This window comes from Actinoplanes cyaneus (assembly GCF_016862095.1).
GTDB lineage: Bacteria > Actinomycetota > Actinomycetes > Mycobacteriales > Micromonosporaceae > Actinoplanes > Actinoplanes cyaneus.
The window spans coordinates 113,021-170,691 of sequence record NZ_BOMH01000028.1 but is presented as its reverse complement, the minus strand read 5'-3'; the positions used below and the strand labels follow the sequence as shown (position 1 = coordinate 170,691).

Below are 57,671 nucleotides of genomic sequence, written 5' to 3'. Positions count from 1 at the left end.
CCCGCGCCCGTACGAAGATCAGGCAGTTCTTCAACAAGGAGCGCCGCGAGGAGGCGATCGAGGACGGGAAGGACGCGATCGTCAAGGCGATGCGCAAGCAGGGCCTGCCCCTGCAGCGCATGCTGACCAGTGAGAACCTCACGACGATCGCGCGCGACCTGCACCTGCCCGACGTCACCTCGCTCTACGCCGCGGTGGGCGAGAGCACCGTCTCCGCGCAGTCCGTGGTCGCCAAGCTCGTCGCCGGCTTCGGTGGCGAGGAGGGCGCGGTCGAGGACATCGCCGAGACCGCCGTCGCGACCCGCCCGCCGCGCAACCGCAGCACCGCGCAGGACCCGGGCGTGGTGGTGAAGGGCGTCTCCGACGTCTGGGTGAAACTGGCCCGCTGCTGCACGCCCGTGCCGGGCGACGCGGTGTTCGGCTTCGTCACCCGTTCCGGTGGCGTCAGCGTGCACCGGGAGGACTGCGCCAACGCTCAGGACCTGCGCGAGCAGGAGGAGCGGGTGGTCGAGGTGAGCTGGAAGCCGACGTCCGCGTCGACGTTCCTGGTCGCCATCCAGGTGGAGGCGCTCGACCGGCACAAGCTGCTGGCCGACGTGACGCGGGTGCTCTCCGAGGAGCGGGTCAACATCCTGTCCGCGACGGTGACCACGACCCGGGACCGGGTGGCGGTCAGCCGGTTCACGTTCGAGATGGCCGACCCGAAGCATCTGGGGCACCTGGTCGCCGCGGTCCGCAAGGTCGACGGCGTTTTCGACGCCTACCGGGTGACTTCGGGCGCCTGACCGATCATCGAGGCTCCGGCTGGTGTCCTACCGGCCGGAGCCTCATCGTGTCGGCCGAGGCTTCGGCTGGTGTCCTACCGGCCGCAGCTTCATCGTGTTGGCCCGAGGCTCCGGCTGGTTTCCATCGGCCGCAGCTTCATGAGGCGGCGGCACACCTGCGCTCTGCGCGGGCATGCGCGGCGTGAGCAGCCGGCGCTGCCGTTGTCCTCGGGCGCCTGGAACTAGCGCACATGCGAAAATCCCCTGCGCGCCCGCTCGGATCGCGGGCGTGCAGGGGATTTCGTCGTTCAGGTCAGGCCGGGGTCATGGTCAAGGTCTTGATGTCGACCTCGAGCTTGGGGTGGCCGTCGCCCTGGGCGTTGGAGTTGTCGGTGCCGGCCTTGCCGACCTTCTCCACGATGTCCATGCCCTTGGTGATGGTGCCGAGCACGGTGTACTCCGCGGGAAGCGAATCTGCCGAGATGTCCTCGTACGCGACGAAGAACTGGCTGCCCGTGGTGCCCGGCGTCTGGGTGCGGGCCATCGCGATGGTGCCCTTGGGGTAGGTCGGGTTCTTCCCGGCCGGGAGGTTCTCCTCGGCGTACTGGAAGTTGGGGCCGCCCTGACCGTCGGTCTCGCGGTAACCCTTGCCGGTCGCGGTCGGGTCGCCGCACTGGAGCACCTTGATGCCCTCGGTGGTGAGGCGGTGGCACTTGGTGTTGTCCCAGAACTTCTTGCCCGCCAGGTAGTCGAACGCGGCGCTGGTGCACGGCGCCTTCGACTTGTCGACGTCGGCGGTGATCGTGCCGAGGCCGGTCTCCAGCGTCAGCGTCTCCTTGCCGGTGTTGGGCACGTTGGCCGGCGGGGTGCCGCCGGTGTCCTTGACGCCCGGGCCGCCGGTGGCCGCGTCCTGCGGGGTCCAGGAGCAGGCCACGGTGCCGGCGGGCGTGGAGGCGGTGGTCGACTTCTTGTCGTCCTTCTTCAGCGCGCTGACGAGCCACACGGCGGCGCCCGCGATCACCACGACCGCGATGGCCGAGCCGATGATCGCCTGGCGTTGCCGCCGCTTACGCGCGGAGGCGGCGCGCTCGGCCATCTCCTTCTCGAGCCGGGCTCGCGCGGCCGCGCGCTGCCGGTCCTTGATCGACGACACGTCGTTCCTCCTGCTGGTCTCTTCCGAACTCACGACTGCGCGCTCGCTGTGGGAGCTGCCGCGGCGGTGTCCGCGGCGACGGTCAGGCTCTTGATGGTGATCTTCTCCTTGGGCTTGACCTTTTCTCCCGCGCCGTCGGTCACCGTGGGAATCTTGCCGATCTTGGCCAGCGTGTCCTGCCCGCCGGTCACCTGGCCAACGATCGAGTAGACCGGGTCGGTGGTCGGCGCGTAGTCCTTGAAGAAGATGAGGAACTGGCTGCCGTTGCTGCCGGCCGGGCTGCCGACCGTCGCGACGGTGCCGGTGGGGTAGAGCACGGCGGGTTTCGCCGCGGCGGAGGGGCTCGGCGCCGGCTCCGGCTGGACCGGGAGGTTCTCGTCGTAGTAGCTGTACGCCGGGCCGCCCTGACCGGTGCCGCTCGGGTCGCCACAGTGCACCGCGCCGATGTCGAGGATCTCGTGGCAGTCGGTGCCGTCGAAGAACTTCTTGCCGGCCAGGTAGGAGAAGTTGGCGGCGCCACAGGGCGCGCTCGTGACGTCGAGCGTGGCGGTGATCGCGGCACCCTGATTGGTGTCGATCGTCATCGTCTCGGTGCCGGTCTGCGGAAGGTCCTTGGTGGGGGGTGTGCCCACGTCCTTCAGCGCGGTGTTGCCGGACACGTCACGCGGCGACCACAGACAGATGTCAGGGGCCTCGGCGGCGGTGTTCTCCTTGCTGTCGAAGGCACCGCCGATCCAGGCGCCACCGACTGCGACGAGCACGACGGCGAGTGCGGTGCCGGCGCCGGCCAGGACACGGCGTCGCTTGCGCTCCCGGACGGCCCGGCGTGCCATCTGGCGATCGAATTTCGCGCGCGCGAGCCTGCGCTGCCGGTCCTTGCTGGGAGCCACTAACGCTGTCCTTCCCTGTGCATGTCAAGGGGTGCGGCACGCCACACGCCCGAGAGAGTGTACGGGTACCTCCTGAGAAAGTGGTGTGCGGCTGCCCAGCTAGGCTCGTTACGATTCGCACCTGTTTTTCGGTGGATTTCTCTGAGGGGGACCGGCCAGTGCTCGTCGCCAGCTTTCCGGCGCAGGCTTTCGGCACCAACTGTTATGTGGTGGCCGCGGGCCCGGGCGAGCAGTGCGTGATCGTCGACCCCGGCATCGGTGTGCTCGATCAGTTGGACGAGGTTCTCGCGCAGCACCGGCTGTCGCCGGCCGCGGTGCTGCTCACGCATGGTCACCTGGACCACACGTTCTCCGTCGCCCCCGTCTGCGGCGCTCGCGGCATCACGGCGTATGTCCACCCGGACGACCGGGAGATGCTGGCCGATCCGGCCAAGGGGCTGAGCGCCGATCTGACCGCACTCTTCGGCGGCCGGATCGAATACTCGGAGCCGTCGGATGTCTCGGAATTGGCGGATGGTGCCGTTCTTGACCTGGTCGGCTTGAAGATCACCGTCGATCATGCGCCCGGCCATACCGGCGGGTCGGTGCTGTTCCGCCTGCCGGGCGAGAGCTCCTCCTGGGACGCGGAGGAGATCTGTCTCTCCGGGGACGTGCTCTTCGCGGGCTCGATCGGACGCACCGACCTGCCGGGTGGCAGCACCCCGACGATGATGACGTCGCTGCGGGACAAGATCCTGCCGCTGGCCGACGACACCGTCGTGCTGCCCGGCCACGGCCCGGCCACCACCATCGGCCGCGAGCGCGCGTCGAACCCGTACCTGCGGGAGCTGACCGCGGCGCCCGGCCGCTTCCTCTGATCGTTCTCTGATCTTCTCCAGGAGAGACAGTGCCTATTTCCGGCTTCCCTGAGTGGCTGCCGCCCCAGCGCATGATCGAGCAGTACGTGCTCGACAAGATCCGTTCCACTTTCGAGCTGTACGGCTTCGCGCCGCTGGAGACCCGTGCGGTCGAGCCGTTGGAGACGCTGCTCTCCAAGGGGGAGACCTCCAAAGAGGTCTACCTGCTGCACCGTCTGCAGGACTCGTCCGGCGCTTCCGCCTCCTCTTCCTCCGATGACCAGCTCGGCCTGCACTTCGATCTGACAGTGCCGTTCGCCCGCTTCGTCACGGAGAACCACGGCAAGCTGGTCTTCCCCTTCCGGCGGTACCAGATCCAGAAGGTGTGGCGCGGGGAGCGGCCGCAGGAGGGTCGCTACCGCGAGTTCCTCCAGGCCGACATCGACGTGGTCAACCGGGACACGCTGCCGTTCCACTTCGACACCGAGATGCCGCTGGTGATCGGGGACGTGTTCCGGTCCCTGCCCATCCCGCGCGCGACCATCCTGGTCAACAACCGGAAGGTGTGCGAGGGCTTCTACCGCGGCCTGGGTCTCGCGGACACCGCGCAGGTGCTGCGCACCGTCGACAAACTCGACAAGATCGGGCCGGAGAAGGTCGCGGCGCTGCTGGCCGAGACCGCGGGCGCCACCGACGCGCAGGCGCAGGCATGCCTGCGACTGGCCGAGATCTCGGCCACCGACGGCTCCTTCGTGGACGCCGTCCGCAAGCTCGGCGTCACCGACCCGCTGCTCGACGAGGGCCTCGCCGAGTTGCTGCAGGTCGTCGAGGCCGCCAACGAGCACGCGCCCGGCCTGATCCGGGCCGAGCTGAAGATCGCCCGCGGTCTGGATTACTACACCGGCACGGTCTACGAGACCCAATTGCAGGGGTACGAACGAGCCGGCTCGATCTGCTCCGGCGGCCGTTACGAGACGCTCGCCTCGGTCGGCAACACCCGCTTCCCCGGGGTCGGCATCTCGATCGGGGTCTCCCGGATGCTCGGTCTGCTCTTCGGGCAGAACGCGATCTCGGTGTCCCGCTCGGTGCCGACCGCCGTGGTCGTCGCGGTGCCGGCCGAGGAGCAGCGGGCCGAGTGCATCCGGATCGCCTCCGCGCTGCGCCGGCGGGGCATCCCGGCCGAGGTGGCGCCGACCGCGGCGAAGTTCGGCAAGCAGATCCAGTTCGCGGACCGGCGCGGCATCCCGTACGTGTGGTTCCCGGGCTCGCCCGACACGGTCAAGGACATCCGCTCCGGCGACCAGGTCGAGGCCGACCCCACCACCTGGACACCCCCCGCCGCCGACCTGCGCCCGACCATCACCGGCATCTAGAACGTCACCAGCAAGTACGTCGTCGACCGGCCCGCGAATCCCCACCCAGCGGGCCGGTCGACCTCGTTTCCACCCCGCCTGCGCGGCCCGGCCGCCCCCGAGGCCCTGTCCGTCCGCCTCCAGCCCAGCCCCGTCCGGCCGGCTGGCTGGCGTTGAGGGTTGTTGGCGGCGTTCGGTGCGGCCGTGAGCGCCAGCTCTGGTGGGGTGGCTGGCACTGAGGGCTGTTGGCGGTGTTCGGTGCAGCCGTGAGTGCCAGCTCTGGTGAAGCGGCTGGCACTGAGGGCTGTGTTTGGCTTCCTGGACAGCCCTCAGCGCCAGCTAGGGGCGGGCGAGTTCACGCGCGATGGTGAGAGCGGTTCGCTGCGGGGCCCGGAGCACGTGGTCGGCGGTGAACCGGAGCACCGTCCAGCCTGCCTCGTGCAGCGCGTTCAACCGATGGACGTCCCGAAGGAACTGGACGCGCTCGCGATGATGATCACCCTCGTATTCGACGGCAACGCGCAGCCGTGCCAGGCCAGATCCACCCGAGCTATGAGTTCGCCTCCACGGCCGCGGATCTCGAACTGCGGTTGCGGTCGGGCGATGCCGGCGTCGTGGACCAGGAGCCGTAGACGGGTTTCCATCGGCGACTCGGCTCGCCCGTCGGCGAGCGCCAGCGCCTCACGCAGCCGCGCGACTCTCGGCCACCCGGGTCGCTGCCGCGCCAGCTCGGCTGCGCGGTCGGCATGCAGTGTCTGCTTACGGAGCATCGCATCCAGCAGGATCACCGCATCTGCCCGTGACAGCCGGCGGCCGAGGTCGAAAGCGGTGCGCTCCGGTGTCGTGACGGCCACACCGCCGAGAACCGTCAGATCCTCCGGAGCAATGACGGTGTGGTGCGTCATGATCCGGCGGTTCCGTCTCATCCATCGGTCCCGGGGCGCCACCGCGGACCCCGGCGGGTCCTGATGCAGCAGATCAGCGCCCCACAGGTGGGCAGCACCGGGCCCACCGATCGCCGTACCCGCAGGCAGGATCAGCCCGGCCGCCGAGCACCAGACGCGGTGATCGATCGGGAGGTCGCGATGCACGTAGACATCAGGCAGAAGGCGGCGCCAGGCATCGCCTCGAAGCACGCCTCGGGTGATGTGACCTTCGGCTATCGCGGTTGAGCCGCGGAACGGGGCCTTGGCGAGTTCCTCCGGCGAGGAGGTGAGGGTCGGAGTCACGCGATCAGAATCGTGGATTCCGGTCATCGCCGTTTCGGGCCTGTGGACAACCTGCCGCCACGCCGCCCGGCGTATCCACAGCTCTGCTTCGTCCCCGAGCACCGGCCGGCAGCGTCGGCTGGCGCTCAGGGCTGTCTTAGCGGCTGGGGAGAGCCGTGAGTGCCAGCTGGGGTGGGTGAGCTGGCATTCAGGGCTGTTGCCGTGGCTGGGGGGAGCCGTGAGTGCCAGCCGGCGTGCGGAGCTGGCTGATGCTGGTGGTTGTTCCGGTGCGGTAAGTGCCGTCGGTGGAGAGGGCGGGGTTACGGGGTGGGGAGGTCGAAGAGGAGGCAGGTGGAGGTGGCGTGGGCCAGCAGGCGGTTGCGGGCGTCGGTGAGGCGGGCCTCGGCCAGGGCTGTCCGGCGGCCCTGCTGGAGGACGGCGCCGGTGCAGGTGATCAGGCCGGTGTCGACGGTGACCGGGCGCAGGAACTTCACGTTCAAATCCATGCTGGTGTAGCCGATGCCGGCGGCCAGCGTCGACTGGACGGAACAGGCGGCGGCGGTGTCGAGCAGGGTGGAGATGATGCCGCCGTGGACGGTGCCGATCGGGTTGTAGTGGAACTCCTGCGGGTCGAGGGTGACGGTGACGCTGCCCGGCTCGACCTGGAGGCGGTTGCCGTCGATGAGCTGGAAGATCGGCGGGGGCGGGACCTCGCCGGCCGCCATCGCGCGCAGGACGTCCAGGCCGCTGCGCTCGACGAACAGCTTGGCGTGCTCCTTGGGGTCGGTCCAGGAGAAGGTGCGGGAGCGCTCGGTCTGGGTCTGCGTCATGGACCCAGGCTGGCACCGGCTTGCTGCGTCTGTCAACGAGACCTAGCCTCGACGCCATGGTCGCGCATGTCACACCACCGCCGGAAGCCCTCGACTGGAGCGTCGACAACTGCACCATCTCGCGGGCGATGGACATCCTCGGCGAGAAGTGGACCATGGTGGTGCTGCGGGAGATCTTCTCCGGGATCCGCCGCTTCGACGACATGCGGGTGCGCACCGGGATCCCCCGTCAGGTGCTGGCGAATCGGCTGTCCGCCCTGGTCGAGGCCGGGGTGTTGCGCCGCGAGCCGTATCGGGAGCCGGGTTCCCGGGTGCGCCAGGAGTACCGGCTGACCGAGAAGGGCTTCGACCTCTATCCGGTGCTGATCGCCCTGGCCGGCTGGGGCAACCGCTACCTGGCCGACCCGGAGGGCCCGCCGATCCAGTTCGCCCATCGGGACTGCGGCGCCGAGCTGGATGTCGAGATCCACTGCGCCGGCGGGCACGAGGTGACCGATCACCGTGACGTCCTGCCCCGCCCCGGCCCGGGCGCGCACCGCCGCTCAGAATAAGGCGTGTTACGAACCAACCCGATCTTCCGCGCGCTCTGGATCGGCGTGCTCGCCAGCAACGTCGGCACGTGGATGCAGACCGTCGGTGCCCAATGGCTGGTGGTGCACGAGGCGGACGCGGCCACCTGGGTCAGCCTGGTGCAGACGGTCACCACCTTGCCGGTGCTGCTGTTCGCGCTGCCGGCCGGGACGATCGCGGACGCCCTGGATCGGCGGCGGCTGCTCATCGCCGTACAGGCAGGCCTGTTTCTGATCGCCTCGACGCTGACCGCGCTGACCGCTTCCGATCATGCGAGCCCGCAGGTTCTCCTGATCTTCACGTTTCTGCTGGGATGCGGGCAGGCGCTGACGCTGCCGTCGTGGCAGGCGGTGATCCCGGAGGTCGTGCCGCACGACCAGCTGCCGTCGGCGTCGGCGCTCGGCGCGGTCAACACCAACCTTGCCCGCTCGGCCGGTCCGGCGCTGGCCGGCCTGCTGGTGGCGCACTTCGGCTCGGCGGTGGTGTTCGGCCTCAACGCGCTGTCGTTCGCGGTCTTCGCGGTGGCGCTGCTGCGCTGGCGCCGCCCGGAGCGGCCGCCGGTGAGCCGTCCCGAGCCGTTCGCCTCGGCGTTGCGGGCCGGCGGGCGGTATGTTCGCTGGTCGCCGGTGATCCGGCGGATTCTCGGCCGGGTGCTGCTGTTCGTGCTGCCCGGCAGTGTGGTCTGGGGCCTGTTGCCGCTGGTCGCGAGCCGGGAGCTGGGCATGGGTGCGAGCGGTTACGGCATCCTGCTGGCCGCGCTCGGCGTCGGCGCGATCGCCGGGGCGCTGCTCATGCCGCGGGCGCGCAAGGTGCTGCGGACGAACCAGCTGATCGCCGTGACCGGAATCGCCTATGGTCTGGCGCTGCTGGTCACCGCACTGGTCCCGAACCGGTTCGTGGTCACGCCGGTGCTGGTCGTCGCGGGCCTGGCCTGGATGATGCTGGTCTCCCGGATGAACGCGGCGATGCAGCTCAACCTGCCGAACTGGGTCCGTGCCCGGGCGCTCGCGATCTACCAGCTGGTCTTCGCCGGCGGCCAGGCGCTCGGGGCGCTGGCCTGGGGACAGTCCGCCGAGGCGGTCGGCCTGCGGGAGACCTTCGGGATCGCGGGCGCTCTGATGCTGGCGGGCACCCTGGCGGTACGCCGCTGGCCCGTCCACACCCACGAGGACGACGATCAATCTCCCGCCGTCTTCTGGGCCGAGCCGCACCTGATGCTGCAGCCGCACCTGCAGGACGGCCCGATCCTGGTCTCCGCGACGTACCGGGTGCCGCCGGCGAACACCGGTGAGTTCGTCAGCGCGATGGACGTGCTCCGCGGTTCCCGGCAGCGGACCGGCGCGACCCAGTGGGGACTGTTCCGGGACGGCGCCGACCCGGCCGAGTTCGTCGAGGTCTACCTGGTCCCGACGTGGGAGGAGCACCTGCGCCAGCACGAGGGCCGGTTGACCGAGGACGACGAGCAGGTGGAGAAACGGGCGATCGCGCTGGCCGAGGGCCCGCCGTCGGTGCGTCACCTGCTGCCTCCCAAGCATTCCGATTAGCCGGATGTTTCGGTTTTGTTCCGATTAACCTCAACAGTGGCCCGGAAAAGGGTCCTGCTGAGGAGGGCACGGTGGACGCCCGGCTAATGATCATCGGAGGCGCCGCCGGACCGGCGCTGCTCGTCCGGTTCGTGGAGCTGGCCGGCGCCGCGTCCGCACGGATCGTGGTGATCGCCACCGCCAGCGAGACCCCGGAGAGCACCGAGGCGCACTACGTCGCGACGTTCACCGGGCTGGGCGCGGGCTCGGTGCGCGCGCTGCGGCTGACCACCCGGACGCAGGCCAACGCGCCGGAGGCGACCGCCGTCCTGCGCGAGGCCACCGGGGTCTTCTTCACCGGCGGCGACCAGCAGCGGATCACCGCGGTGCTGGGCGGCACCGCGACCGACTCACTGCTGCAGGAGCTGGTGGCGGGCGGCGCTGTGGTGCTCGGCGGGACCAGCGCGGGCGCGGCCATCATGTCGGCCACCATGATCGTGGGCGGGGACGAGCCGGGGGTGACGGCTGCGGCCGTACGCACCGGTCCCGGTCTTGAATTCCTCCCCGGAGTGCTCATCGATCAGCATTTCGCCCAGCGCGGGCGGTTGAACCGGCTGCTCAGCGCGGTGGCGCGGTATCCGCACGAGCTCGGCCTGGGCATCGACGAGGACACCGCGATCCTGACCGACGGCGATCGCTTCGAGGTGCTCGGCACCGGGGCGGTGACGGTTGTCGACGCCGGGGCCGCGACCGAGATCCGGGTCCCGAGCGGCGGCCCGATCGCGATGGCCGGGGCACTGATCCACGTGCTGCCGGCAGGCCACACCTTCCACCTCACCGGCCGGCGGCCGGGGATCGGGGACCACTCCTATGAAGATCGAGAGTCTGCGCCGCCTGCGCGGCCCGAACGTGTATCTGTCCCGGCCGGCGGTGGTGGCCCGGCTCCGGCTGGAGGAGCTGACCGGGCGGGAGACGTCTGACGTCACCGGCTTCACCGAGCGGCTGCTGCGGGCGCTGCCGGGGCTGGCCGAGCACCACTGCGCGGCCGGCGCGCCGGGCGGGTTCGTCAGCCGCCTGCGGGGCGGGACGTACTTCGGCCATGTCACCGAGCACGTGTGCCTGGAGCTCTCCCAGCTGATCGGCCGGGACGTCAGCTTCGGCCGGACCGTCTCGGCCGGCGAGGCCGGGCTCTACGACGTGATCGTGGAGTGCCCGGTGGACGAGTCGCCGGGCTCCCGGGTGCCGGGCGAGCTGCTGGACGCCGCGGTGGACCTGGTCCTGGACATCCACGCCGGGCGCGCCGCTGGGAAGCCGTCCGCGCGGCTCGCCGAGCTGGCGGCGTTCGCCGAGCGGGAGGCGACCGGCCCGAGCACCCGGGCGATCATCGCGGCCGCGCGCCGCCGCGGCATCCCGGTCGAGCGGTTCGACGACCTGAGCCTGGTCCGGCTCGGCTGGGGCACCCGGCGGCGGATGGCCTGGGCCGCGATGACCGACCGGACCAGCGGCGTGGGCATCGACATCGCCGGCGACAAGCACGTCACCCGGCGGCTGCTCGGTGAGGCCGGCATCCCGGTGGCGCCCGGGGGAGTGGCGGCCACCGCGGACGAGGCGGTCGGGCTGCTGCGCGAGCTGGGCGCACCGGTCGTGGTCAAGCCGCGGCACGGGCGTCAGGGGCGCAACGTCGTCCTCGGGCTGAGGGCGCCCGAGGAGGTCGAGCGGGCGTTCGCCGAGGCGGGCGGGGACGTGGTGGTCGAACGGCAGCTGGACGGCCGCGACTACCGGGTGCTGGTGGTGGCCGGCGAGGTGGTGGCCGCGGCTGAACGGGTCGCCGCCCACGTGATCGGCGACGGGAAGTCCACGTTGCAGGAGCTGGTCGATCAGGTCAACGCGGATCCGCGGCGCGGCGTCGGGCATTCGCGGGTGCTGACCCGGATCACGCTGGACGAGGCGAGGTTCAAGAAAACCGACATTCCATCCGAAGGGGAGACCGTCTGGCTGCGCGACTGCGCCAACCTGTCCAGCGGCGGCACCAGCCGGGACGTCACCGACCAGGTGCACCCGGACGTGACCCGGCTGTGCCAGCGGGTGGCCGCGCTGGTCGGCCTGGACATCGCCGGCATCGACCTGCGGCTGCCGGAGATCGCCGCGCCGCTGCCGCCGACCGGCGAGGACGAGCCGGTGGCCGGGGTGATCGAGGTCAACGCCGTCCCCGGGCTGCGGATGCATCTGGCCCCGGTGCGCGGCCGGGCCCGGGACGTGGGAGACGCGATCGTGCGCGCGATGTTCCCCGGCGGCTCCGACGGGCGGATCCCGACCGTCGCGGTGACCGGCACCAACGGCAAGACCACGGTGACCCGGCTGACCGCGCACCTGCTCGGCGCGGGTGGCCGGCGGGTCGGCGTGACCACCACCGACGGGGTGTACGTCGACGGCCGCGCGATCCACCTGGCGGATGCCACCGGGCCGCGGTCCGCGCAGCAGGTGCTCGGCGACCCGCAGGTCGAGGTGGCGGTGCTGGAGACGGCGCGGGGCGGGCTGCTGCGGCGCGGACTCGGCTACGACTGGTCGGACGTCGGCGTGATCACCAACATCACCGCCGACCACCTGGGGCAGGACGGGCTCGACTCGATCGAGGACCTGGCGCACGTCAAGGCGGTCGTCGCGGAGCGGGTGCGGGACGGCGGCACGCTGGTGCTCAACGCCGACGACCCGTGGGTGCGCAGCCTGGCCACCCGGCCCCGGGTGCGCGCCGACCGCAAGCGCCTCGTCTGGTTCGGCCTCGACCCGGACAACCCGGTGCTGACCGAGCATCTGGGGCAGGGTGGCACGGCGTACGTGCTCCAGGACGGCTGGCTCGTCCAGGCGACCGGGGCCCGGCGCACGCCGCTGATGCGATTGACGGAGGTTCCCGGCGCGTACGGCGGAGCCGCCCTCCACGCCGCCGCCAACGCCCTGGCCGCGATCGCCGCCGCCCGCGCGCTCGGCGCCCGCCCGGAGACCGTGGCCGGCCGGTTGAGCGAGTTCGACCCCCGTGTCGACAACCCGGGACGGGGCACGCTGCTGCGCCTCGGCGACGTGTCGATCTTCCTGGACTACGCACACAACCCGGCGGCGCTGGCCACGACGTTGCGTACGCTGCACCGGCTCTGGGGTGCGAGCCGGTGCGTGGCCGCCGTGACGCTGCCGCCGGACCGCCGCGACGACCTGCTCGCCGCGTCCGCGCAGATCCTGGCGGACGGGCTGACCCGGGCCGTGCTCTACGACGACCGGGACACCCGTGGACGCCCGGCCGGTCAGGTGTCCGCGCTGGTCGAGCGGGAGATGCGGGCCCGGCGGCCGCAGATCCGGGCGGTGCGCGCGGACGGCTTCCGCGAGGCGGTGACCACCGCGCTGGCGATGACCGGGCCCGGCGAGGTGCTGCTGGTGAACTACGAGAAGTGGGAGCCGATGTGGGCTTTCCTCGGTGAGCTGGGGGCGATCCCGGCCAGCGCCCATCCGGTGGTCCCGATCGCCCCGGCGGTCCGTGCCACCCCGCAACTGGCCCGGAATCTCACCGCGAGTCCCCGGTCGGGTCAAGCAGTGTGACAGATCATGGACATTCCTGATCTCTCTCAGTAGCCAAGAATTGACCAATCGTGTATAGGTCCATGGTGGAGCGACACGAAAGTTGAAGGCGCAAGTTCCGACGAAGCGGGCAATCTCCGTGCCGGTCCGTGCCGGTTTCTTGACAGAAAGCGCTTTCCTGGCCGTTCGGACAGCCCCACACGCCGCTCGGCTGATCCAACTCAGCGTGATGATTGCCTGGTAGATCGCATGGTGGGCGAGTCGAACTAACGCCTTATAGGTACTAACATCCTCGCCGTCGATAGGGGATGCTCAGGATCCGGTGCTCGGGTCCCGTGCTCGCCCGGCGTCGGTCGGCATGGCGGTGCGGCCCGGCGTTTTCCTCGAAGCGCGCATGTGGGGGCACATGAGCACGACGGACCTGCCCGGCTCGGGTCTGCTCGCCGGCCGATATCGGCTGGTCGAGCGCCTCGGCGCCGGCGGGATGTCAGTGGTCTGGCGAGGGTTCGACGAAGTGCTGGGGCGTCAGGTCGCGATCAAGGTCCTGCCCCCGTCCACCAGCGCCGATCCCTCGTTCCGGCGACGGCTGCGGGCGGAGGCGCAGGCCGCGGCACGGCTGAGTCACCCACACATCACCAACGTGTACGACTACGGCGAGGCGACCACCGTCGACGGCGAGCCCGTGCCGTACGTCGTCATGGAGCTCGTCGACGGTGAGTCGCTCGCCGCCGTGCTGGCCCGGGTCCGCACCCTGCCGTGGAACACCGCTGTCCGGATCAGCGCCGACGTGGCCGCCGCCCTGGCCGCCGCCCACGCCCGCGGGATCGTGCACCGCGACGTCACCCCGGCCAACGTCATGCTCACCCAGTCCGGCGCGAAGGTCGTCGACTTCGGGATCTCCGCCCTGATCGGGGAGAACGACACCGACGACGACGGCAGCCTGCTCGGTACCCCCGCCTACCTGGCGCCCGAGCGCCTCGAGGGCGGTCAGGTCAGCCCGGCCACCGACGTCTACGCGGTCGGCCTGCTGATCTACCGCATGCTGATCGGCCAGCTCCCGTGGGACGTCGGCACCACCACCGCGCTGCTGCGCGCCCACCAGTACGTGGAGCCCGAGCCGCTCCCGCCGGTCGAGGGCCTGCCCCGTGACGTCGATGCCCTGGTCGGTCGCTGCCTGGAGAAACGCCCGGCGGACCGGCCGCCGACCGCCGAGGTCGCGCACGTGCTGGCGGCCATCGCGGCGGGCGCCCCGGCGACCCCGGCGAACGGCTACCAGGCGGACTGGGGGGACAACGGCGAGGACACCACGATCCTGCCCTCCGGGTACCCGTACGCGGGGATGGGCCCCGTCGCGGCGGCCACCTCGCCCGCCTCCGCCCCGGCGGCGCCGCCGTTGCGTCCCGGCGCGGGCGCCCCGGCCGCCCCGGCGGACAAGCGGCCCCCGGCCCGCAGCCGCAAGCAGATCCGTACCCGCCGGGCCCTGGTCGTCCTCGGGACGATCGCCCTGCTCAGCGGCCTGACCTACGGCTGGAGCCTGGCCGCGCCGCCGAACGGGGACACCAAGGCGGCCAGCAGCACACCGTCGCCCGGCCCCGTCGTGGTCCCGGCGGCCGGCAACTGCATCGTCAGCTACGCGGTCTGGTCGCAGGAGAAGGGCCGCTTCAAGGCTCAGGTCACGCTCGCCAACCGCGGCGACAAACCGGTCGACGACTGGCAGCTCTGGTTCCTCATGCCCGGCGACCAGACCCTCTCCGGCCAGGGCAAAGTGGCGCTGACCCAGGACAACCGGGCGGTCACCGTGGCGTCGGCGGCCACGCTCGCCCCGCAGCAGAACACCACGCTGGAGATCACCGGGCGCTACACCAACAGCAACGCCGCGCCGATGCTCTTCCAGCTCAACGGCAAGACCTGCCAGGCGTACGTGTCGAGCCAGCCCGGCGAGCCGTCCCGCCCCGTCGAGCAGCTCTCCGACGGCACCCAGCGGCTCGGCAACCCCGCGTCGGAGACCACCCCCGCTCCGGGCATCTCCGTCGACCCGGTCGGCATCGTGCACATCACGCCCAGCAAGGGGACCCCGAGCAGGACACCCACGAGCAGGCCGGCTCCCGGCACCAGCACCTCGTCGGCGCCGATCACCGAACCGGGCGGCGGCGGGGGGAGCAAGAGCCCGCCACCGCCACCGCCGCCGTCGGACGTGCCGACCAGCAAGGCGCCCGACACCACCAACGGCGACGGTGTGTCGGCCGCGCCGCCGCCGCAGCCGGGAACCTCGGTGGAGGGGTGCGACGTGGGCATCGACTGCTGATCGGCTCCCGTTCGGGGAGCCGTTTCCCGCATCGCGTGCGGGTTCCCGCGACAGGCGCCGGGCATGATTGGCCGCCCCGATGTGGGGTACCAATCGGGTGAGCCAGAAAACGAAGTGCGGATCCGGTCTGCGAGCAAGGGATTCGCCGTCCGGTGGCCGCAAGGCTGCCCCGGCCCTCGGTATGGGTTGCCGGGCGAAAACCAGAAGTCGATCCGGTGCCCACCGAGCTACGGTGAGGACGAGAACGACAGGCGCTCTGCTCCGATCCGCCCCCGGTTGTGCGTGATGTTCCGACCGATGGTCAGTGCTGTTCCGACCGATGGTCAAGTGCCGGGATCGCGGTCACTTTCGCACGGCGTGGCTGCCGAAGGGCGGGCTGCTCGCGGAGATGATGGACTTCGTCACCAGCGGGTGCCGGCCGGACAACCAAGCAGGTCGTCGCAACGGGGAGTTCGACAAATGATCAACACTGTTAAGGATCTGGCGGCCGAGGCGCTGTTCGTCTCGTGTCTGCAGCCGTCCGAGGACCCGAGTCGCACCGCCGTGGAGGAGGCGATCACCAGCATGATCCTCCTGTACGGCAGCGATGGGTGCGCCGCCGGCGTGGCCACCGAGTTCGGTGATCACCCCGACGTGGCCGTCCGCCGCATGCGCTGGGTGCAGACGGAGCTGGCCGAGGTCGTGACGATGGGCGCCCCGGCCATGCGCTGATCCCCAGCACCGAGGGCAAGCCCCTGAACAGGGACGATCCGCGTGACCACCCGGTCAGGCGGATCGTCGTGTGTCCGGGCTCGGGTCGCACCCCTGACCTGAGGCTTTATGTGAAAAAACTCCACAAAAGCAACCGAGTTCCGCCGCCACTGCACCCGACGGCCACCACTCTTCTTCTCGTCAGCCGGTTTCCACAGCCGGTTCGTACAAGCGAGGAGGACTACGTGACCGTCACGACCGAACTCCCCGCCACCATCGGCATCCACCACGACGCGCCCTCCGCGCGCGACATGGAGGACCTGATCCGCGAACACATGCCGATGGTTGGCCATCTGGTCCGGGAACTGCTCAACCGGGTGCCCGGCCACGTCCACGCAGATGACCTCTCGTCAGCCGGATTCGCGGCGCTGCTCGGAGCGGCACGCTCCTTCGACGTGACCCGCGGCATCCCCTTCCACCGCTTCGCCGCCGTGCGGATCCGCGGTGCTCTGCTGGACGAACTCCGTGGCCAGGACTGGGCAAGCCGATCCGTCCGGGCCCGGGCCCGGCGCGCGGCCACCGCCCGCCAAGAGCTCACCGCCGCCCTCGGGCGCACCCCCAGTGACGCCGAGGTCGCCGAGATGCTCGGCGTCGGGATCTCCGAACTGGCCAGCGTCGAGGACGACGTGCAGAAGGCGTCGCTGCTCAGCCTCCAGGGCTTCCCCACCGGGGCGGCCGAGGAGATGGTGCCGGAGCTGTCCGAGGGCCCCGAGGATCTGCTGCTCAAACGGGAACGTCTCGGCTACCTGCACCAGGCCATCCAGGCGCTGCCCGAACGGCTGCGCCAGGTGGTGGAGGAGTCGTTCCTGCAGGAACAGCCGCTGAGCGAGGTGGCGGCGCGACTCGGCGTGACCGAGTCGCGGATCTCCCAGTTACGCACCGAGGCGCTGCGGCTGCTGCGGGAGGGCCTGAACAGCTCGCTCGCGCCGGAGCTGCTGACCGTGGCGGCGGGCGGACCGCGTACGCGGAAGGGATGTCTGCAAAGGCGCCGCAGCGAATACTTCGCGAAGGTGCAGCAGCAGGGCAATCTGCACACGCGGCTTGCCCTGACGGACAGTCACGGCGTTCCGATCGCCGTAGCGGCGTGATCCTTACGCCTGAAGGGCGGCTTCGGCCGCCCTTCGCCGTCTCCGCAACCGATTGACGGGTACGACGGGTCAGGCCGCGACCGGCGCCCCGGGGCGGCGAGCCGTCGGGTGCCCGGCGCAGAACGGGTCGAGGGCGGCGCGGACGTGGCGGATGTCCGCGCCCGTCGCGGTGGCGAGCATCCCCGGCCCGGCGAGCGGCATGACCGCCGCGTCCGGACCGGCGGCACCCGGGACCATGGACTCCGGGCCGGCCGTCACGACCGTGCCGACCGCTCGGGCGCCGCCCAGGATCGCCGGGCCGCTCCACCCCGCGGCGCGCGGGCCGACGGCGAGCTCGTGGCGGTAGAGCGTGCTGCCGCCGTACCGGACGAGGGTGTCAGCGACGAAGTCGCCGGAATCCTCGCCGTGCCGCCCGCAGACCAGATCGTCGCGCCACAGCAGCGACCCGCCGGTCTCCACCGTGACCCGGGTGATCGCGACGTGATCGCACCCGGCGGCGGCGATCAGCGGCTCCGGCAGCCACCGCAGCGTCCCGCCCGCCGCGACCGTCGCGGTGATCGTCAACCGCGACGCGGGCGCCGGCCGGCCGGGCAGCGCGAGCTGCGCCGCCACACTGAGCAGCTCCAGCCGGGCACCGGGCCCCACCTCGATCTCGAGCCGCAGCTCGTCGCCCCGCAACGGCCCGGCGGCCCCGCCGACGAGGTGCACGGTGACGCCGGCGCTCGCCCGCGGACCGGTGCGCCGCAGCAGCAGCGGGGACTGCCCGCGCAGCGTGGTGAGCCGGGTGCCGCCGCGCCCGTCGGACTCGGCGGCGACCCGGGCCTCGGCTCTCACCCCGGCGTCCCGGCGGCCCGCGCCGCGACCAGCCCGCGGATCCACTCCGCGACCGGGGTCGCCGCCTTGTCCTCGGCCAGCGACAGGAACACGGTGGGCAGCTCGTGGCGGCGGGCCCGGGCGTCGCGGTCCATCACCGAGAGGTCCGCGCCGACCAGCGGCGCCAAGTCCGTCTTGTTGATCACGAGCAGGTCGGCGGTGGTCACGCCGGGGCCGCCCTTGCGCGGCACCTTGTCGCCACCGGACACGTCGACCACGAAGATCTGCTGGTCGATCAGGCCTTTGCTGAACGTGGCGGTCAGGTTGTCGCCGCCGCTCTCGACCAGCACCAGGTCCAGCGGCCCCAGGGACGCCTCGAGGTCCTCCACCGCGTCCAGGTTCGCGGAGATGTCGTCGCGGATCGCGGTGTGCGGGCAGCAGCCGGTCTCGACCGCGCGGATCCGCTCGGCCGGCAGGACGCCGTTGCGCAGCAGGAAGTCGGCGTCCTCGGTGGTGTAGATGTCGTTGGTGACGACGGCGAGCCGCAGCTGCTCGCCGAGCGTCCGGCACAACGCCGCGACCAGGGCGGTCTTGCCGGAGCCGACCGGGCCGCCGATGCCGATGCGCAGCGCGCGGGGCCCGCCGGTCAGCGGGGCGTGCGGGTCGACACCCGGGTCAGGATGGGTGTGCGGGACCTCGTCGGGGCCGTGCTCGTGCGGTTCGGGATGTTCAGGATGCGGTTCGGGATGTTCAGGATGCAAAGAGACGCACCTCCCAGGTGGCGTGGTGCTCGGCGCCGATGTCGAGCAGGGGAGCGCCCGCGGCCGGCAGGTCGTCGACCGGGTCGCCGGACCGTTTCGCGGCGAGTTCCGCGATCCGGTCGCATTCCGGTGCGAGCCGCGCGAGGAGCGCGTGCACCGCGTACGGGTCGAGCCCCAGCAGCCGGACCGCCGCGCCGGCCGGCCCGGTGATCGCGCCGTGCGCCGCCGCCACCGCGGTTTCCGCGGGTGACAGCCCTGCTGCGGCCGCGAGCGCGCCGAGCGCGACGGGCTGGTGCGGCTCCCGGCCGATCGCGGCGACCGGCCACATCGCGCGGCCGGCCCGCAGCAGTGCCCGGCCCTGCGCCCGCGACGCCCTGCGCAGCGCGGGCGACGGGGTGCGCGCGTCGAGGCCGGCGTCGAGGTCCGCGCAGCGTGCGACGTCGCCGCAGGCCGCGGCCGCGAACGCCGCGGAGACGAGCGCGCCGGTCGCCAGCTTGCCGCGCAGGAACCCGTCCAGATCCTCGACGGATCGCACCCGGCCGGCGGAGACCTGCGCCTCCAGACCGGACGAGTGCGCGTGCCCGCCCGACGGCAGACGCCCGTCGGCCAGCAGCAACAGTGTCGCGAGACTCATCAGAAGAGGAAGTACCGCTGGGCCATCGGCAGCTCGGTGACCGGATCCGGCTCGACGACCTCGCCGTCGATCCGTACCTCGAAGGTGTCGGCCTTGACCTCGATGCGGGGCATCGCGTCGTTCAGCGGCATGTCTGCCTTGCCGACCGACCGCGTGTCCCCGACCGGGACGAGTGAGCGTTTCACCCCGATCCGGTCGCTGAGCAGGGCGTCGATCGCGGCCGGGGCGACGAACGCGACGGAGGTCTGTGCCGGCACGACACCGTAGGAGCCGAACATCGGCCGTGGCAGCATCGGCTGGGGCGTGGGGATCGACGCGTTCGCGTCCCCCATCTGCGCATGGGCGATCATCCCACCCTTGAGGACCAGGCTCGGGCGTACGCCGAAGAAGGCCGGATCCCACAGCACGAGGTCGGCGAGTTTGCCGGGTTCCACGGATCCGACCAGGGCCGACATGCCGTGCGCGACGGCCGGGGCGATCGTGTACTTGGCGACGTACCGCTTGATGCGGTTGTTGTCGGCCGGGCCGTCACCGGTCAGCGCCCCGCGCCGCGCCTTCATGACGTGGGCGGTCTGCCAGGTGCGCAGGATGACCTCGCCGACACGGCCCATCGCCTGCGAGTCGGAGCCGATCATCGAGATCGCCCCGAGGTCGTGCAGCAGGTCCTCGGCCGCCATCGTCGACGGGCGGATCCGGCTCTCGGCGAACGCCAGGTCCTCCGGCACCGCCGAGTTCAGGTGGTGGCAGACCATCAGCATGTCGAGGTGCTCGGCCAGCGTGTTGCGGGTGTAGGGCCGGGTCGGGTTCGTCGACGACGGCAGCACGAACGGGAGCGAGGCGACGGTGATGATGTCCGGCGCGTGCCCGCCACCGGCGCCCTCGGTGTGATAGGCGTGGATGGAGCGGCCGCCGATCGCCCGGATCGTCTCCTCGACGAAACCCGCCTCGTTCAGCGTGTCCGTGTGGATCGCCGCCTGCACGCCCGACGCGTCACAGACCCGCAGGCACGCGTCGATCGCGGCCGGGGTCGTGCCCCAGTCCTCGTGCAGCTTGAAGCCGCCCGCGCCGCCGCGCAACTGTTCCCACATGGACTCCTCGGACATGGTGTTGCCCTTGCCGAGGAGCAGGACGTTGATCGGGTACGTGTCCAGGGCCTCGAGCATCCGCGCCAGGTGCCACGCGTTGGGCGTGACGGTGGTCGCCTTCGTGCCCTCGGCCGGCCCCGTCCCGCCGCCGATGATCGTGGTGATGCCGGACGCGATCGCGGTGTCCAGGATGGTCGGGCTGATCAGGTGCACGTGGCTGTCGATCGCCCCGGCCGTGAGGATCTTGCCGTTGCCCGCGATGATCTCGGTGCTCGCGCCGATCACCAGGCCGGGGTCCACGCCGTCCATGGTGTCCGGGTTGCCGGCCTTGCCGATCGCGACGATCCGCCCGTCCCGGATCCCGACGTCGGCCTTGACGATGCCCCAGTGGTCGACGACGACAGCACCGGTGATCACCGTGTCCGGCGTGCCCTCGGCGCGCGTGGCGCGGGACTGGCCCATCGACTCGCGGATCACCTTGCCGCCGCCGAAGACCACCTCGTCGCCCGGGTGCGGGCCGGCGCTGCGGTCCTCCTCGATCTCCAGCAGCAGGTTCGTGTCGGCGAGACGGATCCGGTCACCGGCGGTCGGGCCGTAGAGAGCCGCGTACCGGCTGCGTTCCAGCGAAGTCACCGTGGGCTCCCGTTCCCGTTGCCGCCGTGGGGTTGCGCCTCGCCGGTGTCCTCGTCGAGCGAGCCGGCCGGCTCGATGTCGGCCGGGTCCGGCTCGGCGGCCGGCGGCAGCGTGTCCAGCGCGCCGGCGGCCAGGCCGCGCAGCCCCGGCACCACCCGGTTGCCGGCGAGCGGGACCAGCACGACGTCACGCGGCATGCCCGGCTCGAAACGGACCGAGGTGCCGGCCGGGACGGCGAGCCGGTGCCCCCAGGCGGCGGTCCGGTCGAACTCCAGGGCCGCGTTCGACTCGGCGAAGTGGAAGTGCGAGCCCACCTGCACCGGGCGGTCACCGGTGTTGCGGACGGTCAACTCCAGCGTCGCCCGGCCCGGGTTGATCGTGATCGCGCCCTCGCCGAGGAGGACCTCGCCGGGAATCATGCGATCGGCCCGTGCACGGTGACCAGCTTCGTCCCGTCCGGGAAGGTGGCCTCGACCTGCACCTCGGCGAGCATCTCGGGCACGCCCTCCAGAACGTCGTCGCGGGTCAGCACGTGACGGCCGGCGTCCATCAGGTCCACCACGGAACGGCCGTCGCGGGCACCCTCCAGCAGGAAGGCGGTGATGATCGCGGTGGCCTCGGGGTAGTTCAGCTTGAGCCCACGGTCACGCCGTTTCTGGGCGACGTCGGCAGCCACGTGGATGAGCAGTCGATCCTGCTCGTGCCGGCTGAGGAACAAAGGAACCTCCTGGGTGCGCCCGGAGATGCTTGCATCGGGACGTTTCCGCCGTGTAACCGTTCCGTGTTTCTGGGTGATGACGCCACCCGGCGCTTCCCTGTCGTGACGCCACAGAGATCAAAACACGGATCCGATGCGTACGCGCCGCATCGCCCCTCAGGGCGTGCCGATGCCGTCCAGGGCGTTGGCGCCGGTGGCCTCGTCCTCGCTCCCGCCGCCGCTGCCCCCGTTGTTCCCGCTTCCCTCGTTGTTCCCGCCGGTTCCACTGTTTCCGTTGTCGCCGCCGGTGTCGCCCTCGTCGTCGTCCCCGGTGGTCTGGGTCTGGGTCGGGGCGGCCGTGGTCGGCTGCTCGGCCGGCTCGGTCGTCGGCTTGGTCGTGGGGGTGGTGGCGTCATCGGTGGGCTGGGCGCCGGCGGCCGGCGACGTCGTCCTGGCCTTCGGGGTGCTCGAGGTGACGGATTGCTGAGGCCGGTCGTTGCCGCTGTTGCCCTTGCCGGTCGACTTGGGAGCGGGATCCTTCGTGGCGGCGGCCGACGGGTTGGTGGCCGGAGTGGTGCCGCCGGTGGGATCGTCACCGAAGAGGTCGAGGGGATCGGCCAGGGCAAAGGCGGCGCCGAGGCCGAGCAGCACCAGCACGGCCGCCGCGACGGCGATCAGGGTGCGCCGTCCCCGGTCCGGCCCGCTCCGCGTTCCGGCGACGTCGCCGGGGGTCACCGCCGGCGGTCCGGCCGGGCCGGGGTCCGGTGTCCCGGGGGATACGACGGCCGGGAGGCTGCCGTCCGCCATGGTCCGGCCGTCCTGGACCGGACCGGCCGGCGGGAGGTCGTCGAAACGGGGCGCTCCCACCATGGCCCGGCCCGCGAACGCGCCGGCCGCGACCTTCTGCGTCGCCGCGTCCGGATCCACGCCGGTCGCTTCTTCCGGCCCGGTGCCGCCGGTCCGGGGCGCCAGGCCGAAACTCGCCTGGTCGCCGCGCGGCGTCGCGGCCGTGCCGCCGTTCGGGCTGCCCGCTCCGGTGACCGTCAGGCCGCCGCTGGTCGCGGCGGTCGCCGTCATGGCGCCGGTGGCCGCGAGAGCGCCGGTGGCCGCGGTGAGACTGGTCAGCGTCGCGCTGGGGACGCTGTCGGCGACAGCGGCCTCCGCGGCGGCGGCCATCGCGGCCGCGGACGGGAACCGCTCCTCCGGCTGCTTCGCCAGGGCGATGCCGACCAGGTCGCGCACCGGGCGCGGCACGTCCCGGGACAGCGGCGGCGGCTCGTCCGTGACGTGCTGCAGCGCGACCGCCAGCGGGTTGTCCCCGAGGAACGGCGGTCGCCCGGTCAGGCAGTGATACGCCACCGCGCCGAGCGCGTAGAGGTCCGCCGCCGGCCCGGTGGCCTGCTTCGACACCTGCTCCGGCGCGATGTAGAGCGCCGTGCCCACCACCTCGCGCGCTCCGGTCAGCGTCACCGAGTTCGCGGATCGGGCCACCCCGAAGTCGACCAGCACCACAGTGCCGTCCGGCTCGATGATCAGGTTGCCCGGCTTGACGTCACGATGGATCACGCCGGCCTCGTGCGCGGCCTGCAACGCCCGGCCGGCCTGCGCGACGATCGACATCGTCTCGGCCACCGAGAGCTGCCCGCGGTCAGCGATGACCCGGTTCAGGGGCTGGCCGCCGACACGCGCCATCACCAGGTACGCGCCGTCGTCCTCGGTGTCGCCGAAGTCGTACACCTGGACCACACCCGGATGCCGGAGCGCGGCCATCGTCCGCGCCTCGTGGCGGAACCGGCTCAGGAACCCGGGATCGGTCCCGCGACCGCCCAGCAGCATCTTCACCGCGACGGGGCGGCTGAGCACGGTGTCGGTCGCCGCCCAGACCTCGCCCATGCCGCCGGCCGCGATGCGCTCGTCGAGTCGATACCGTCCGCCGAGCAACTCTCCGGGTTTAGGCATGTGTGTCCCTCTACCCAGGACGGTCCCGCGCTATCCCCACCCTTGCGTCCCGGAACGCCCTCCGAGCCGGTGGCTGCCGGCTCGGGGGGTCAATCCCCGACGTAGAGAATGGCGTCGATCTCGATGTCGAAGCCGACCAACGGCACCGGGAGCGTCGTCCGTACCGGAAGGTGCTCGCCCTTGATGTACTGCGCGTAGATCTCGTTGAGCTCGGCGAAGTCGTCGAAGTCCCGCAGATAGACGCCGACCCGGACGGCGTCGTCCAGGCTCGCCCCGGCTGCCTCGGCGACCGCGGCCAGATTCTGGAACGCGGCGTGGGCCTGCTCGGCGAAACTTCCCGTCACCCAGGTGCCGTCGGGCCGGGCCGGAACCGCTCCGGCCAGGTAGATGGTGTCGCCGGCCACGACGGCATGCGAGTACGGCCCACCGGCGGGCGCGGCCCGGTCGGTGATCACAGCGCGCTTGGGCATCAGGAACTCCTCTGTCGGTGTCACGGAACTGTCGGTGTTACGGAACTGTCGGTCTCGGGAACTGGTCGGCCAGGCCGTCCACCCCCACCAGGGGCGTGGCGAGCAGGTCACGGAGGTGGCGCGCCCGGGCGTCGAGTGCGGCCCGCTGCGCATCGGTGAGCGGAACCCACGGTGGTGGCGGGCCCGGCAACCGTGGCGTCAGCAGCCGCCCGGCCACGTAGGTCGCCTCGTTGACCAGCCGGACCGGCGACGTGCGGACCTGCCGGTGCGCGTCGGCGACCGGGAACTCCTCGTCGCGTACGTCGAAGATCGCCACGTCCGCGGGAGCACCGACCTCCAGGGTCCCGCCCGCGAGGCCCAGCAGCCGGGCCGGCCGGACCGTGACCGCCGCGACCACCTCGGTCAGCGGCACCCCTGCGGCCAGTAGCTTCGCCATCGTGGTGGGCAGGTCGAAGACCGGCCCGTGCAGCGACCGCGCGTGCAGATCGGTGGAGATCGTGAACGGCCGCAGCCCGGCCGCCAGCTGCTGCTCGAGCACGTCGAACGCGAAGCCGCCCGAACCGTGCCCGACGTCCAGCCGCACCCCGCGCGCGGCCGCCGCGTGGACCGCCGGGCCGAGCGGTGCGGCGATCCCGCTGGCGCAGTGGGTCACGACGTCGCCGGGCCGCAGCAGGCCGAGCACCTCGTCGAGAGCGGGTGGCGCCGCGCCGATGTGGACCATCACCGGCACGCCGCACGCCGCGGCCACCGCCAGACCGCGCCGCAAAGGCTCGACGCCGTTGTCGCCGACGGTCTCCCGGTCGACGCGCACCTTCACGCCGCGGATCAGCTCACGGTCGGCAAGGATGGTGTCGATGGCCAGCGGGACATCGCAGTTGTCCAGGTCACGGCTTTCGCCGGTGCGCCCGGCCAGGCCGATCGCGGAGATGTTCAGCAGCGCGGGCACCCGGACGCCGGCGGTGGCGGCGACCCGGCGCAGACCGTCCAGCGTGAACGCCCCGGCGGACCCGGCGTCGACCCAGGTGGTCACGCCGGAGTGCCAGGCCACCGGGTCCGGGTCGATGCCCCAGTAACCCGGGCCGACGTGCGTGTGCAGGTCGATCAGACCTGGCGTGACGAGCTTTCCCGAGACGTCGACGACCCGATGCGCGTCGCGGGGCAGGCCGGGGCCGGCCGCGACGATCCGCCCGTCACTGATCCCCAGGTCGCCGTGCGACTCGATGACCGTGTCACGGTCGCCGGTTCCCGGGTCGTCGCGCGACGCGGAGCCGGCGGTCATCAGCGTGCCACCGGTCAGGAGCAGGTCGAACGTCACGGTCACCGCCCGGTGACGGCTCGGCAGCCGGGACGCCCCGGTGGCCGGCCCGGTCGTCGCGGGGCAGGCTGAACCCGTGCGCGAACGCGATCACCTCGCGCGGCCCGCGCTCGTCGGCGCGGCTGTCGGCGTCGCGATCGAGCCATTGGCGAACCATATCCCACAGTGGGCAGGAGGCCGGCGATGACGATCGACTGGCGGAGCAAAGGGTTCTGGCTGCCGCACGGCACCCGGACGGCCGAGGAGATCTCGGCGCGGCGGCCGGCTCTCTTCGACGGCGACTTCACCTGGCCGCTGATGGTGGTGCGGCGCGCGGCCGCCGAGGCGAACATCGCCACGATGGCCGCCTGGTGCCGGCGCCACGGGTTCGACTTCGCCCCGCACGCCAAGACCACGATGGCGCCCGGCCTGATCGAGGCACAACTGCGCGCCGGTGCGTGGGGCCTGACCGTGGCCACCGCCAACCAGGCGCTGGTGCTGCGCCGGCTCGGCGTCGAGCGGGTGCTGATCGCCAACCAGGTGCTCGATCCCACGGCCCTGAGCTGGCTGGCCGCCGAGAGCCGGGCCGGCTGGGAGGTCGTCTTCCAGATCGATTCCCTTCCCGGCGTACGGGCGGCGTCCGCGGCCGGGCAGGCCCGCGTGCTCGTCGAGCTGGGCCATCCGGGCGGCCGGACCGGGGTGCGCACGCTCGAGCAACTGGAGGAGGTCGCCCGCGCCGCGGTCGCCGCGCCCGGCGTCGAGCTGGCCGGCGTGACCGGTTACGAGGGTCAGCTCGACGACCAGGCCGGGGTCGACGCGTACCTGGATCGGCTGGCCGAGGGGTTCGAACGGCTGTCGGCGGCCGGCCTGCTGCCCGCGGAGCCGCTGGTCTCGGCCGGGGGCAGCGCGTGGTTCGACCGGGTCGCCGACCGGCTGGCCGGGCTGGCGCCACGAGCCCGGCTCGTCCTGCGCAGCGGCGCCTCGGTCACCCACGACGACGGCTTCTACCGGGAGCGCACCCCGTTCGCGCGGGTTCCCGGCGAGGGGCCGCTCGCCGCCGCGCTGGAGATCTGGGCGCAGGTGCTGTCCACGCCGGAGCCCGGTCTGGCGCTGGCCGGCATGGGCAAACGGGACGCGCCGTTCGACGAGGGGTTGCCGGTGCCGATGGAGATCCGGCGGACGGACGGGTCGAGCGGGCCGGCCGGCGGGCTGCGGGTGACCCGGCTCAACGACCACCACACGTACCTCCAGGTGCCCGAGGATGTCCCGGTCATGCCCGGTGACCTGGTGCGATTCGGGATCTCCCACCCGTGTACGGCATTCGACAAGTGGCGCGACATCCCGGTGGTCGACGAGGAGCGGCGGGTGGTGGACGTGCTGCACACGTACTTCTGAGCGGGCCCGGGTCTTCTCCGGCCCAGTGCCGCGCGCACGCCGTAAACGGCATGACGAGGCCGAATCGATCTTGGGAGACTGCCCGGCATGACTGACACGCTGACGCTGTGGCGGCCCACCGGGCCCCAGGAGCTCGAGCTGGTGCGGGCGTCCGGCTGGCGGCGGTGGCCACCCCGGCTGCCGGACCAGCCGATCTTCTATCCGGTGCTCAACGAGGACTACGCGGTCCGGATCGCCCGGGACTGGAACGTGCCGGCCTCGGGCGTCGGCTATGTGACCCGTTTCGAGGTGGAGGCGGCGTTCGCGGCGCGCTATCCGGTGCGGCAGGCCGGCGGTGACACGATTCTCGAGCTGTGGGTGCCGGCCGAGGAACTGGAGGAGTTCAACGACCACCTTGTCGGCACGATCGAGGTCGTCCGCGAATTCCGCTGAGGTCCGCCGGGCGGCGCGGCTGGTCCCGGGGTGTGATGCCCTGACCGGGGGATGTCGCTCGGCGATCATGGGCTCTAGCGTTCTGGGCAGTTTCTCCCACTTCGTCGCCGGAGGCCCCTATGCCGGTTTTTCGCGCTGCCAGCTTCGCTACCGACCCGGCGGAGGCCGGTCAGGAGACCAGCCCCGAGACCGGGAAGACGCCTCCGCCCGGTGCCAGACGGGAGCGCTTCGTCGGAGAGGCTCCCGTCGTCGTGAGGTCCCGCACCTCTCCGGAGGTCCAGGACGTGTTCGGGGCTCCCGCCGCGCGGAGCACGACGCCGACCGGCACCCCCGGGACCGCGAAGGACACCCGGGCAGCGGCGGGCGCCGCAGCGGCGACTCCCGCTGAGCACGACCCGGGGACTCCCCGCCCCATCCGCGGCCGCCCGCCGGCACCCCAGCCGATCCGCCATCAGCCGCCGGCAACGGCTCCCGCGCCGGTGAACCCACCGCCGCCCGCGAGCGTCCTGTCCCGGATCGGCGTTCCGCCGCTGACGCCCCCGGCCGCGGCGCCGCCGGACAGGGATGCGGGGCAACCCGCGACACCACCGCTCCCGCCTGCCCGGTCCGTGGACGAGCCGGCGCCGGCCACGCCTCGGAAGCAGGGACGCAAGCTCGCGCTGACCGCGCTCGCGATCAGTCTGCTGGCGCTGGCCGGCTCCGGGGCGGTCGCGGTCCTCCTCTACCGGCTGAACGGCAGCGACCCGGGCAGCACTGCGCCGCAGCGACCACAATCGGTCGCGGCACAGGCCACCACCGGCCTGCCCGTGACGTACGCCAAAGAGCCCTTGGACATCCGCATCGGCTGCGCCGCGCTGGTCTACCTCGACCTCGACGAACCTCGCGCCGGCGCCGCACAGCAGACCTCCGACCTGCGCTATGACAGCAAATGCGGCAACAACCCGGCCCAGCTGTCGCTCGGGCCGGGCGCCACCTCCGGCGCCGGCGTGGCAACCGCGGACCTGAACGCCGACGACTGCCGGCGGGCGATCCGGAACGGTCCGCTCGGGCCGGGCGCGCAGGTGCCGGTCAAGAAGGGCTCGGCGATCTGCGTGCTGACCGCGGCCCAGCCGGCCAAGCTCGTCCTCGTGGAGATCACCGACGTGGGCGCGACCGGGACCGCCGGACTGCGCGCCACCTCCTGGCTGGCCCGTGACTGATCCGGCCGGCCGGCCCGTGACTGATCCGGACCAACCACGGCAAACCGGCCCGTGACACGGAGCGCGGGGCGACCCTGACAGAATGTCGGGTGCGCCCCGCGAAACTCGGTTAGGAGACGTTTCCGTGATCAGGACCCATGACGCCGGCAGTCTGCGTGCCACTGACGCCGGCACGACGGTGACGCTGGCGGGCTGGGTGGCCCGTCGCCGTGACCACGGCGGTGTCATCTTCGTCGACCTGCGGGACGGCTCCGGCGTGGTGCAGGTGGTCTTCCGCGAGGAGGACGCGCACGCGCTGCGCAACGAGTTCTGCGTGAAGGTCGTCGGCGAGGTCAACGCCCGCCCGGCCGGCAACGAGAACCCGGAGCTGGCCACCGGCGCGATCGAGGTCGTCGCCAGCGAGCTGACAGTGCTCTCCGAGGCCGCCCCGCTGCCGCTGCCGATCGACGACGCGATCACCGCGTCCGACGACATCCGCCTGAAGTACCGCTACCTCGACCTGCGCCGTTCCGGCCCGGCCAAGGCGCTGCGCCTGCGCAGCCGTGCCAACCAGATCGCGCGGGAGGTGCTGCACGCCCACGACTTCAACGAGATCGAGACGCCGACCCTGACCCGGTCGACGCCCGAGGGCGCGCGCGACTTCCTGGTCCCGGTCCGCCTGCAGCCCGGCGCGTGGTATGCGCTGCCCCAGTCCCCGCAGCTGTTCAAGCAGCTGCTGATGGTCGCGGGCATGGAGCGCTACTACCAGATCGCCCGCTGCTACCGCGACGAGGACTTCCGCGCCGACCGGCAGCCGGAGTTCACCCAGCTCGACATCGAGATGTCGTTCGTCACGCAGGACGACATCATCGCGCTCGGCGAGGAGATCGTCTCCCGGCTGTGGAGCGAGCTCGCCGACTACCAGGTGCAGCTGCCGATCCCGCGGATCACCTGGACCGACGCGATGAACCGCTACGGTTCCGACAAGCCCGACCTGCGGTACGGCGTCGAGCTCGTCGAGCTCACGGAGTACCTGCGCGGAACCGAGTTCCGGGTGTTCGCCGGCGCGATCGACGCGGGCGGCTACGTCGGCGCCGTCGTCATGCCTGGCGGTGCCGCGCAGACCCGCAAGGAGCTCGACGGCTGGCAGGACTGGGCGAAGGCGCGCGGCGCCCGCGGCCTGGCCTACGTCGTCCTCGACGCGGAGACCGGCGCCGCCCGCGGCCCGGTCGCGAAGAACCTGTCCGAGGCGCACCTGGCGGGCCTGGCCGACGCGGTCGGCGCCAAGCCGGGCGACGCGGTCTTCTTCGCCGCTGCCACCGAGCGTCGCGAGGCGCAGGAGCTGCTCGGCGCCGCCCGGATCGAGATCGCCAAGCGCGCCAAGCTGATCGACGAGTCCGCCTGGGCGTTCTGCTGGGTCGTCGACGCGCCGATGTTCGAGAAGACGGACGAGGGCGGCTGGACCGCGGTCCACCACCCGTTCACCTCGCCGAACGACGAGTGGCTCGACAACTTCGAGTCCGCTCCGGACAAGGCCCTGGCGTACGCGTACGACATCGTCGTGAACGGCAACGAGATCGGCGGCGGCAGCGTCCGTATCCACCGCGGCGACGTGCAGAGCCGGGTCTTCGACCTGCTCGGCATCACCCCGGAGGAGGCGCAGGACAAGTTCGGCTTCCTGCTCGAGGCGTTCAAGTACGGTCCGCCGCCGCACGCCGGCATCGCCCTGGGCTGGGACCGCACCTGCATGCTGCTCGGCGGCTTCGACTCGATCCGCGAGGTCATCTCGTTCCCGAAGAGCCGCGGCGGCTTCGACCCGCTGACCGGCGCGCCCACGCCGATCACCGCGCAGCAGCGCCTGGAGGCCGGCGTCGACGCCAAGCCGAAGGCGGCAGCGGGCACGCCCGGCACCGACGGCCAGGCCGCCCCGGTCGAGCGTTCGAACTGACGTAGCTGGTCAAAGCCCCGGCGAGAGCTTCTCGCCGGGGCTTTGCGTTATCCACAATCCACAGGGGTCGTCACCGGGCGTGCGCGGGACCGTCGATCCTGTGAGACTGGTTCGCGTGGAGCCGACCATCGTCCAATGCGCCGAGCAGCTGTACGTCGGGCGCCGCGAATCGATCAGCATGACCGAGTTCGCGCGCGTCGCCGACCACCTGCCCACCATGTTCTCCGGCCTCGGTGAGCGGGGCATCCAGATCACCGGCGCGCCGTTCTTCCGCTACCGCATGATCGACATGGCGGCGGAGATGGTCGTCGAGGCAGGCATCCCCGTCGCCGGCCGTGCCCCGGTCGAGCCGCCGGACTTCATGGACACCCTCCCCGCCGGCCGATATGCGACCGTCAGCCACGTCGGCCACCCCGACCAACTGATGGGAATCACCGCGCGACTCCTGGACTGGGGGCAGCGCAACGGGCTGACCTGGGACATGACACCGACCCCGACCGGGGAGCGGTGGAACGCGCGCCTCGAGATCATGATGACCAACCCGGTCGAGCAGCCCGACATGCACAAGTGGGAGACGGTGCTCCTCTTCAAACTCGCCGACTGATGCGAGCCGCGCGGTTCGGCGCCGGGTCCGCGCGGCTCATTCTTCCTTTTCCCGTACGTCGTGAGCACCCACCGTCCGGTGGCCCGCGACTCAAGCGGCGGGCGGTCAGCCGCAGCAGTTCGAGAGGCGCGAAAGCTCCGTGACACGCCGCACGCCGCACGCCGCCGGCACGTGGCATGTGGCACCTGGCCGGTGGCCGGCGTTCGAGGTGGCTCGTAGTCCATGCAAGTCCGCCGGCCTTTTGCCGCCCGCACCAGCTGTCCACGCCCGGCTGGTGGGGATGGTGGTGGTGGGTCGGGCTGGATTTGGACCGTGAGTGCCAGCTGAGTGTGGTCGGCTGGTGGTGATGGTTGTGTCCGGGCCGGTTTCCGACCGTGAGTGCCAGCTGAGCGTGGTCGGCTGGCGGTGATGGTTGTGGCTGGGCTGGTTCTCGACCGTGAGTGCCAGCCGGGACGCTCGGTGGGTCGGCGCTCGGCTCGCAGACGTCAGGCTGGGCCGATCAGGTCGGTGGCGTGTACGGCGGCGCGCAGCAGGACCGGGTCGCCGCCGGCGTGCCATGCCTCGACGGCGGCGTCGGCGAACTTGATGGCGTGAGCGTCGCCCGAGTTCACAGCGCGGTCGAAGACCTCGGCGGCGTCGAGTGGCGCAGGCTCGGCCGGGCCGGGGAGCGTGGCGACGTCGACCCGGGACGACAGGGCCGATTCGGTGGTGGAGGCGGGGGCGGGGGCGGGGCCCTGAACAGGGCCGGCGGAGTTCCCCTGGCCGACCTCGGAGCATGGCGGCTCGGGTTCGGCCGGCGAGTAGGCCGCGGTCACCGCCGCCGCCGCGGCCCAGCCCGCGGCGAGACTCGGAGCCACCAGCGAGGACGGCAGCGCCGGCAGCACCCTCAGCACCGCGGCCGGCGCGGTGGCAGCGTGGACCATCATCACGGGGTTCCCGTATCCGTAGGACAGGTGCCGGCGGACGGCCGCCCCCACGATCTCGCGCAGCCGGTCGGTGTCCGCCCCGGCCCCGGGCACGGATCCGGCCGCGGCCGGCCAGGCGGGCAGTTCGGCCAGCTGGGCGAGCCTGCTGCGGATCCCGAAGCGCTGATCGGGGACGCGCGGCACGGCGTCGAGCGCGCTTCTCGGGTCGGTGCTGCGATAGGGGCCGCGCCCGGCCGGCACGAGCGGCTGCCAGCGCGCCGCCCAGTAGGCCAGGCCCTGGCCCAGCTCGGCGACCCGTTCCGGGGTTTCCCGCTCCAGCAGCGCCCGGACGGCGTGACCGACCCGGATCACCCCGTGCGTCGCGCCGGCGGCGATGCCGGGCAGCAGCCGCGGCCACCAGGTCGCGAGCACGTCGCGCCACGGCGCGGTGCGTGCCTCACGATCGAAGAAGATCAGCCAGTCCCCGGTACGGCCGAAGTCCCCGAGCGGTTCCCGCCAACTGTCCGCGAGGATCGGGGAGATGCCGCGCGGCCGTTCCTCGAGGCGTTCCAGGTAGCGGTCGATCCACCGGTGCACGTCGTCCGCGTGCCCGTTGTGGATGAGCGCCTCGGTGGCCATCGGCGCGTGGTTGGAGAGCCATCCGTCGAACTCCGGTCCGGTGTCGTGGAGGCGGAGCAGCGCTTCGTCAAGCGTGTCGTTTCCCATGCTCACGAGCCTGCTACTTGAACCTCGATTCATGTCAACCGAGATGAAGCCGCAGCTCAGGTCACGTCCATGCCGATCATGCACAATAGCTATGCACAATCCTTGTGCACAGTTATTGTGGATCCATGGCCGACGAACTCACACAGGTGCATCTCAGCGGTCCGCAGATCCGGGCCCTCGCGCAGCCCCTGCGGCTGCGACTGCTCGGCCGGCTGCGGTCCGGCGGCCCGGCGACGGCGACCACGCTCGCCGCCGACCTGGGCACGAACACCGGCGCGACCAGCTATCACCTGCGTCAGCTCGCCGAGGTCGGGCTCGTCGTCGAACAGGAACGGCCCGGCTCCGGCCGGCAGCGGTGGTGGCGGGCCGCGCACGACATGTCGAGCTTCCGGCGCAGCTACTACGAGGGTGACCCGGAGGCCACGGCTGCCGCCGAGTGGCTGGAGGCGTTCCAGGTCAGCCGTTTCGCCGAGCTGGCGCAGAACTGGCGCCGCGCGCTGCCGGACGAGCCCGTGGTCTGGCAGGAGACCGCCGAGATCTCCGACTACATGCTCCGGCTGGGCTCGGCGCAGACCGAGGCGCTGCTGCGGGAGATCGAGGGCGTGATCGACCGCTACCGGCGGCTCGGCCAGGACGAGCCCGGCCCGGACGCGCGTCCCGTCGTGCTGTACGTGGCCGGCCTGCCGCGGATCGGCGAAGGACCGGACGAGGAGGCGTGATCATGGCCGTACGGGAAATCAGGCTCAGGTTTCTGCTCTTGATCGTCCTCCGGTGGCTGCCGGTGGGCCTCACCGTCCCGTTGATCACGCTGCTGCCGCTGGATCGCGGGCTGACGATCGCGCAGGCCGGGGTGACCGCCGCGGTTCAGGGCATCACCGTGCTGCTCCTGGAGTTGCCGACCGGTGGTCTCGCCGACGCGCTGGGCCGCCGGCCGGTGCTGCTGATCGCCGGCGTGGTCAACCTGGTCTCGCTGACCGTGATGACGGTCGCCGACACGGTCACGCTCTTCGCGGTGGCCTGGTTCCTGCAGGGCATCTTCCGCGCGCTGGACAGCGGCCCGCTCGACTCCTGGTTCGTCGACGAGTCCCTCGCCGCTGACGAGAAGGCCGACATCGAGACCGGGCTGAGCCACGGCTCGGTCGCGCTCAGCCTCGCCATCGCGGCCGGCGCCCTGCTCAGCGGTGGTCTGATCTGGCTCGGCCCAATCGGGTCGCTGAGCGCGCTGACCGTGCCGCTGGTGGTGGCGCTCGGCCTGAGCATGCTGAGCACCCTGGCGGTGGCGACGCTGATGCGCGAGGAACGCCCCGCCCGCGGCCTGACGGCCTGGGTCGCCTCGGTGCGCGGCGTGCCGGTGGCGATCGGCTCCGCGCTGCGCCTGGCCCGCCGCTCCCGGGTGGTTCTCGCGCTGATCTCGGTGGAGCTGCTGTGGAGCTTCGGCATGGTCACCTTCGAGAAGCTGATGCCGGTCCGGCTCAGCGAGGTGGTCGGCAGCGACGCGGCCGCGGCCGCGCTGATGGGCCCGGTCAGTTCGGCCGGCTGGGCGGCCTCGGCGGCCGGCGCGGCGCTGATCCCGTTGCTGGTCCGCCGCGCCGGCCCGGCCTGGACCGGGTTCGCCCTGCGCATCCTGCAGGGGCTGACCATCGTCGCCATGGGGCTGCTGGCCGGCCCGGCCGGTGTCATCACCGGCTTCCTTCTGACGTACGCGGTGCACGGCGCGGCCAATCCGGTCCACGCCGGACTGCTGCACCGGCAGGCCGAGGGGGAGTACCGGACGAGTCTGCTCTCGCTCAACTCGATGGTGGGCCAGCCCGGGTTCGCGATCGGCGCGATCGTGCTGACCTCCTTCGCGCAGAGCGTGAGTGTCAGTGCCGCGATCGTGGCCGGCGCCGTGGTGCTGGCGCTGGCCGCCCCGCTCTATCTGGTGAAACCCAAGTTTGCCGAACCCATCGACACGGGTACCACTCCAGCATCGGCTCTCACCCCCGGAGGAACCTGATGCTCGCTATCGCGGCTGCTGTCGTTTTCGGTATCTACCTGCTCTCCGACCTGTTCAACACCGACTTCGGCGCGCACGACCTGATCAACTTCCCGACCATGGCCTCGCTCGGCTTCCTGCTGATCGCTCTCTATCTGGCCGGCGTCGGCAGCGGCCCGCGTTCCGGCACGGGCACCGGTCGCCGGTTCTACGGCCGTCGCCCCGGCCGCGGCTGATTCGACACGCTCTCTCTCCGGCCCGCGCACACACGCTCCGTAGCGGTGTGGACGCGGGCCGGGAGCTTGTCCACAGGCGGTGAGATCGCATTTCGGATCGGCCTTCCGGGGCCGGTACTGTCGGTTGCGATGGACACGGACGGGCTCTTCTCCCTCGCGCAACCGGACCTGCCGCCGCCTCCCGCGGCGACGGCTCAGGCTGCCGGTTTCGGTGCTCCCGCGGCCGATGCGCCCCTTCCCGTCCGGATGCGCCCGGCGACCATCGACGAGCTGGTCGGGCAGCAGCACCTGCTCGCCCCCGGTGCGCCGTTGCGGCAGCTGGTGACCGGTTCCAGCCCGATGTCGGTGATCCTCTGGGGTCCTCCGGGCACCGGCAAGACCACGATCGCGCACCTGGTCGCGCACGCCACCGACCGGAAGTTCGTGGCGATGTCCGCGCTGACCGCCGGCGTCAAGGACGTGCGTGCGGTGATCGACACGGCACGTAACGATCGGCGCCGCGGCGGGCCGCCGACCGTGCTCTTCATCGACGAGGTCCACCGCTTCAGCAAGACCCAGCAGGACTCGCTGCTCGCCGCGGTCGAGGACAGGACTGTCACGCTGCTCGCGGCGACGACCGAGAATCCGTACTTCTCGGTGATCTCCCCCCTGCTGTCCCGCTGCGTCCTGCTGACCCTGCAGGCGCTGGAGGAGAGCGATGTGCGCGCCCTGATCCGGCGCGCGATCACCGACCAGCGCGGTCTCGGCGGCGCGGTCACGCTCACCGGCGAGGCAGAGGACCATGTGGTACGTCTGGCCGGCGGCGACGTCCGCAAGGCGTTGACGGCGCTGGAGGCCGCCGCCGGTTCCGCGATCGCGCAGGGCGCCAAGGAGATCGACCTGGCCACCGCCGAGCGGGCGGTCGACGTGGCGGCGGTGCGCTACGACCGGGACGGTGACGCGCACTACGACATCATCAGCGCGTTCATCAAGAGCATGCGCGGCAGCGACCCCGACGCGGCCCTGCACTGGCTGGCCCGCATGATCGTGGCCGGCGAGGACCCGCGGTTCATCGCCCGGCGCATCGTGATCTTCGCGAGTGAGGACGTCGGCATGGCCGACCCGCAGGCGCTGCTCGTGGCCACCGCGGCGGCCCAGGCGGTGCAGCTCATCGGCATGCCCGAGGCCCAGCTCAACCTGGCCCAGGCGGTCGTGCACATGGCCACCGCCCCCAAGTCCAACAGTGTGACCACGGCGATCGGCGCGGCGATGGCCGACGTCCGGGCCGGCCGCGGCGGGGCGGTCCCGACGCACCTGCGCGACGCGCACTACTCCGGCGCCCGTGGCCTCGGTCACGGCCGCGGTTATCGCTACCCGCACGACGACCCCAAGGGCGTCGTGCGCCAGCAGTACGTTCCGGATGATCTCGTCGGCACCGACTACTATCGGCCGACTGAACACGGGGCCGAGCGCGCTGTCGGCGAGCGGGTGCCGCGCCTGCGCCGGATCGTGCGGGGCCTCGCGCCTCGTGCCGCTTCGGCGGGGAGTGCCGACCGCGCGGCGGGTGGTGCTCCGGCCCCGGATGCGTCACAGTCGTCGGCGGCCTCCGTTGCGGGCGCTCCCGACGCCGGTGCCCCGGTCCCGGGCGCTCCCGCCGCGGGTGTCCCCGGCGCGGGTGAATCTGCCACCGCCGGTGCGCCGGGCAGGGTGGTCCCGGCCCCGGCGGATGCTTCGGCGGCGGCAGTTCCGGCAGGTGACGCGTTGGACACAACCGAGCCGGGCAGGGCGGCGGACCCGCCGGGATCGGCAGCGGCCGGGCCAGGGCCCGGCAGTGACGAGAAACGGTCAGACGAGAGCGGCGACGCCGCCGGGAAGGAACAGCCGTGACACCGCGCGGTGCCGAACGGCCCGACGACGACGCCGGGCAGGGCGGCGGCAAGAAGGGCCGCCGCTTCGGACGTGGCCGCGCCGAGCAGCCGGCCGAGCCGGTCGAGCTCCCGCGTGAGGAGACGGGCTGGCTCGACGACCTGCGCACGGCGAAGCAGTCGGGCGGCGCGATCGGGCCCGGCGCGAGTCCCGGCGAGGCGCGGACCAGCAAGTCGGGCCGGATGGCGCCCGGGCCCGACGACAAGCCCGACGATGACGGGCCGGTCTTCGGCGGCGGGTTCGGCCCGGACGAGCCGGCCGGCGGCGGTGCCGCCGGTGGCGCGGCGCCCGGATGGCAGGCGGGCTCCGGGGAGTATGCGGCCGGTCGGCCCGGCGCCGGGCCCGGCGCTGGTGCGGCGGTTCCCGGTGCGCCCGGTCCTGGAGCGCCCGGCCCCGGAGCGCCCGGCCCCGGAATGCCTGGTCGCGGAATGCCTGGTCCTGGAATGCCTGTTCCTGGGCAGGCGCCGCCGGCCCGGCGGGGTGGGCCCAACGGTGGTGCGGCGGGTGTGCCGGGCGGCGCGGGGCAGGTTCCGCCCGGGCGGCCGATCGCTCCCGGTCAGCGTGGTGGTCAGGCTCCCGGTGGGCCGGGGCAGCCCGGGCCGGCGCAGGGACAGATGCCACCGGGCGCGGTGCCGCCCGGGCAGCGTGGCGGGCCGGTGCCCGCCGGGCAGCCGATCCCCGGTCAGCTGCCGCCGGGGCAGATCCCTGGTCGGGCGGGGCAGCTGCCGCCGGGTCAGCGTGGTGTGCCGGGCGCGGCTGGTCCGGTTTCTCCCGGTCAGCGTGGTGTTCACGGGCAGATGCCGCCCGGACAGGTGCCTTCGGCTCCGGTGCCGCCGCGACGTAGTGGGCCCGGTGCTCCGGTTCCGCCCGACGGAGGCCGCCCGGTGGACCTCACCGGGCAGGGCGGTCCTGGCTACCCCCATCAGGCCGTGCCGCGGTCCGGTAACCCGTCGGAGGTCCCCGGCGCCGGGGTGCGCCCGGTCTCGCCCGCGGTCCGGCCGACGTCGCCCGGTGCTCCGGCCCGCGATCGGTTCCGCACGGATGTCGCGTCGGCGCGGGTCGACGCGCAGCAGTCCGGGCCGATCCCGCCCGCCGTGTACCAGACCGGGCCGATCCCGCCCGCGGGCAGCGGATTCCCGGCGGATGCGGTGCCGCCGGCCGTCTACCAGAACGACCCGGTGCCGCCGAGCGTGTACCAGACCGGCCCTGTTCCGGGCGCCGACGACGACAGCGGTCGCCGCTCGCGCGGCCGCAACCGGCGGGCCCGTCCTGACGAGGGCGACGGTCCGGACGGCGCCTACGGAGGCCGGCCCACCTCGGGGGCGCCTGCCTCGCACGCGGCTCCCGAGGGTTTCGCCGGCCGCGGGCCGCAATCGGTCTCGGGCAGCCCTGCGTCGCACGCCGCTCCGGAAGGCCCGGCGCACTCGCGGGCCGGTGGCCCGGCCGGGATGCGTGGCGGTTCGGCGCGACCGACCTCGGGGGCGCACGCCCAGCCGGAGGACAGGTTCGGGCTGCCGCAGGACGGTCCGACGGGTCGCCGGGCTGCTCAGGGCCCGCGCGAGCAGGGGACCGGACGGCACGAGGCGATCGACGGACCCGGCGTGGCCGGCGTTCCGGGGCAGAGCGGCCCGGCACATGGGGCTCCGGGGCAGGGCGTTCCTGGGCAGGGCGCACCCGGGCAGGCTGCGGGCGGGCCGGCGGTGCCCGGTCCCCGGCGGATCGGGCCCGGCGACGGGCGGCCGATCCGGGCGTCCGCGGCGGTGACGCCCCCGGTGGTGCCCGGCAGGCAGGGGAAGCGTTCCCCCGCCATGCCCGGGCGCGCCGGCGCGATGGCGGAGAGCGCGTCCGGAGTCATTCAGCGTCCGGCCCAGCGCCCCGGCAACGGGCAGCTGCAACCCGACGAGGACGGTTTCACCACCGACCGGCGCACGGTGGACGGCGGCCACACGGGTGCGGTGGTGCCCGGTCAGGCCGGCCCGGGGCGGCGTGGACGCGGCGAGCCGCAGGGCGGCCCCCGCCGGGGCCCGGCGCCCGACCAGAGCATGGGCAACCCCGAGCAGAGCCAGGGCTTCCCCGCCGGCATGGGCGGCCCCGAGCAGAGCCAGGGCTTCCCCGCAGGCATGGGGCACCCCGATCAGAGTCAGGGGTTCCGCGCGGGCGCGGGTGCGCCAGATCAGAGTCAGGGCTTCCGGGCGGGCGCGGGTGCGCCGGATCAGAGCCAGGGGTTCCGGGCCGGTATGGGTGCGCCGGATCAGAGTCAGGGCTTCCGGGCGGGCATGGGTGCGCCGGATCAGAGTCAGGGCTTCCGGGCGGGTGCGGGAGGACCGGACCAGAGTCAAGGATTCCCGGCGGGAGCCGGCGGGCCCGATTCCAGCCAGGGTTTCCCGGCCGGGACCGGTGGCCCGGAACCGACCTCGCGCGGCCGGCGGCGACGGGCCGTGCCGGAGCAGAGCCAGGGCTTCCCGGCCGGCGCCGGTGGGCCGGTGTCGCCGGCTCCGGGTCCGCGCGGCGGTGGCCCGGCGCGTGGTGGCGCTTCGGTGGCCGGAGCGGCGCGGGTCGGTGCGGCGGGTGCCGCTGCGGTTCCCGGACCCAGTGGTCCCGGAACCGGCTCGGCACGAGTACCCGGTAACGGCCCGAACGGTCCCGGCGTTCCCGGTGGCCCGAACGGTCCCGGCGTTCCCGGTGGCCCGAACGGTCCCGGTGGATCGGGACCGGGCGGCCCCGGTGGACCGCATGGTCCCGGCCGGCCGGGTGGGCCCGGCCCAGGTCGTGGCGCGGCGTCCGTGCCGGTGCCCGGCCAGGGCGGACCTCATGACGGCGAGCCCGGTGGCCCGCCGCGCCGGGGAGCTGCCGCCGTTCCGGGGAACGGTCCCGAAACGGGTGCGATGCCGCGCCGGGGTGCTGCCGCCGTCCCCGGGAACGGGCCGGAGCCCGGCGCGCCCGGTCGTGGCGCGGCCTCCGTCCCTGTCCCCGGCAAGGGTGAACCTGATGCTGCCGGCCCCCCGCGTGGCGCCGCGTCCGTGGCCGTCCCCGGGGCCAACCGCGGCACCGGCTCCGCCGTCGTGCCCGCGAACGGGACCGGACCGGCCCGTGGCGCCGGAACGGCGGCTGTGCCCGGCAACACCGGGTCCGCAGCCGTCCCCGGCCGAGGCGCGGGCACCGCTTCGGTTCCCGGCACTGCGTCCGTTCCGGGTACGGCTTCGGTTCCCGGCACTGCGTCCGTTCCGGGTACCGCTTCGGTTCCGGGCACCGCGTCCGTTCCGGGTGTCGCCTCCGTGCCGGGCACCGCGTCCGTGCCCGCCCGTGGAAACGTGCAGGGCCAGGGCAGTGCTCCGGGCCGCGCGAACGCGCCGGGCTTCGGGACCGACTCGGGCTTCGGGAAGCCCCGGAGAAGGACGGACGGGCCCGACCACGGCACCGGAACGATCGCCGTGGCGCGCACCGGCGCCCCGAAGGCAGGGGCCGGGGCCACGCCCGTACGGGGAAACGGGAATGCGACGCCGGGCGAACCCGGCGCCGACGAGGACGCCGGGGCCGAAGGCGGTCTTGCCGAGCTGCGGCAGAAACTCCGGACGCAGCGGCGGCTCCGGCTGATCACGCTGTCCACGCTGGCGGCGGTCGTGCTGCTGGTGCTCCCGGCGTTCTTCGGGTTGCGCGCGATCAGCAGCGACCCGGTCTTCGCCTCCCTGAACGCGCTGGACGTGCCGGCCTGGGCGGACCAGAAGCCCGACGACAAGGGCAGCGGCAGCCGCTGGTGTTTCCTGGAGTGCCGGTTCCGTGAGCGGACCGCCGATTCGCAGCGCCCGTTCAAGGAGACCACCGAGGCCTACACGAAGGCGCTCACCGAGGCCGGCTGGACACCGTGGAAGGTGGCGGACTGCCCGGAGTCGCCGGTGAAGGCCGAGGAGGGCACGTACACCTGTTTCCGCCGTGACGAGTTCACTCTGGACCTGGCCGTGGGCCTGCCCGGCTGCGCCGTGGACCAGGTGGCCGCGGACGCGTTGCCGGCGGCCGGGAGCGAGGCCGCGGAGGCGGGCGCGACCGGCCCGGAGCAGTGCGACGCGTCGCAGGGATCGACGGTCAGCATCAAGGTGCGGGCGGCGATCGCCGACGAGCGCGGGAAGACGGACAGGAATCCGGGGCCGGTCGGCCAGACGCCGGATCCGGTCCTGAACGAGAATGATCCTCTTCTGAGTCCGACACCCCAGGCGTCGTGAAGCGGGTGGTGGTCACGGACGGTAGGGTCTGCACGTTGTCCCCGCCGAATCCGTGACCACCCGAAGAGGAGACGCGCTTAATGGACGCCGGAGAAATCGCTGGTCTGATCGCGGCGGGCGCCTTCCTGATGCTCGTCATCGTGCTGGCTTTCCCGATCCTGAAACTGGGCCGCACGATCGATGCCGCCACCCGCGGGATCAACGAAGTGGTCGACCGCACCGGGCCGCTGCTCGGCAACGTGAACACCACGGTGGAGAACGTGAACACCGCGCTCGGCCAGGCCCAGGTCACTCTGGACGGCGTGAACCTTCAGCTGGCCAAGGTCGACACGATGACCGACCACGCGCAGAACATCAGCGCCAATGTCGCGAACCTGGTCACCGTGGTCTCCGCCGCCGCGGCGAACCCGCTGGTCAAGGTCGCCTCGTTCGGGTATGGCCTGCGCAAGGCGAGCGCCGCCCGCCGGGCCGCCGAGGAGGACCGCGAGGTCCGTACCGAGCTCAAGCAGCGGCGCCGCCGCGCCGGCCGCTGAGAGGATCGCTGTCATGAAACGCCTGCTCTGGCTCGGTGTGGGCCTGGCCGTCGGTGCTCTTGTCGTGCGCAAGCTCACGCAGAAGGCCGAGGAGTTCACGCCCACCGGGATCGCCACCTCCCTCTCGCAATCCGCTGGCGGGCTCGTGGAGTCGATGCGTAGCTTCGTGGAAGACGTTCGCGACGGCATGGCCGAGCGGGAACAGCAGATCGCCCAGGCGTTCGCCGACGGCGTTCTGTACGAGGACAAGTTCGCCGAGCTGCGCGAGGACGAGCAGCCCGGTTCGCAGGAGGGAATTCGATGAAGACGGCGGAAGTCAAGCGGCGCTATCTGGCGCATTTCGAGGCGAACGGGCACACGGTGGTCCCGAGTGCCCCGCTGCCGGCCATCGACGACCCGAACCTGCTGTTCATCAACGCCGGCATGGTGCAGTTCGTGCCGTATTTCCTGGGTCAGCAGACCCCGGCGTTCACCCGTGCGGTCAGTGTGCAGAAGTGCATCCGCACGCCGGACATCGACGAGGTCGGCAAGACCAGCCGCCACGGCACGTTCTTCCAGATGAACGGCAACTTCTCGTTCGGCGACTACTTCAAGGAAGGCGCGATCAACCTCGCCTGGGAGTTGTCGACGAAGCCGGTGGCGGAGGGCGGGTTCGGGCTGGACCCGTCGCGTATCTGGCCCACGGTGTACCTGGACGACGACGAGGCGTTCGCGCTGTGGCGCAAGATCGGTGTGCCGGAGTCGCACATCGTGCGCCGCGGCAAGAAGGACAACTACTGGCACATGGGCATCCCGGGTCCGGCGGGCCCGTGCTCGGAGCTGTTCTACGACCGTGGCCCGGAGTATGGCAAGGACGGCGGCCCCGAGGTCGACGAGGACCGGTTCATGGAGTTCTGGAACCTGGTCTTCATGCAGAACGAGATCACCGACGTGAAGTCGAAGGAGGACTTCACGATCGTCGGTCCGCTGCCGAAGCAGAACATCGACACGGGCATGGGCCTGGAGCGCATCTCGTCGATCCTGCAGGGCGTCGACAACCTGTACGAGATCGACGAGGTCCGCCCGATCCTGGCGCGTGCCGCGGAGATGACCGGCAAGAAGTACGGCGCGCACTCCGGCCACGTCGCGGGCGAGTCGCACCCCGACGACGTGCGCCTGCGGGTGATCGCGGACCACGTGCGTACCGCGCTGATGCTGATCGGTGACGGTGTGGTGCCGGCCAACGACGGCCGCGGTTACGTGCTGCGCCGCATCATGCGCCGCGCGATCCGGGCGATCCGGCTGCTCGGCTGGCAGGAGCCGGCGCTGCCGATCCTGCTGCCGATCGCGCGGGACTGCATGTCCCCGTCGTACCCGGAGCTCGCCGAGGAGTTCGGGCGCATCTCCACGTACGCGTACGCGGAGGAGGACGCGTTCCTCTCCACGCTCAAGGCGGGCACCACGATCCTGGACACCGCGATCACCGAGACCCGCACGTCGGGCGGCAAGCAGCTCTCCGGTGACAAGGCGTTCCAGCTGCACGACACGTACGGGTTCCCGATCGACCTGACCCTGGAGATCGCGCAGGAGCAGGGCCTGCAGGTCGACCAGGAGGGTTTCCGCCGGCTCATGGCCGACCAGCGGAACCGGGCGAAGGCGGACGCGAAGGCGCGCAAGACCGGCCACGCGGATCTCTCGGCGTACCGGTCGGCGCTCGACGCCGGCGGCGCGGTCGAGTTCACCGGTTACCAGGAGGTCGTCCGCGAGTCCCGGGTCCGGGCGCTGATCGGCGACAAGGGCCGGGTCGAGGTGGCCGGCGAGGGCGATTTCGTCGAGCTGGTGCTGGACACCACCCCGTTCTACGCCGAGGGCGGCGGTCAGCAGGCCGACACCGGGGTGATCAAGGTCGGCGGCGGCCGGCTCGAGGTCGTCGACGTGCAGCAGCCGATCCCCGGCCTGATCGTGCACAAGGCCCGGGTGATCCAGGGCGAGGTGCGTACCGGGGAGAGCGGTCTCGCCGAGATCGACGTGATCCGCCGCAAGGCGATCTCGCGCTCGCACACCGCGACGCACCTGGTGCACCAGACGATGCGCAACTTCCTCGGCGAGTCGGCGACCCAGGCGGGCTCGCTGAACGCGCCGGGCCGGCTGCGGTTCGACTTCCACACCCCGGGCGCGATCAACCCGTCGGTGCTCTTCGACGTCGAGCAGCAGATCAACGAGGTGCTGCTGCGTGACCTGGAGGTCACCGCGTTCATCACCTCGCAGGAGGAGGCGCGGCGGCTGGGCGCGATGGCGCTCTTCGGCGAGAAGTACGGGGACGAGGTCCGCGTCGTCGAGGTCGGCGACTACGCCCGCGAGCTGTGCGGTGGCACCCACGTGGCGCGGTCGGGCCAGCTGGGCCTGGTGAAGATCCTCACCGAGTCGTCCATCGGCTCGGGCGTCCGCCGGGTGGAGGCCCTGGTCGGCATCGACGCGTTCGGCTTCCTGGCCAAGGAGCACCTGCTGGTGTCCCGCCTGGCGGACCTGTTCCGGGTGCCCGGCGACCAGGTCGCGGACCGGGTGGAGCAGACCGTCACGGCGCTGCGCGACGCGGAGAAGGAACTGGAGAAGCTCCGGGCGCAGATGGTCCTGGCCGGCGCGGGCGCGCTGGTCGACCAGGCGAAGGACCTGCGCGGGGTGGCGTTCGTCGGCACTGAGGCGCCGGAGGGCGCGGCCGGCAACGACGTGCGCACGCTGGCGCAGGACATCCGCGGCAAGTTCGACCCGGCGCGGCCGGCCGTCGTCGCGGTGACCTCCCGGGCGAACGGCAAGGCGTCGCTGATCGTGGCGATCAACGCGGCCGCGAAGGGCCGGGGCCTGTCCGCGGGCGACCTGGTCAAGGGCGCGCTGTCCGGCCGGGGTGGCGGCAACGCCGACCTGGCGCAGGGTGGTGGCGTTCCGGCGGCCGAGGCGCCGAACCTGCTGGCGTCGGTCGAGAAGTCGATTGCCGAGCTCGGCTGAGCACCGTCGCCGTCTGAGAATTGACTGGTAATGGATCCGTCGCCCAGCGCGACGGATCCTTTCCTTTTCCTTGAGAATTCCCAGCCCTGGCACAGGGGGCCGTTGTAACGGGGGGCGGAACAGTTAAGCTTTGCCCGCGATCGGGAGCCATGCATCGGCGTGCGTCGATAATGGTTCCCCCTCGTCGACAAGCCTGTTCGGGGACAAGGAGATGCGGTTTGCCGGCATGCAGGGAGAGAGCGTGACGCAGGGCTTCACCCGGGGGGTGCGCCTCGGGGTGGACGTCGGGCAGGTGCGGGTCGGAGTCGCCAAGTGCGATCCGGACGGCATCCTGGCCAGCCCGGTCGTGACCGTGGCACGGGATCAGCAGGCCGACGGGGACAAGATCCCCGCCGACATGGCCGAGCTGGCCCGGCTGGCGGAGGAGCACGAGGCCGTCGAGGTCGTCGTGGGTCTCCCGGTCGCGCTCAACGGGCGGGAGGGCGTGGCGGCCGGCCACGTCCGGGCGTACGTGGAGCGGCTCGGCGCGGTTGTCGCGCCGCGGCCCGTCGTGCTCTCCGACGAGCGGATGTCGACCGTCGTCGCCAGTCGTAGGCTGAGCGAGCGGGGCGTTCGAGGGCGTCGGCAGCGCGCGGTCGTCGATCAGGCGGCCGCCGTGGAGATCCTGCAGGGCTGGCTGGACGCGCAGCGGAGGCAGACTTAATTGAGCGACGACGACCTGGATTTAGCGTTCGAGAACGCCGAGGATCGAGGCCGCTGGAGACACGCCAAGAAGAAGGGCGGGAAGGGCCGGACGTTTCTGGCCTTCACGCTGGTCATCTTGCTGCTCGGCGCGCTCGGTGGTGTCGGCTACGTCGGCTTCGACAAGGTGCGGAGCTTCTTCGCCGTCGAGGATTACGACGGGCCGGGCAGTGGCGAGGTCGCCATCGAGGTGAAGTCCGGCAACACCGCGACCGACATCGCCAACACCCTCTACAAGGCGGGTGTGGTGAAGAGTGCGGCGGCCTTCGTCGACGCGGCCAAGGACAACCCGAAGAGCAAGGACATCCAGGTCGGATCGTATCTCCTGAAGAAGGAGATGAAGGCCGCCGACGCGCTGACCATGCTGCTGGACCTGAAGAACAAGAACGTCAACAAGATCACCATCCCTGAGGGCCTGATCTCGTTGCAGATCTTCGACCGGTTGTCGAAGGCGACCGGCATCCCGGTCGACGACTTCAAGACCGCCGCGAAGAACCCGCAGAAGCTCGGTGTGCCGGCGCTGTGGTTCAAGCGCAAGGACGGCAAGAAGGTCAATACGTCCGACATCGAGGGCTTCCTGTACCCGGCGACCTACGAGCTCCCCCGGGACGCCAAGGCCGAGGACGTCCTCAAGATGATCATCAAGAACTTCAACCGGGAGATGGACGACCTGGACTTCGTCAACCAGGCCGCCAAACTCAACATCTCGCCGTACGAGGCGCTGGTCGCCGCGTCGATCGCGCAGGTCGAAGCACTGCTGCCGGAGGACATGGGCCCGGTCGCGCGAGTGCTCTACAACCGGGCCTACACCGGTAAGTTCCCGTGCAACTGCCTGCAGCTCGACAGCACGGTCAACTACTGGCTGCGCATCAGCGGCAAGGACCCGAAGGCGTCGGAGAATCTGCTCGCCAAAGAGCTGCACGACCCGAAGAACCCGTACAACTACGACGTCAAGGGTATGGCGGTCGGCCCGATCAGTAGTCCTGGGGATGTCGCCCTCAAGGGTGCCATCGACGCTCCGAAGAGCGATTACTTCTTCTTCGTGACGATCGACAAAAAGGGCACCATGGGTTACGGCAAGACCTTCGACGAGCACAAGGCCAACATTCAGATCGCCTGCAAGAACGGTATTCCGCTCTGCTGAGTGAGTGATGTGCCACGTTGACGGCCGGTGGGTGAAACCTACCGGCCGTCACTGTGAGGTAGCGTCCAGGATCGATCCGTGGCACTCTTCGGCTCGTACTTCCAGCCGGGGGCTCGCAAGCCGGACTCACAGCGGAGGCGGTAATGCTCGACGACCTGGACGCGGTACTGGAGGAAGAGCAGCAGGCGACCGAGGACGAGGCGCGGCCCCGGGCCCGCAAGGCCGGCCGGGCCGGGCGGTCCACGATCGCGTTCTTCCTCAGTCTCGTCCTGCTCGGCCTGCTGGCCGGCGGCGGATGGTTCGCGTACAGCAAGGTGAAGGGGATCTTCGTCGCCGACGACTACTCAGGCCCAGGTGGGGCCGAGGCGATCGTCGAGGTGAAGTCCGGTCAATCGGCCACCGACATCGGCACCACGCTGTACAACCAGAAGGTCGTCGCCTCGGTGGACGCGTTCGTCGACGCCGCCAAGGACAACACCCGCAGCAAGAACATCCAGGCCGGGTGGTACAGGCTGAAGGTCGAGATGAAGGCGGCCGACGTGGTCAGCCTGCTGCTCGACCCGAACGCCCGCTGGGTCAACAAGGTGACCCTGCCGGAAGGGCTCTCGTACCAGCAGACGTTCCAGAAGCTGTCGGAGGCCACGAAGATTCCGGTGGCCGACTTCGAGAAGGCCGCGAAGGACCCGGTGGGTCTCGGCGTCGACCCGGCCTGGTTCACCCGCAGTGACGGCAAGAAGGCCGACCAGACCGACATCGAGGGCTTCCTGTACCCGGCGACCTACGAGCTCTCGCCGAAGGCGGACGCCACCGGCGTGCTCAAGGCGGTCATCGCGAACTTCACCGCGGAGATGGACCAGCTGGAGTTCCTCCCCACCGTGCAGAGGACGCGCGGCGGCATCACGCCGTACCAGGCGCTGATCGTCGCGTCGATCGCGCAGGCCGAGGCGCTCAAGGACGAGGACATGGCCAAGGTGTCCCGGGTCGTCTACAACCGGGCGTACGGGGACTTCCCCTGCCACTGCCTCGGCCTGGACAGCACCGTCAACTACTGGCTGCGGATCACCGGCAAGGGGACGAAGGCGTCCGAGCACCTGACGAACGCGGAACTGCACAACCCGAAGAACCCGTACAACACGCACGACAAGCCGGGTCTGCCCCCGGGCCCGATCGGGAACCCGGGCAAGGCCGCGCTCAAGGGTGCGATGAGCCCGACGAACAACTTCCCGTACTTCTTCTTCATCAGCATCGACACCAAGGGCACCATGGCCTACGGCAAGACGGCCGCCGACCACGACAAGAACCGGCTGCTGGCCTGCCAGAACGGCATCCCGCTCTGCTGACGGGCCACCGGGGACCCTGACGACCGGCCGGGCGCGGGGCGGGTGAAACCGTCCCGGGAGGTGGATTCCGTACACTACGGCGGCGACGTTTGGACCACGAGGACGGGGACCGCTGTGCAGATCACCAGTACGCGACGGGCCGCCGTCCTCGGCAAGCCGATCGCGCACTCGCTCTCCCCGGTGATCCACCGGGCGGGCTTCGCGGCTGCCGGGCTCACCGGGTGGACCTACGAGGCGATCGAGTGTGCCGAGTCCGAGCTTCCCGACCTGGTCGCCGGCCTCGGTCCCGAGTGGGCCGGCCTGTCGCTGACCATGCCGCTCAAGGAGGCCGCGCTCAAGCTGGCGACCTCCGCGACACCGGTCGCGATCGCCGCCGGCGTGGCGAACACGCTGGTCCGGCAGGCCGACGGCTGGCACGCCGACAACACCGACGTCCCGGGCATGGTCCGGGTCCTGCGGGAGGCGGGCGTCGGCAGGAGCACCGGCCGGCACGCCGCGAAGGAGGCCCCGCCGCGGGTCACCGTCCTCGGCGGCGGGGGCACCGCCCGTGCCGCGCTCGCCGCCGCGTCCGAGCTGGGTGCCGAGACCGTCACCGTGGCCGCCCGCCGCGCCGAGTCGATCACCGAGCTGGAGCCGGTCGCCGGCGCGCTCGGCCTCGAGCTGACCGGCGTCGCCTGGTCCGCCGCGGCGGCCGCCTTCGACACCGACGCGGTGATCTCCACGGTTCCCAAGGGCGCCGCCGACCATCTCGGGGCCGAGGTCACCTGGCGCCCCGGCACGGTCCTCTTCGATGCGATCTACGACCCGTGGCCGACGCCGCTCGCGGCCTCCGCGGCCGCCGCTGGTCTCGCCGTCGTGTCCGGTCTCGATCTGCTGCTGGCGCAGGCGCTCAGCCAGTTCGAGCAGTTCACCGGCGTCGCCGAGGCGCCGGAAGAGGCGATGCGGGCCGCTCTCGACGAGGCCGTCCGCAGCCGCTGACCACGTTCGAAGACGCCGGCCGGAGCCGCTGACGGCATTCGGCGATGCCGGCCGGAGCCGCTGACCGCAGACCGCAAAAGATCAAGATCAAGTTCTTCATTGCCTGCCTCCGCTGTGGTCCGGATCGTCGCTCCCGCGGGGACCCTTCCGGGCCGAGCAGGGCGCGGGGCGCCCAGAACGCTCAGCCCTCCAGGGCGACCTCCGTGGGTGGTCGCGGTCAGAGCAGGAACCCCACTGAAGCGAAGCCTCCGGGCGGGTCCCGCTTCCGCGGGGCGGTGTCCGGAGCAGGTGATATGCGAAGGCCCTGGACGGGGTGGGTGTCCGGAACGCGGGATGCGGTGTACCACTCGCCGGACCGGGTTCGGGCCCGTGCCAGACTGTGAACCGTGTTGCGCTGGCTTACCGCAGGTGAATCGCACGGTCCGGCTCTCGTCGCGCTGCTGGAGGGTGTTCCCGCCGGCGTGGAGGTGACGAGCGCCGACATCACCCGTGACCTCGTGCGCCGCCGCCTGGGCTACGGCCGCGGCGCCCGGATGAAGTTCGAGCAGGACGAGGTCGAGTTCATCGGCGGCGTCCGGCACGGCCTCACCCTGGGCAGCCCGGTCGCGATCCGGGTCGGCAACACCGAGTGGCCCAAGTGGGAGACGGTCATGTCGGCCGACCCGGTCGACCCGGACGTGCTCGCGGAGCTGTCCCGCAACGCCCCGCTGACCCGCCCGCGTCCCGGTCACGCCGATCTGGCCGGCATGCAGAAGTACGGGCACACCGACGCCCGCCCGATCCTGGAGCGCGCCAGCGCCCGGGAGACCGCGGCCCGCGTCGCCGTCGGGGTGGTCGCCAAGCAGTTGATCAAGCAGGCGCTCGGCATCGAGATCGTCTCGCACGTGATCGAGCTCGGCTCGGTCGCCGCGAAGTCCGGCCTGATCCCCACGCCGGACGACTTCGACCGCATCGACGCCGACCCACTGCGCTGCCTCGACCCGGACGCCAGCGCCCGGATGGTCGCCGAGGTCGACGCCGCGAAGAAGGACGCCGACACGCTCGGTGGCATCGTCGAGGTCTTGGCCTATCACGTCCCGCCGGGTCTGGGCTCGCACGTGCAGTGGGACCGCAAGCTCGACGCCCGGCTGGCCACCGCCCTGATGTCGATCCAGTCCGTGAAGGGCGTCGAGATCGGTGACGGTTTCACCCAGGCACGTTCGCGTGGCTCGGTGGCCCACGACGAGATCGTCCCGACGCCCGACGGCGTGCGCCGCGTCACCGACCGGGCCGGTGGCCTGGAGGGCGGCATCACCAACGGTGAGCCGCTGCGGGTGCGGGCCGCGCTGAAGCCGATCTCCTCGCTGAACCGGGCGTTGCAGACCGTCGACATCGTCACCGGCGAGCCGGCCACCGCCATCAACCAGCGGTCGGACGTCTGTGCCGTCCCGGCCGGCGCGGTGGTCGCCGAGGCGATGGTCGCGCTGGTGCTCGCGGAGGCCGCCACCGAGAAGTTCGGCGGCGACTCGGTTGCCGAGATCCGCCGCAACCTCACGTCGTACCGGGAAAATCTGGTGATCCGCTGATGGCCCCGGCCGCCGCTCGTCCCCGGATTACCCGGCTGATGGGGTCGGCCGCTGTTCGTGCCGGGGTGACCCGCTGATGGCCCCGGCCGCCGTCCTGGTCGGCGTGATGGGCGCGGGCAAGAGCACTGTGGGTGCCGCGGTCGCGCAGGCGCTGGGCGTGCCGTTCGCCGACACCGACACGATCATCGAGCAGCGCGCCGGCAAGCCCATCCCGGAGATCTTCGTCGACGAGGGCGAAGCCGCGTTCCGCATCATGGAGCGCGAGGTCGTCACGGAGATGCTGGCCGATTTCGACGGGGTCCTGGCCCTGGGCGGGGGAGCGATCCTCGACGACTCCACCCGCAAACTGCTCGCCGGCCACACGGTCGTCTACCTGTCGGTCGAGCTCTCCGACGCGCTGAAGCGTGTCGGTCTCGGGGCCGGCCGGCCGCTGCTGGCGATCAATCCCCGCGCCACCCTGAAGTACCTGCTGGAGCAGCGTCGACCGTTGTATCTGGAGGTCGCCACGCACACGGTCGTCACCGACGGCCGCGAGCTCGCGGAGATCGCCCCCGAGGTCGTCGCCCTCCTCGCCGGCTGAGGCCCCTCGGCTGGTTCTCATGGGCGTTATGAGGCACGAATAACGCCCATGAGAACCAGCCGGGACCGCCACCCGCGCCGCCACCGCTACCACGCCGAACCTCGCGCTACGGTCGCGCCGGGCTACGGTCGCGCGGGGCTGCGGTCGCGCTCTGCGACGATGCCCCCGCGCCGCCTCACGGCCGCGCCGGCGCGCGGGTGTCTGTCGGTAGCCGTGACCGCTCGGAGAACCGCGACGATGGTGACCCGCTGTGGTCGGCGAACGCCCACCTGACGGAACCGGCGGCGGCGCGGCCCCGGCGCGATGGCGGCGCCGATAGGGTGGCGTGCGTGGTGACGCGAATTCCGGTGGCGGGTGACCGTCCGTATGACGTGATCGTCGGCCGGGGGCTGGACGACGAGCTCCCGAGCCTGATCGAGGGTGCCGCCCGGGTGGCCGTGATCCACCCGCCGACGCTGCGGGAGCGGGCCGAGGCGGTGGCGAAGGCGGCCGGCGCCGGGACGGCGATCCCGATCGAGGTGCCGGACGCCGAGCAGGGCAAGTCCGTCGAGGTCGCCGCCCGCTGCTGGGACGAGCTGGGCGCGGCCGGCTTCACCCGCACCGACGTCGTGGTCGGCGTCGGGGGCGGCGCCACCACGGATCTGGCCGGTTATGTCGCGGCCGCCTGGTTGCGCGGGGTCCGCTGGGTGCCGGTCTCCACGTCGGTCGCCGGCATGGTCGACGCCGCGGTCGGGGGCAAGACCGCCGTCAACATCCCCGCCGGGAAGAACCTGGTCGGCGCCTTCCACCCACCGGCCGGCGTGCTCTGTGACCTGGACGCGCTGGACACCCTGCCGCGTGCGGACATCGCGGCGGGGCTGGCCGAGGTGGTCAAGGGCGGGTTCATCGCCGACCCGCGGATCCTGGAGCTGATCGAGGAGAGCCCGGAGGCGGCCCTCGACCCGCGCGGTGACGTGCTGCGTGAGCTGGTCGAGCGGAAGATCCGGGTCAAGGCGGACGTGGTCGGGGTGGATCTGAAGGAGTCCGGCCTGCGGGAGATCCTGAACTACGGGCACACGCTGGGTCACGCGATCGAGCGCCGCGAGAAGTACACGTGGAAGCACGGGCACGCGGTCGCGGTCGGCATGATCTTCGCGGCCGAGCTGGGGCGGTTGTCGGGGCGGCTGGACGACGGGACGGCGGCGCGTCACCGGGCGGTGCTCGAGATGCTCGGCCTGCCCACGGCGTACCCGGAAAGCGCCTGGCCGGAGCTCAGGGACAGCATGCGCGTCGACAAGAAGACGCGGGCCGCGACCTTGCGGTTCGTGGTTCTGGACGGCCTGGCGAAACCGGGCATCCTCGCCGGGCCGGACGACGACCTGCTGCGGCGGGCGTTCGCGGCGGTGGCGCGATGATCTACGTGCTGAACGGGCCGAACCTGAACCGGCTGGGCACCCGCGAGCCGGATGTCTACGGCAGCGCGACGTACAAGGACCTGGCCGACATGTGCCGGACGGTCGCCGACGATCTCGGCGTCCGGGTCGAGGTCAGGCAGACCAACGCCGAGCACGAGATGCTCGGCTGGCTGCACGACGCCGCCGACGAGGGCGCCGACGTGGTGCTCAATCCGGGGGCGTGGACGCATTACAACATCGCTGTCCGGGATGCCTGCGCGATGCTGCGCGGCAAGCTGATCGAGGTGCACATCTCCAACGTCCACAGCCGCGAGGAGTTCCGGCATCGTTCGGTGATCTCGGCCGTGGCGACCGGTGTGATCGCCGGGCTCGGGTTCGACGGCTATCGGCTCGCTCTGGAGCATATCGCCCGGTAGACCCGATTCGCTCTTACCAGGGCGCCGCCGGTAAAGTGGTTCGGTCAACGATTCGCGTCAAGATCAAGGCAGGACATGGCTTCCACCAACGACCTGAAGAACGGCCTGGTTCTCAACCTCGACAAGGAGCTGTGGTCCGTCGTTGAGTTCCAGCACGTCAAGCCCGGTAAGGGTCCCGCCTTCGTGCGGACCACGCTGAAGCACGTGCTGTCCGGCAAGGTCGTCGACAAGACCTTCAACGCGGGCACCAAGGTCGAAACCGCGACCGTGGACAAGCGCACGATGCAATACCTGTACCAGGACGGTGACGACTACGTCTTCATGGACCTGGACACCTACGACCAGATTCCCGTCCCCGGCGCCACTGTCGGTGACAACGCCAACTACCTGCTGCCCGAGGCCGAGATCACGGTGGCGCTGCACGAGGGCGTCCCGCTCTACGTCGAGCTGCCGACGAGCGTCTTCGTCGAGGTCACCTACACCGAGCCGGGCCTGCAGGGCGACCGGTCGACCGGTGGGACCAAGCCGGCGACGATCGAGACCGGCGCCACGGTTCAGGTTCCGCTCTTCATCACCACCGGTGAGAAGATCAAGGTCGACACCCGCGACGGCCGCTACCTCGGCCGCAGCTGATGGCGGAAGGTCCCAAGAAGGAACGGCTGGCGCGTCGCAAGGCGCGCAAGCGGGCGCTGGACGTCCTTTTCGAGGCCGACCTTCGTGATCTGCCGCCGGGCCAGGTGCTTGTCACGTATCTCGAACGGATCGCCAAGCCGCATCCCGAGCACCTGGCTTACGCGATCACTCTCATCGAGGGCGTCGCCAAGCACCTGGACCGGATCGACGAGCTGATCGCCAGCTACGCCGAGGGCTGGACGATCGACCGCATGCCGGCGGTCGACCGCAATCTCGCCCGGATCGCCGTCTACGAGCTGCTGTTCGAGCCGGAGGTGGACGATCCGGTGGCGATCACCGAGGCGGTCGAGCTGGCGAAGGAGATGTCGACCGACGACAGTCCGCGCTTCCTCAACGGTCTGCTGGATCGGATCGCGGCTTTCGCCACGCGATAGAAGCCCAGAAATACGCATAACGGCCTGGACCTCTTCGGTCCGGGCCGTTTGTGGTTTCAGAACCTGAAAAATCCGATGTGGTACGTCGTGAGCCGCGCCCTGCCGGGCTTGCGGGAAGCGGGGCGGCCCGTCGTGGGCGGCCCAGGCGCTTGAGCGAGCGCCGGCGGCCCGGCGGGAACGGTGTCGGGCGTGGGTCGCGGATCAGTCACGCGACGGTGGCCGCTGGTCAGTCACGCAACGGCGTCGCGGGGTCAGTCACGCGACGGTGGCCGCCGGGGCGGGGCGGGAGTTTCCGGGCATGAAGTAAGCCCGCGTCGATCTTGGGGGGCCGACGCGGGCTCTTCTGTCGTGAAGCAGTATCAGCCGGTGGTGCGGCCGATGTCAGCTGGCGAAGAACGCCCGGGGGTCGGCCACCAGAACGCCCTGCTCGGTCAGTCGCTCGATCAAGCCGGACGGCGAGATGTCGTAGACGATCGCGAGGGCGCGCAGGTCATCGGCGCGGATCGAGAGGACCCGGCCGTTGTAGTCACCACGCTGCTGCTGAATTGCCCGGGCGTACCGCGCCACGTAGGCGAGGTCCTCACCGGTGGTGTCGTACAGCTTCTCGAGGTCCAGGACGATCTTGTTGGTAGCCTCGAGACGGATGCCACTGCCATCGGGCAGCAGCTCGGAGACGGGAACACGGTAGAAGTCGGCCAGTTCGGCCAGACGGGACACGGTGACCGCACGGTCGCCGCGCTCGTACGAGCCGACCACAACGGCCTTCCAGCGACCGTTGGACTTCTCTTCGACGCCCTGCAGGGACAGGCCCTGCTGCTGGCGAATGGAGCGCAGGCGAGCGCCCAGCGACTTCGCGTACTCAGACGGCATTCGGACACTCCCAGTACTGTGCTCGGCCCGGAGGGTTCTTCCTCACGGATCGCTACGCTGCGTGACGGTACGGAGTTTGCGACCGCCGGTCAAGTGCTGGTTACCGATGAGTCGTGCGGGCCGCACCAAAGTTACCGGCTGTATCCCTAGTTGCTGGATTTGTCGGATATGTCCGTGGGTTGGGCAGGTCACCCTGGTCACGGCTTCATCCACTGGTAACGTAGCGTCAGCCATCGAGCGGGAAACCGCCCGATCAGACATCCTTTAACGACCCGTCCCGTGAGGCGGGGAAGGAGGTCCGCCGTGGCGCAGCCACGCGCAGACGCGCCCAGCAAGATCATTCTGGCGGGGTCCGACCTGTCCCGGGTCGTCGACCGCATCGCCCATCAGATCCTCGAGAAGACCTCCGGCGCCACCGGCACCGTGTTGCTCGGCATCCCGACCCGCGGTGTCCCGCTCGCGCACCGGCTGGCCGCCCGCATCCACGCCTTCGAGGGCGTCGAGGTGCCGGTCGGCTCCCTCGACATCACGCTCTACCGCGACGACCTGCGGCTCAAGGCCACCCGCGCACTCGGCAGGACCGAGCTGCCGCCCGGCGGCATCGACGGCCTGCGGGTGATCCTCGTCGACGACGTGCTCTTCTCCGGCCGTTCGGTGCGCGCCGCGCTGGACGCGCTGAAGGACCTCGGCCGGCCCAGCTCGGTGCAGCTCGCGGTCCTGGTCGACCGCGGTCACCGCCAGTTGCCGATCCGCGCCGACTACGTCGGCAAGAACATCCCCACCGCGCTGAGCGAGAGCGTCAAGGTCGCTGTCACCGAGATCGACGACACGGACGAGGTACGACTGATCGGAGGCCTGCAGTGATCAAGCACCTGCGTTCCGCCGCGGATCTGGACGCCGAGACCGCGACGCTGATCCTGGACACCGCCGCCGAGATGGCCGCGCTCTCCGGCCGCGAGGTGAAGAAGCTGCCCGCGCTGCGCGGCCGCACCGTGGTCAACCTCTTCTACGAGGACTCGACCCGCACCCGGATCTCGTTCGAGGCGGCCGCCAAGCGCCTCTCCGCCGACGTGATCAACTTCTCGGCCAAGGGCTCCAGCGTCTCCAAGGGCGAGAGCCTCAAGGACACCGCGCTGACCCTGCAGGCGATGGGCGCCGACGCGGTGGTCATCCGCCACTCGGCGAGCGGCGCGCCGCACCGCCTGGCGAACTGGGTGGAGGGCTCGGTGGTGAACGCCGGTGACGGCACCCACGAGCACCCGACCCAGGCGCTGCTGGACGCGTACACGATGCGCTCGCGCCTGGGCCGCCTCGACGGCCTGCGCGTCTCGATCGTCGGCGACGTGCTGCACAGCCGGGTCGCCCGCTCGAACGTCCTGCTGCTCTCGACGCTCGGCGCCCAGGTCACGCTCGTCGGCCCGCCCACCCTGATCCCGCTCGACGTGGCGGCCGCCCTGTCGCCGTCGACGAAGGTCAGCTACGACCTGGACAGCGTCATCCCGGACAGTGACGTGGTGATGATGTTGCGCGTCCAGACCGAGCGCATGCAGGACTCGTACTTCCCCTCCGCGCGTGAGTACAGCCGGCGTTACGGCCTGGACCTGCCGCGGATGCGCAACATGCCGGAGCACGCGATCGTCATGCACCCCGGCCCGATGAACCGCGGGATGGAGATCGCGCCCGAGGTGGCCGACTCGCCCCGCTCCACGATCGTCGAACAGGTCGCCAACGGCGTCAGCGTCCGGATGGCCGTCCTCTACCTGCTCCTGGGAGGCAAGTGATGGCGTACCTGCTCAAGGGCGTCTCGATTCTCGGCGGTAAGCCGACCGACCTGCACCTCGGCGATGACGGCTTGATCACCGACCGATCGGATGACAAAGCCGAGGTCATCGACGCGACCGGTCTCGTGGCCCTGCCCGGCCTGGTCGACGTGCACACCCACCTGCGGGAGCCGGGCCGCGAGGACGCCGAGACGGTCGAGACCGGCTCGCGCGCCGCGGCCCTCGGTGGCTACACCGCGGTCTGCGCGATGGCGAACACCTCGCCGGTCGCCGACACCGCCGGCGTGGTCGAGCAGGTCTGGCGCCTGGGCCGCGAGGCCGGCCTGGTCGACGTGCAGCCGATCGGCGCGGTCACGGTCGGCCTGGCCGGCAAGCAGATGGCCGAGCTGGGCGCGATGGCCACCTCCGCCGCGAAGGTGCGGATCTTCTCCGACGACGGCTTCTGCGTCGCCGACCCGAAGCTGATGCGCCGCGCCCTGGAGTACGTGAAGGCGTTCGACGGCGTGATCGCCCAGCACGCCGAGGAGCCGCGCCTGACCGAGGGCGCGCAGATGCACGAGGGCGAGGTCAGCACCCGGCTCGGGCTGACCGGCTGGCCCGCGGTCGCCGAGGAGGCGATCATCGCGCGTGACGTGCTGCTCGCCGAGCACGTCGGCAGCCGCCTGCACGTCTGTCACGTCTCCACGGCCGGTTCGGTCGAGGTGCTGCGCCAGGCGAAGGCCCGGGGCGTGCGGGTGACCGCCGAGGTCACTCCGCATCACCTGCTGCTGACCGACGAGATGGCGAGCGGTTACGACCCGGTTTTCAAGGTCAACCCACCTCTGCGTACGGCGCGGGACGTCGACGCCCTGCGCCAGGCGCTGCTGGACGGCGTGATCGACGTGGTCGCCACCGATCACGCGCCGCACGCCGTGCAGGACAAGGAGTGCGAATGGTCGTACGCCCGCCCGGGAATGCTCGGTCTGGAGACGGCGCTCCCCATCGTGCTCAGCGTCTTCGGGGAGAAGTGGGAGCTGATCGCCGACCGGATGTCGATCGCGCCGGCCCGGATCGCGGGGCTGGCCGGGCACGGCGGTGACCTGACGAAGGCCGGCTCGCCGGCGAACCTCACGCTCGTGGACCCGTCGGCGCGCTGGGTCGTCGAGCCGGGCGGCCTGGCGAGCCGGAGCAGCAACACGCCGTACGCGGGTATGACCCTGCCCGGTCGCATCGTGGCGACCTTCCTGCGGGGAGAAGCGACGGTTCTGGACGGGAAGGCAGTCAAGTGAGCAAGGCGATTCTGGTGCTGGAGGACGGCCGGTCGTTCTCCGGCACGGCGTACGGCGCCGTCGGCGAGACGTTCGGCGAGGCCGTCTTCACCACCGGCATGACCGGTTACCAGGAAGTTCTCACCGATCCGTCGTTCCACAAGCAGGTGGTGGTGCAGACCGCGCCGCAGATCGGCAACACCGGTGTCAACGACGAGGACGACGAGTCGGACCGGATCTGGGTCGCCGGCTACGTGGTCCGCGACCCGGCCCGCCGCCCGTCGAACTGGCGCTCCAAGGGTGACCTGGGCGAGCGCCTGGCCGCCGAGGGCA

Annotated in this window: 53 protein-coding genes (2 of these 53 running past the window's edge); 37 read left to right on the top strand and 16 right to left on the bottom strand. The window is 71.6% G+C overall.

Features of this window, described 5'->3' with window-relative positions:
• Positions 1 to 785, top strand: the end of a protein-coding gene (locus tag Acy02nite_RS18645) for a RelA/SpoT family protein (protein WP_203742231.1). The gene continues 1,675 nt to the left of window position 1, outside the view; 785 of the gene's 2,460 nt are visible here — the last part of the coding sequence; the start codon falls outside the window, past its left edge; the stop codon is at positions 783 to 785.
• A 292-nt stretch (positions 786 to 1,077) separates the two neighbouring features.
• On the opposite strand, the gene Acy02nite_RS18640 is transcribed toward Acy02nite_RS18645, so the two are convergent.
• Entirely contained in the window at positions 1,078 to 1,917 is an 840-nt protein-coding gene (locus Acy02nite_RS18640) for a peptidylprolyl isomerase (protein WP_239174984.1), read from the bottom strand.
• Positions 1,918 to 1,946: 29 nt separating this feature from the next.
• On the bottom strand, positions 1,947 to 2,807 hold the full coding sequence (locus Acy02nite_RS18635) for a peptidylprolyl isomerase (protein ID WP_203742229.1): 861 nt from the start codon (positions 2,805 to 2,807) through the stop codon (positions 1,947 to 1,949).
• Positions 2,808 to 2,965: 158 nt separating this feature from the next.
• On the opposite strand from Acy02nite_RS18635, the gene Acy02nite_RS18630 reads away from it, so the two are divergent.
• A complete protein-coding gene (locus Acy02nite_RS18630) occupies positions 2,966 to 3,664 on the top strand; it encodes an MBL fold metallo-hydrolase (protein ID WP_203742540.1) in 699 nt (232 codons plus the stop codon).
• A 29-nt stretch (positions 3,665 to 3,693) separates the two neighbouring features.
• Positions 3,694 to 5,016: a histidine--tRNA ligase gene (gene hisS, locus Acy02nite_RS18625; protein ID WP_203742227.1), complete on the top strand. Its 1,323-nt coding sequence runs from the start codon at positions 3,694 to 3,696 to the stop codon at positions 5,014 to 5,016.
• A gap of 318 nt (positions 5,017 to 5,334) precedes the next feature.
• Here hisS and Acy02nite_RS47605 read toward each other — a convergent pair whose 3' ends face one another.
• The 3 genes from Acy02nite_RS47605 to Acy02nite_RS18610 all read right to left on the bottom strand — a co-directional run bounded on the left by Acy02nite_RS47605 (position 5,335) and on the right by Acy02nite_RS18610 (position 7,033).
• Positions 5,335 to 5,520, bottom strand: a complete 186-nt coding sequence (locus tag Acy02nite_RS47605; protein ID WP_369009914.1) for a DUF559 domain-containing protein — start codon at positions 5,518 to 5,520, stop codon at positions 5,335 to 5,337.
• Positions 5,445 to 6,224 carry a type IV toxin-antitoxin system AbiEi family antitoxin gene (locus Acy02nite_RS18615; RefSeq protein WP_203742225.1) on the bottom strand — a complete coding sequence of 260 codons (780 nt, stop codon included), beginning with the start codon at positions 6,222 to 6,224 and terminating at the stop codon, positions 5,445 to 5,447. Before Acy02nite_RS18615 ends, Acy02nite_RS47605 begins: the two co-directional genes overlap by 76 nt.
• Before the next feature lie 299 nt (positions 6,225 to 6,523).
• Positions 6,524 to 7,033: a PaaI family thioesterase gene (locus tag Acy02nite_RS18610; protein ID WP_203742224.1), complete on the bottom strand. Its 510-nt coding sequence runs from the start codon at positions 7,031 to 7,033 to the stop codon at positions 6,524 to 6,526.
• Positions 7,034 to 7,089: 56 nt separating this feature from the next.
• On the opposite strand from Acy02nite_RS18610, the gene Acy02nite_RS18605 reads away from it, so the two are divergent.
• The 7 genes from Acy02nite_RS18605 (at position 7,090) to Acy02nite_RS18575 (ending at position 16,833) form a co-directional block, all read left to right on the top strand.
• Entirely contained in the window at positions 7,090 to 7,584 is a 495-nt protein-coding gene (locus Acy02nite_RS18605) for a winged helix-turn-helix transcriptional regulator (RefSeq protein ID WP_203742223.1), read from the top strand.
• Between the two features lie 3 nt (positions 7,585 to 7,587).
• Entirely contained in the window at positions 7,588 to 9,147 is a 1,560-nt protein-coding gene (locus Acy02nite_RS18600) for an MFS transporter (protein WP_203742222.1), read from the top strand.
• Positions 9,148 to 9,218: 71 nt separating this feature from the next.
• A complete protein-coding gene (locus Acy02nite_RS18595; RefSeq protein ID WP_203742221.1) occupies positions 9,219 to 10,106 on the top strand; it encodes a cyanophycinase in 888 nt (295 codons plus the stop codon).
• Complete coding sequence (gene cphA, locus Acy02nite_RS18590; RefSeq protein WP_203742220.1) at positions 9,997 to 12,711, top strand: cyanophycin synthetase; 2,715 nt, start codon at positions 9,997 to 9,999, stop codon at positions 12,709 to 12,711. Before Acy02nite_RS18595 ends, cphA begins: the two co-directional genes overlap by 110 nt.
• A gap of 385 nt (positions 12,712 to 13,096) precedes the next feature.
• On the top strand, positions 13,097 to 14,995 hold the full coding sequence (locus tag Acy02nite_RS18585; protein ID WP_203742219.1) for a serine/threonine-protein kinase: 1,899 nt from the start codon (positions 13,097 to 13,099) through the stop codon (positions 14,993 to 14,995).
• Between the two features lie 459 nt (positions 14,996 to 15,454).
• Entirely contained in the window at positions 15,455 to 15,706 is a 252-nt protein-coding gene (locus tag Acy02nite_RS18580; protein ID WP_203742217.1) for a hypothetical protein, read from the top strand.
• Positions 15,707 to 15,930: 224 nt separating this feature from the next.
• Positions 15,931 to 16,833, top strand: a complete 903-nt coding sequence (locus Acy02nite_RS18575; protein ID WP_203742215.1) for a sigma-70 family RNA polymerase sigma factor — start codon at positions 15,931 to 15,933, stop codon at positions 16,831 to 16,833.
• A 69-nt stretch (positions 16,834 to 16,902) separates the two neighbouring features.
• Here Acy02nite_RS18575 and Acy02nite_RS18570 read toward each other — a convergent pair whose 3' ends face one another.
• From Acy02nite_RS18570 to Acy02nite_RS18530, 9 genes are all read right to left on the bottom strand, one after another.
• Positions 16,903 to 17,667 carry an urease accessory protein UreD gene (locus Acy02nite_RS18570; protein WP_203742213.1) on the bottom strand — a complete coding sequence of 255 codons (765 nt, stop codon included), beginning with the start codon at positions 17,665 to 17,667 and terminating at the stop codon, positions 16,903 to 16,905.
• Complete coding sequence (gene ureG / locus Acy02nite_RS18565) at positions 17,664 to 18,407, bottom strand: urease accessory protein UreG (protein ID WP_203742211.1); 744 nt, start codon at positions 18,405 to 18,407, stop codon at positions 17,664 to 17,666. The genes Acy02nite_RS18570 and ureG overlap by 4 nt, the downstream gene beginning before the upstream one ends.
• Entirely contained in the window at positions 18,397 to 19,041 is a 645-nt protein-coding gene (locus Acy02nite_RS18560; protein ID WP_203742209.1) for an urease accessory protein UreF, read from the bottom strand. Before Acy02nite_RS18560 ends, ureG begins: the two co-directional genes overlap by 11 nt.
• Entirely contained in the window at positions 19,041 to 20,759 is a 1,719-nt protein-coding gene (locus Acy02nite_RS18555) for an urease subunit alpha (RefSeq protein ID WP_203742207.1), read from the bottom strand. Before Acy02nite_RS18555 ends, Acy02nite_RS18560 begins: the two co-directional genes overlap by 1 nt.
• Entirely contained in the window at positions 20,756 to 21,178 is a 423-nt protein-coding gene (locus Acy02nite_RS18550) for an urease subunit beta (RefSeq protein ID WP_203742205.1), read from the bottom strand. Before Acy02nite_RS18550 ends, Acy02nite_RS18555 begins: the two co-directional genes overlap by 4 nt.
• On the bottom strand, positions 21,175 to 21,477 hold the full coding sequence (locus Acy02nite_RS18545) for an urease subunit gamma (protein ID WP_203742203.1): 303 nt from the start codon (positions 21,475 to 21,477) through the stop codon (positions 21,175 to 21,177). The genes Acy02nite_RS18550 and Acy02nite_RS18545 overlap by 4 nt, the downstream gene beginning before the upstream one ends.
• A 156-nt stretch (positions 21,478 to 21,633) precedes the next feature.
• Positions 21,634 to 23,415: a serine/threonine-protein kinase gene (locus tag Acy02nite_RS47500; RefSeq protein WP_307872284.1), complete on the bottom strand. Its 1,782-nt coding sequence runs from the start codon at positions 23,413 to 23,415 to the stop codon at positions 21,634 to 21,636.
• Positions 23,416 to 23,504: 89 nt separating this feature from the next.
• On the bottom strand, positions 23,505 to 23,885 hold the full coding sequence (locus tag Acy02nite_RS18535) for a Rid family hydrolase (RefSeq protein ID WP_203742201.1): 381 nt from the start codon (positions 23,883 to 23,885) through the stop codon (positions 23,505 to 23,507).
• Positions 23,886 to 23,922: 37 nt separating this feature from the next.
• On the bottom strand, positions 23,923 to 25,200 hold the full coding sequence (locus tag Acy02nite_RS18530; RefSeq protein WP_239174983.1) for an amidohydrolase family protein: 1,278 nt from the start codon (positions 25,198 to 25,200) through the stop codon (positions 23,923 to 23,925).
• A 183-nt stretch (positions 25,201 to 25,383) separates the two neighbouring features.
• Between Acy02nite_RS18530 and Acy02nite_RS18525 the strand changes: the two genes are divergently transcribed.
• The 5 genes from Acy02nite_RS18525 (at position 25,384) to Acy02nite_RS18505 (ending at position 30,736) form a co-directional block, all read left to right on the top strand.
• On the top strand, positions 25,384 to 26,574 hold the full coding sequence (locus Acy02nite_RS18525) for an alanine racemase (protein WP_203742199.1): 1,191 nt from the start codon (positions 25,384 to 25,386) through the stop codon (positions 26,572 to 26,574).
• An 87-nt stretch (positions 26,575 to 26,661) separates the two neighbouring features.
• Entirely contained in the window at positions 26,662 to 27,006 is a 345-nt protein-coding gene (locus tag Acy02nite_RS18520; RefSeq protein ID WP_203742197.1) for a hypothetical protein, read from the top strand.
• A 608-nt stretch (positions 27,007 to 27,614) separates the two neighbouring features.
• Complete coding sequence (locus Acy02nite_RS18515; RefSeq protein ID WP_203742195.1) at positions 27,615 to 28,205, top strand: hypothetical protein; 591 nt, start codon at positions 27,615 to 27,617, stop codon at positions 28,203 to 28,205.
• Positions 28,206 to 28,329: 124 nt separating this feature from the next.
• Positions 28,330 to 30,132, top strand: a complete 1,803-nt coding sequence (aspS, locus tag Acy02nite_RS18510) for an aspartate--tRNA ligase (protein ID WP_203742193.1) — start codon at positions 28,330 to 28,332, stop codon at positions 30,130 to 30,132.
• A gap of 100 nt (positions 30,133 to 30,232) precedes the next feature.
• Entirely contained in the window at positions 30,233 to 30,736 is a 504-nt protein-coding gene (locus Acy02nite_RS18505) for a GyrI-like domain-containing protein (protein ID WP_239174981.1), read from the top strand.
• A gap of 485 nt (positions 30,737 to 31,221) precedes the next feature.
• Here Acy02nite_RS18505 and Acy02nite_RS18500 read toward each other — a convergent pair whose 3' ends face one another.
• On the bottom strand, positions 31,222 to 32,367 hold the full coding sequence (locus tag Acy02nite_RS18500; RefSeq protein WP_203742192.1) for a questin oxidase family protein: 1,146 nt from the start codon (positions 32,365 to 32,367) through the stop codon (positions 31,222 to 31,224).
• Positions 32,368 to 32,492: 125 nt separating this feature from the next.
• On the opposite strand from Acy02nite_RS18500, the gene Acy02nite_RS18495 reads away from it, so the two are divergent.
• The 18 genes from Acy02nite_RS18495 to nusB all read left to right on the top strand — a co-directional run bounded on the left by Acy02nite_RS18495 (position 32,493) and on the right by nusB (position 53,440).
• On the top strand, positions 32,493 to 33,086 hold the full coding sequence (locus Acy02nite_RS18495; RefSeq protein ID WP_203742191.1) for a helix-turn-helix domain-containing protein: 594 nt from the start codon (positions 32,493 to 32,495) through the stop codon (positions 33,084 to 33,086).
• A 2-nt stretch (positions 33,087 to 33,088) separates the two neighbouring features.
• Positions 33,089 to 34,363: an MFS transporter gene (locus tag Acy02nite_RS18490; RefSeq protein ID WP_203742190.1), complete on the top strand. Its 1,275-nt coding sequence runs from the start codon at positions 33,089 to 33,091 to the stop codon at positions 34,361 to 34,363.
• Complete coding sequence (locus tag Acy02nite_RS18485; RefSeq protein ID WP_203742189.1) at positions 34,363 to 34,578, top strand: hypothetical protein; 216 nt, start codon at positions 34,363 to 34,365, stop codon at positions 34,576 to 34,578. The genes Acy02nite_RS18490 and Acy02nite_RS18485 overlap by 1 nt, the downstream gene beginning before the upstream one ends.
• 129 nt (positions 34,579 to 34,707) lie before the next feature.
• Complete coding sequence (locus tag Acy02nite_RS18480) at positions 34,708 to 36,444, top strand: replication-associated recombination protein A (protein WP_203742188.1); 1,737 nt, start codon at positions 34,708 to 34,710, stop codon at positions 36,442 to 36,444.
• Positions 36,445 to 39,758: 3,314 nt separating this feature from the next.
• Positions 39,759 to 40,700: a hypothetical protein gene (locus Acy02nite_RS18475; protein ID WP_203742187.1), complete on the top strand. Its 942-nt coding sequence runs from the start codon at positions 39,759 to 39,761 to the stop codon at positions 40,698 to 40,700.
• Positions 40,701 to 40,780: 80 nt separating this feature from the next.
• Entirely contained in the window at positions 40,781 to 41,233 is a 453-nt protein-coding gene (locus Acy02nite_RS18470; RefSeq protein WP_203742186.1) for a DUF948 domain-containing protein, read from the top strand.
• 13 nt (positions 41,234 to 41,246) lie between these two features.
• On the top strand, positions 41,247 to 41,537 hold the full coding sequence (locus Acy02nite_RS18465) for a hypothetical protein (protein WP_203742185.1): 291 nt from the start codon (positions 41,247 to 41,249) through the stop codon (positions 41,535 to 41,537).
• Positions 41,534 to 44,215: an alanine--tRNA ligase gene (gene alaS, locus Acy02nite_RS18460; protein ID WP_203742183.1), complete on the top strand. Its 2,682-nt coding sequence runs from the start codon at positions 41,534 to 41,536 to the stop codon at positions 44,213 to 44,215. Before Acy02nite_RS18465 ends, alaS begins: the two co-directional genes overlap by 4 nt.
• Positions 44,216 to 44,456: 241 nt before the next feature.
• Positions 44,457 to 44,918: a Holliday junction resolvase RuvX gene (gene ruvX / locus Acy02nite_RS18455; protein WP_438820863.1), complete on the top strand. Its 462-nt coding sequence runs from the start codon at positions 44,457 to 44,459 to the stop codon at positions 44,916 to 44,918.
• On the top strand, positions 44,919 to 46,100 hold the full coding sequence (mltG, locus tag Acy02nite_RS18450) for an endolytic transglycosylase MltG (RefSeq protein WP_203742179.1): 1,182 nt from the start codon (positions 44,919 to 44,921) through the stop codon (positions 46,098 to 46,100).
• Positions 46,101 to 46,243: 143 nt separating this feature from the next.
• A complete protein-coding gene (mltG, locus tag Acy02nite_RS18445) occupies positions 46,244 to 47,440 on the top strand; it encodes an endolytic transglycosylase MltG (RefSeq protein WP_203742177.1) in 1,197 nt (398 codons plus the stop codon).
• Positions 47,441 to 47,560: 120 nt separating this feature from the next.
• Entirely contained in the window at positions 47,561 to 48,418 is an 858-nt protein-coding gene (locus tag Acy02nite_RS18440; RefSeq protein WP_203742536.1) for a shikimate dehydrogenase, read from the top strand.
• 386 nt (positions 48,419 to 48,804) lie between these two features.
• Positions 48,805 to 49,983: a chorismate synthase gene (gene aroC / locus Acy02nite_RS18435; RefSeq protein ID WP_203742175.1), complete on the top strand. Its 1,179-nt coding sequence runs from the start codon at positions 48,805 to 48,807 to the stop codon at positions 49,981 to 49,983.
• Positions 49,984 to 50,059: 76 nt separating this feature from the next.
• Positions 50,060 to 50,563: a shikimate kinase gene (locus tag Acy02nite_RS18430; protein WP_203742173.1), complete on the top strand. Its 504-nt coding sequence runs from the start codon at positions 50,060 to 50,062 to the stop codon at positions 50,561 to 50,563.
• Between the two features lie 329 nt (positions 50,564 to 50,892).
• Positions 50,893 to 51,957: a 3-dehydroquinate synthase gene (gene aroB / locus Acy02nite_RS18425; protein WP_425548168.1), complete on the top strand. Its 1,065-nt coding sequence runs from the start codon at positions 50,893 to 50,895 to the stop codon at positions 51,955 to 51,957.
• Positions 51,954 to 52,373: a type II 3-dehydroquinate dehydratase gene (gene aroQ, locus Acy02nite_RS18420; protein WP_203742171.1), complete on the top strand. Its 420-nt coding sequence runs from the start codon at positions 51,954 to 51,956 to the stop codon at positions 52,371 to 52,373. Before aroB ends, aroQ begins: the two co-directional genes overlap by 4 nt.
• 75 nt (positions 52,374 to 52,448) lie before the next feature.
• Positions 52,449 to 53,006, top strand: a complete 558-nt coding sequence (gene efp / locus Acy02nite_RS18415) for an elongation factor P (protein WP_203742169.1) — start codon at positions 52,449 to 52,451, stop codon at positions 53,004 to 53,006.
• The gene (gene nusB / locus Acy02nite_RS18410; protein WP_203742167.1) at positions 53,006 to 53,440 is read left to right on the top strand and encodes a transcription antitermination factor NusB; all 435 of its coding nucleotides are present in this window, start codon (positions 53,006 to 53,008) and stop codon (positions 53,438 to 53,440) included. Before efp ends, nusB begins: the two co-directional genes overlap by 1 nt.
• Positions 53,441 to 53,821: 381 nt before the next feature.
• Here nusB and bldD read toward each other — a convergent pair whose 3' ends face one another.
• Positions 53,822 to 54,310 carry a transcriptional regulator BldD gene (bldD, locus tag Acy02nite_RS18405; RefSeq protein WP_014446326.1) on the bottom strand — a complete coding sequence of 163 codons (489 nt, stop codon included), beginning with the start codon at positions 54,308 to 54,310 and terminating at the stop codon, positions 53,822 to 53,824.
• Positions 54,311 to 54,589: 279 nt separating this feature from the next.
• Here bldD and pyrR point away from each other — a divergent pair, with 279 nt between their 5' ends.
• The 4 genes in view from pyrR to carA are tightly spaced (each overlapping or abutting the next) and all read left to right on the top strand, a layout consistent with a single transcriptional unit that may run on beyond the window.
• Positions 54,590 to 55,174: a bifunctional pyr operon transcriptional regulator/uracil phosphoribosyltransferase PyrR gene (pyrR, locus tag Acy02nite_RS18400; RefSeq protein ID WP_425548169.1), complete on the top strand. Its 585-nt coding sequence runs from the start codon at positions 54,590 to 54,592 to the stop codon at positions 55,172 to 55,174.
• Positions 55,171 to 56,091, top strand: a complete 921-nt coding sequence (locus Acy02nite_RS18395; protein WP_203742163.1) for an aspartate carbamoyltransferase catalytic subunit — start codon at positions 55,171 to 55,173, stop codon at positions 56,089 to 56,091. The genes pyrR and Acy02nite_RS18395 overlap by 4 nt, the downstream gene beginning before the upstream one ends.
• Positions 56,088 to 57,359 carry a dihydroorotase gene (locus tag Acy02nite_RS18390; protein ID WP_203742162.1) on the top strand — a complete coding sequence of 424 codons (1,272 nt, stop codon included), beginning with the start codon at positions 56,088 to 56,090 and terminating at the stop codon, positions 57,357 to 57,359. Before Acy02nite_RS18395 ends, Acy02nite_RS18390 begins: the two co-directional genes overlap by 4 nt.
• On the top strand, positions 57,356 to 57,671 hold the start of the coding sequence (carA, locus tag Acy02nite_RS18385) for a glutamine-hydrolyzing carbamoyl-phosphate synthase small subunit (protein ID WP_203742161.1). Its footprint extends 791 nt past the window's final position; the window shows 316 of its 1,107 coding nt (coding positions 1-316); its start codon is at positions 57,356 to 57,358; its stop codon lies off the right edge, out of view. The genes Acy02nite_RS18390 and carA overlap by 4 nt, the downstream gene beginning before the upstream one ends.

Bases quoted from the DNA above. Each gene is read 5' to 3' on its own strand.
- Acy02nite_RS18610 (WP_203742224.1), bottom strand. From the start codon at position 7,033: ATGACGCAGACCCAGACCGAGCGCTCCCGCACCTTCTCCTGGACCGAC.
- Acy02nite_RS18605 (WP_203742223.1), top strand. From the start codon at position 7,090: ATGGTCGCGCATGTCACACCACCGCCGGAAGCCCTCGACTGGAGCGTC.
- cphA (WP_203742220.1), top strand. From the start codon at position 9,997: ATGAAGATCGAGAGTCTGCGCCGCCTGCGCGGCCCGAACGTGTATCTG.
- Acy02nite_RS18585 (WP_203742219.1), top strand. From the start codon at position 13,097: ATGAGCACGACGGACCTGCCCGGCTCGGGTCTGCTCGCCGGCCGATAT.
- Acy02nite_RS18580 (WP_203742217.1), top strand. From the start codon at position 15,455: ATGATCAACACTGTTAAGGATCTGGCGGCCGAGGCGCTGTTCGTCTCG.
- Acy02nite_RS18560 (WP_203742209.1), bottom strand. From the start codon at position 19,041: ATGAGTCTCGCGACACTGTTGCTGCTGGCCGACGGGCGTCTGCCGTCG.
- Acy02nite_RS18550 (WP_203742205.1), bottom strand. From the start codon at position 21,178: ATGATTCCCGGCGAGGTCCTCCTCGGCGAGGGCGCGATCACGATCAAC.
- Acy02nite_RS47500 (WP_307872284.1), bottom strand. From the start codon at position 23,415: ATGCCTAAACCCGGAGAGTTGCTCGGCGGACGGTATCGACTCGACGAG.
- Acy02nite_RS18535 (WP_203742201.1), bottom strand. From the start codon at position 23,885: ATGCCCAAGCGCGCTGTGATCACCGACCGGGCCGCGCCCGCCGGTGGG.
- Acy02nite_RS18525 (WP_203742199.1), top strand. From the start codon at position 25,384: ATGACGATCGACTGGCGGAGCAAAGGGTTCTGGCTGCCGCACGGCACC.
- Acy02nite_RS18520 (WP_203742197.1), top strand. From the start codon at position 26,662: ATGACTGACACGCTGACGCTGTGGCGGCCCACCGGGCCCCAGGAGCTC.
- Acy02nite_RS18500 (WP_203742192.1), bottom strand. From the start codon at position 32,367: ATGGGAAACGACACGCTTGACGAAGCGCTGCTCCGCCTCCACGACACC.
- Acy02nite_RS18495 (WP_203742191.1), top strand. From the start codon at position 32,493: ATGGCCGACGAACTCACACAGGTGCATCTCAGCGGTCCGCAGATCCGG.
- Acy02nite_RS18490 (WP_203742190.1), top strand. From the start codon at position 33,089: ATGGCCGTACGGGAAATCAGGCTCAGGTTTCTGCTCTTGATCGTCCTC.
- Acy02nite_RS18485 (WP_203742189.1), top strand. From the start codon at position 34,363: ATGCTCGCTATCGCGGCTGCTGTCGTTTTCGGTATCTACCTGCTCTCC.
- Acy02nite_RS18480 (WP_203742188.1), top strand. From the start codon at position 34,708: ATGGACACGGACGGGCTCTTCTCCCTCGCGCAACCGGACCTGCCGCCG.
- Acy02nite_RS18470 (WP_203742186.1), top strand. From the start codon at position 40,781: ATGGACGCCGGAGAAATCGCTGGTCTGATCGCGGCGGGCGCCTTCCTG.
- Acy02nite_RS18465 (WP_203742185.1), top strand. From the start codon at position 41,247: ATGAAACGCCTGCTCTGGCTCGGTGTGGGCCTGGCCGTCGGTGCTCTT.
- alaS (WP_203742183.1), top strand. From the start codon at position 41,534: ATGAAGACGGCGGAAGTCAAGCGGCGCTATCTGGCGCATTTCGAGGCG.
- mltG (WP_203742177.1), top strand. From the start codon at position 46,244: ATGCTCGACGACCTGGACGCGGTACTGGAGGAAGAGCAGCAGGCGACC.
- Acy02nite_RS18430 (WP_203742173.1), top strand. From the start codon at position 50,060: ATGGCCCCGGCCGCCGTCCTGGTCGGCGTGATGGGCGCGGGCAAGAGC.
- aroQ (WP_203742171.1), top strand. From the start codon at position 51,954: ATGATCTACGTGCTGAACGGGCCGAACCTGAACCGGCTGGGCACCCGC.
- efp (WP_203742169.1), top strand. From the start codon at position 52,449: ATGGCTTCCACCAACGACCTGAAGAACGGCCTGGTTCTCAACCTCGAC.
- nusB (WP_203742167.1), top strand. From the start codon at position 53,006: ATGGCGGAAGGTCCCAAGAAGGAACGGCTGGCGCGTCGCAAGGCGCGC.
- bldD (WP_014446326.1), bottom strand. From the start codon at position 54,310: ATGCCGTCTGAGTACGCGAAGTCGCTGGGCGCTCGCCTGCGCTCCATT.